The sequence below is a fragment of the Indioceanicola profundi genome (assembly GCF_003568845.1).
In the GTDB taxonomy this organism is placed as follows: Bacteria; Pseudomonadota; Alphaproteobacteria; order Azospirillales; family Azospirillaceae; genus Indioceanicola; species Indioceanicola profundi.
Map to the genome: position 1 here is coordinate 527,501 of NZ_CP030127.1, position 57,671 is coordinate 585,171.

41 protein-coding genes and 2 pseudogenes (1 of these 43 cut by a window edge) are annotated in these 57,671 nt (G+C 66.5%); 21 read left to right on the plus strand and 22 right to left on the minus strand.

Annotated features, from left to right (window positions below):
- Positions 1-72 precede the first annotated feature (72 nt).
- From DOL89_RS18625 to DOL89_RS18640, 4 genes are all read left to right on the plus strand, one after another.
- Positions 73-1,242, plus strand: coding sequence for an amino acid aminotransferase (locus DOL89_RS18625; protein WP_119681360.1), 1,170 nt, complete (start codon positions 73-75; stop codon positions 1,240-1,242).
- 79 nt (positions 1,243-1,321) lie between these two features.
- A complete protein-coding gene (locus tag DOL89_RS18630) occupies positions 1,322-2,188 on the plus strand; it encodes a LysR family transcriptional regulator (protein ID WP_119680864.1) in 867 nt (288 codons plus the stop codon).
- A gap of 131 nt (positions 2,189-2,319) precedes the next feature.
- Positions 2,320-3,237 (plus strand): AEC family transporter, encoded by a 918-nt coding sequence (locus DOL89_RS18635; protein WP_119680865.1) that lies wholly within the window; start codon positions 2,320-2,322, stop codon positions 3,235-3,237.
- 201 nt (positions 3,238-3,438) lie between these two features.
- Positions 3,439-6,252: a PAS domain-containing protein gene (locus DOL89_RS18640; protein WP_225890041.1), complete on the plus strand. Its 2,814-nt coding sequence runs from the start codon at positions 3,439-3,441 to the stop codon at positions 6,250-6,252.
- Positions 6,253-6,334: 82 nt separating this feature from the next.
- On the opposite strand, the gene DOL89_RS18645 is transcribed toward DOL89_RS18640, so the two are convergent.
- Positions 6,335-6,811 carry a MucR family transcriptional regulator gene (locus tag DOL89_RS18645; RefSeq protein ID WP_119680867.1) on the minus strand — a complete coding sequence of 159 codons (477 nt, stop codon included), beginning with the start codon at positions 6,809-6,811 and terminating at the stop codon, positions 6,335-6,337.
- A 561-nt stretch (positions 6,812-7,372) separates the two neighbouring features.
- Between DOL89_RS18645 and DOL89_RS18650 the strand changes: the two are divergent.
- A pseudogene (locus DOL89_RS18650) lies at positions 7,373-8,194 on the plus strand (alpha/beta fold hydrolase).
- A gap of 217 nt (positions 8,195-8,411) precedes the next feature.
- Entirely contained in the window at positions 8,412-8,633 is a 222-nt protein-coding gene (locus DOL89_RS25045) for a hypothetical protein (protein WP_162937670.1), read from the plus strand.
- 61 nt (positions 8,634-8,694) lie between these two features.
- On the opposite strand, the gene DOL89_RS18655 is transcribed toward DOL89_RS25045, so the two are convergent.
- On the minus strand, positions 8,695-10,305 hold the full coding sequence (locus DOL89_RS18655) for a carboxylesterase/lipase family protein (RefSeq protein WP_119680868.1): 1,611 nt from the start codon (positions 10,303-10,305) through the stop codon (positions 8,695-8,697).
- Positions 10,306-10,323: 18 nt separating this feature from the next.
- A complete protein-coding gene (locus DOL89_RS18660; RefSeq protein WP_119680869.1) occupies positions 10,324-11,925 on the minus strand; it encodes a pectate lyase in 1,602 nt (533 codons plus the stop codon).
- A 158-nt stretch (positions 11,926-12,083) separates the two neighbouring features.
- Here DOL89_RS18660 and DOL89_RS18665 point away from each other — a divergent pair, with 158 nt between their 5' ends.
- The 5 genes from DOL89_RS18665 to DOL89_RS18685 all read left to right on the plus strand — a co-directional run bounded on the left by DOL89_RS18665 (position 12,084) and on the right by DOL89_RS18685 (position 16,873).
- Entirely contained in the window at positions 12,084-13,058 is a 975-nt protein-coding gene (locus DOL89_RS18665; protein WP_119680870.1) for an alpha/beta hydrolase, read from the plus strand.
- A gap of 79 nt (positions 13,059-13,137) precedes the next feature.
- Complete coding sequence (locus DOL89_RS18670) at positions 13,138-14,247, plus strand: LacI family DNA-binding transcriptional regulator (protein ID WP_119680871.1); 1,110 nt, start codon at positions 13,138-13,140, stop codon at positions 14,245-14,247.
- 204 nt (positions 14,248-14,451) lie between these two features.
- On the plus strand, positions 14,452-15,303 hold the full coding sequence (kduI, locus tag DOL89_RS18675) for a 5-dehydro-4-deoxy-D-glucuronate isomerase (protein WP_162937671.1): 852 nt from the start codon (positions 14,452-14,454) through the stop codon (positions 15,301-15,303).
- Positions 15,304-15,317: 14 nt separating this feature from the next.
- Positions 15,318-16,076 carry a 2-dehydro-3-deoxy-D-gluconate 5-dehydrogenase KduD gene (gene kduD, locus DOL89_RS18680; protein WP_119680872.1) on the plus strand — a complete coding sequence of 253 codons (759 nt, stop codon included), beginning with the start codon at positions 15,318-15,320 and terminating at the stop codon, positions 16,074-16,076.
- Positions 16,077-16,099: 23 nt separating this feature from the next.
- Positions 16,100-16,873, plus strand: coding sequence for a rhamnogalacturonan acetylesterase (locus DOL89_RS18685; protein ID WP_119680873.1), 774 nt, complete (start codon positions 16,100-16,102; stop codon positions 16,871-16,873).
- Positions 16,874-16,933: 60 nt separating this feature from the next.
- Here the strand turns inward: DOL89_RS18685 and DOL89_RS18690 are convergent, their stop codons facing one another.
- Positions 16,934-17,950, minus strand: coding sequence for a sugar kinase (locus DOL89_RS18690; protein WP_119680874.1), 1,017 nt, complete (start codon positions 17,948-17,950; stop codon positions 16,934-16,936).
- Between the two features lie 215 nt (positions 17,951-18,165).
- Between DOL89_RS18690 and DOL89_RS18695 the strand changes: the two genes are divergently transcribed.
- Together DOL89_RS18695 and eda are read left to right on the plus strand one after the other, a co-directional pair.
- The gene (locus DOL89_RS18695; protein WP_119680875.1) at positions 18,166-20,904 is read left to right on the plus strand and encodes a TonB-dependent receptor; all 2,739 of its coding nucleotides are present in this window, start codon (positions 18,166-18,168) and stop codon (positions 20,902-20,904) included.
- Between the two features lie 72 nt (positions 20,905-20,976).
- Positions 20,977-21,621: a bifunctional 4-hydroxy-2-oxoglutarate aldolase/2-dehydro-3-deoxy-phosphogluconate aldolase gene (gene eda, locus DOL89_RS18700; RefSeq protein WP_119680876.1), complete on the plus strand. Its 645-nt coding sequence runs from the start codon at positions 20,977-20,979 to the stop codon at positions 21,619-21,621.
- 285 nt (positions 21,622-21,906) lie between these two features.
- Here eda and DOL89_RS18705 read toward each other — a convergent pair whose 3' ends face one another.
- Genes DOL89_RS18705 through DOL89_RS18720 form a run of 4 tightly spaced genes read right to left on the minus strand, consistent with a single transcriptional unit; the run spans position 21,907 to position 25,469 of the window.
- A complete protein-coding gene (locus DOL89_RS18705; RefSeq protein ID WP_119680877.1) occupies positions 21,907-23,187 on the minus strand; it encodes a TRAP transporter large permease in 1,281 nt (426 codons plus the stop codon).
- Positions 23,178-23,675, minus strand: coding sequence for a TRAP transporter small permease (locus DOL89_RS18710; protein WP_119680878.1), 498 nt, complete (start codon positions 23,673-23,675; stop codon positions 23,178-23,180). The genes DOL89_RS18705 and DOL89_RS18710 overlap by 10 nt, the downstream gene beginning before the upstream one ends.
- A complete protein-coding gene (locus DOL89_RS18715) occupies positions 23,668-24,672 on the minus strand; it encodes a TRAP transporter substrate-binding protein (RefSeq protein ID WP_119680879.1) in 1,005 nt (334 codons plus the stop codon). The genes DOL89_RS18710 and DOL89_RS18715 overlap by 8 nt, the downstream gene beginning before the upstream one ends.
- The gene (locus DOL89_RS18720; RefSeq protein WP_119680880.1) at positions 24,669-25,469 is read right to left on the minus strand and encodes a 2-keto-4-pentenoate hydratase; all 801 of its coding nucleotides are present in this window, start codon (positions 25,467-25,469) and stop codon (positions 24,669-24,671) included. The genes DOL89_RS18715 and DOL89_RS18720 overlap by 4 nt, the downstream gene beginning before the upstream one ends.
- Positions 25,470-25,687: 218 nt before the next feature.
- Between DOL89_RS18720 and DOL89_RS18725 the strand changes: the two genes are divergently transcribed.
- Positions 25,688-26,992, plus strand: a complete 1,305-nt coding sequence (locus tag DOL89_RS18725; protein WP_225890042.1) for a pectate lyase family protein — start codon at positions 25,688-25,690, stop codon at positions 26,990-26,992.
- A 309-nt stretch (positions 26,993-27,301) separates the two neighbouring features.
- Positions 27,302-27,568, plus strand: a complete 267-nt coding sequence (locus DOL89_RS18730) for a hypothetical protein (RefSeq protein WP_225890043.1) — start codon at positions 27,302-27,304, stop codon at positions 27,566-27,568.
- Positions 27,569-27,646: 78 nt separating this feature from the next.
- On the opposite strand, the gene DOL89_RS18735 is transcribed toward DOL89_RS18730, so the two are convergent.
- The 6 genes from DOL89_RS18735 to DOL89_RS18760 all read right to left on the minus strand — a co-directional run bounded on the left by DOL89_RS18735 (position 27,647) and on the right by DOL89_RS18760 (position 38,485).
- Complete coding sequence (locus DOL89_RS18735) at positions 27,647-30,811, minus strand: efflux RND transporter permease subunit (protein ID WP_119680882.1); 3,165 nt, start codon at positions 30,809-30,811, stop codon at positions 27,647-27,649.
- A complete protein-coding gene (locus tag DOL89_RS18740) occupies positions 30,808-32,004 on the minus strand; it encodes an efflux RND transporter periplasmic adaptor subunit (RefSeq protein ID WP_119680883.1) in 1,197 nt (398 codons plus the stop codon). The genes DOL89_RS18735 and DOL89_RS18740 overlap by 4 nt, the downstream gene beginning before the upstream one ends.
- A gap of 203 nt (positions 32,005-32,207) precedes the next feature.
- On the minus strand, positions 32,208-32,564 hold the full coding sequence (locus DOL89_RS18745) for a hypothetical protein (RefSeq protein ID WP_119680884.1): 357 nt from the start codon (positions 32,562-32,564) through the stop codon (positions 32,208-32,210).
- Between the two features lie 469 nt (positions 32,565-33,033).
- A complete protein-coding gene (locus tag DOL89_RS18750) occupies positions 33,034-34,566 on the minus strand; it encodes a GH3 family domain-containing protein (protein ID WP_205574726.1) in 1,533 nt (510 codons plus the stop codon).
- Between the two features lie 13 nt (positions 34,567-34,579).
- Positions 34,580-36,853, minus strand: coding sequence for a penicillin acylase family protein (locus DOL89_RS18755; protein ID WP_119680886.1), 2,274 nt, complete (start codon positions 36,851-36,853; stop codon positions 34,580-34,582).
- Positions 36,854-36,988: 135 nt separating this feature from the next.
- Positions 36,989-38,485: a DegQ family serine endoprotease gene (locus DOL89_RS18760; protein WP_119680887.1), complete on the minus strand. Its 1,497-nt coding sequence runs from the start codon at positions 38,483-38,485 to the stop codon at positions 36,989-36,991.
- Positions 38,486-38,872: 387 nt separating this feature from the next.
- Here DOL89_RS18760 and DOL89_RS18765 point away from each other — a divergent pair, with 387 nt between their 5' ends.
- From DOL89_RS18765 to DOL89_RS18785, 5 genes and pseudogenes are all read left to right on the plus strand, one after another.
- Entirely contained in the window at positions 38,873-39,550 is a 678-nt protein-coding gene (locus DOL89_RS18765) for a winged helix-turn-helix domain-containing protein (protein WP_119680888.1), read from the plus strand.
- On the plus strand, positions 39,537-40,895 hold the full coding sequence (locus tag DOL89_RS18770) for a sensor histidine kinase (RefSeq protein ID WP_119680889.1): 1,359 nt from the start codon (positions 39,537-39,539) through the stop codon (positions 40,893-40,895). Before DOL89_RS18765 ends, DOL89_RS18770 begins: the two co-directional genes overlap by 14 nt.
- A gap of 147 nt (positions 40,896-41,042) precedes the next feature.
- Positions 41,043-42,286: pseudogene (locus DOL89_RS18775) on the plus strand (glycerate kinase type-2 family protein).
- A gap of 111 nt (positions 42,287-42,397) precedes the next feature.
- Positions 42,398-43,603: an acetyl-CoA C-acetyltransferase gene (locus DOL89_RS18780; protein ID WP_119680890.1), complete on the plus strand. Its 1,206-nt coding sequence runs from the start codon at positions 42,398-42,400 to the stop codon at positions 43,601-43,603.
- 3 nt (positions 43,604-43,606) lie between these two features.
- Entirely contained in the window at positions 43,607-45,790 is a 2,184-nt protein-coding gene (locus DOL89_RS18785) for a 3-hydroxyacyl-CoA dehydrogenase NAD-binding domain-containing protein (protein WP_119680891.1), read from the plus strand.
- A 106-nt stretch (positions 45,791-45,896) separates the two neighbouring features.
- On the opposite strand, the gene DOL89_RS18790 is transcribed toward DOL89_RS18785, so the two are convergent.
- From DOL89_RS18790 to DOL89_RS18820, 7 genes are all read right to left on the minus strand, one after another.
- Entirely contained in the window at positions 45,897-46,958 is a 1,062-nt protein-coding gene (locus DOL89_RS18790; RefSeq protein WP_119680892.1) for an osmoprotectant NAGGN system M42 family peptidase, read from the minus strand.
- Positions 46,959-46,960: 2 nt separating this feature from the next.
- A complete protein-coding gene (gene ngg / locus DOL89_RS18795) occupies positions 46,961-48,718 on the minus strand; it encodes an N-acetylglutaminylglutamine synthetase (protein ID WP_119680893.1) in 1,758 nt (585 codons plus the stop codon).
- A gap of 43 nt (positions 48,719-48,761) precedes the next feature.
- Positions 48,762-50,564 (minus strand): N-acetylglutaminylglutamine amidotransferase, encoded by a 1,803-nt coding sequence (locus tag DOL89_RS18800; RefSeq protein ID WP_119680894.1) that lies wholly within the window; start codon positions 50,562-50,564, stop codon positions 48,762-48,764.
- A 602-nt stretch (positions 50,565-51,166) separates the two neighbouring features.
- On the minus strand, positions 51,167-52,714 hold the full coding sequence (locus DOL89_RS18805) for an ATP-binding protein (RefSeq protein WP_119680895.1): 1,548 nt from the start codon (positions 52,712-52,714) through the stop codon (positions 51,167-51,169).
- Positions 52,715-52,836: 122 nt separating this feature from the next.
- Entirely contained in the window at positions 52,837-53,052 is a 216-nt protein-coding gene (locus DOL89_RS18810; protein ID WP_162937672.1) for a hypothetical protein, read from the minus strand.
- Positions 53,053-53,308: 256 nt separating this feature from the next.
- On the minus strand, positions 53,309-54,541 hold the full coding sequence (locus DOL89_RS18815; protein ID WP_119680897.1) for a YeeE/YedE family protein: 1,233 nt from the start codon (positions 54,539-54,541) through the stop codon (positions 53,309-53,311).
- Positions 54,542-54,685: 144 nt separating this feature from the next.
- Entirely contained in the window at positions 54,686-55,690 is a 1,005-nt protein-coding gene (locus DOL89_RS18820; RefSeq protein WP_119680898.1) for a zinc transporter ZntB, read from the minus strand.
- A 177-nt stretch (positions 55,691-55,867) separates the two neighbouring features.
- On the opposite strand from DOL89_RS18820, the gene DOL89_RS18825 reads away from it, so the two are divergent.
- Entirely contained in the window at positions 55,868-56,518 is a 651-nt protein-coding gene (locus DOL89_RS18825; protein ID WP_119681363.1) for a carbonic anhydrase, read from the plus strand.
- A 6-nt stretch (positions 56,519-56,524) separates the two neighbouring features.
- Here the strand turns inward: DOL89_RS18825 and DOL89_RS25875 are convergent, their stop codons facing one another.
- On the minus strand, positions 56,525-57,671 hold the 3' portion of the coding sequence (locus DOL89_RS25875) for a methyl-accepting chemotaxis protein (RefSeq protein ID WP_119680899.1). It continues 317 nt past the right edge of the window; 1,147 of the gene's 1,464 nt are visible here — the last part of the coding sequence; its start codon lies off the right edge, out of view; its stop codon occupies positions 56,525-56,527.

Here is a 57,671-nt window from a genome sequence, read left to right on the forward strand (position 1 = left end):
GAATCGGGCATCCATTTTCGAGGGGAAGCCGGTTAGTCTTGGTCGCACGTCCAAATGGGAAAGGCCACCCTCATGTCCCTCTTCGGTCCGCTGCAGCAACAGCCTGCCGATGCGCTCCTCGCCCTGATCGGTCAGTACCGCGCCGACCCGCGGCCCCACAAGATCGACCTCGGCGTCGGCATCTATCGGGACGAGACCGGGAACACGCCGGTTCTGCGCGCGCTGAAGGCGGCGGAGGAGCGGCTGTGGCAGGGCCAGACCAGCAAGTCCTATCTTGGGCCGGAAGGGAACACCGCCTTTACGGCGCACATGCAGCGGCTGGTCTTCGGCACGATGGATTTTGCCGGCCGTCTTGCCGGTGTCCAGACGCCGGGCGGGACCGGTGCGTTGCGGCTGGCGGCGGAGCTGATCGCAGCCGCATCGCCGGGGGCCCGGGTCTGGGTCGGGGCGCCGACCTGGCCCAACCATCCGCCGATCCTGAATGCGGCCGGTCTGGCAGTGGAAACCTATGAGAGCTTCGACAAGGCAAGCCAGAGCCTGCGCTTCGACGAGATGATGGCAGCCCTGGGGCGGGCGCGGGCAGGCGATGTCGCCCTGCTGCATGGCTGCTGCCACAATCCGACCGGCGCCGATCTGTCCGACGCTCAATGGCGGGAAGTGGCCGAGCTGCTGGCCTCCCGCGGAGTCATCCCGCTGCTGGATCTGGCCTATCAGGGGATGGGCCGTGGCCTGGACCAGGATGCGCTGGGCGTGCGCACTGTTCTGGCCCGGTGCCCGGAAGCGCTGGTCGCCTATTCCTGCGACAAGAATTTCGGGGTCTACCGTGAGCGTGTCGGTGCCTTGTTCACCCTGGCGGGCAGCCGTGCGGATGCCGACCGCGTCCACTCCAACCTGCTTTCCCTGGCCCGGGCCAACTGGTCCATGCCGCCCGACCACGGCGCTGCCGCCATCGCCCTGCTGTTGGACGATGCGGAACTGACAGCGGCATGGCGGGAGGAACTGGAGGAGATGCGGTCGCGGCTGGTAGCGGTGCGCCAGGCGCTGACGGCACATGGGGGGCCGCTTCGCGCAGTGGCGGAGCAGCACGGCATGTTCTCGCTGCTGCCGCTCTCTCCAGAGGTGGTGACGCGGTTGCGGACCGACCATGCTGTCTATATGGCCGGGTCTGGCCGGATCAATATCGCGGGCCTGACAGAAAAGACCGTGCCGGTGTTTACGGCGGCCCTGGCCGCTTGCTGCTGAACCGCCGCAGGAAAATGGAGGGTCGTGTCGTGGAACCAGGTGGTGACGATGCCCGCCGCCCGGCCAGCTGACGGCCGGCATGTCGCTCCGTGCCCTCCGGACGCTTGTGGCCATCGCGCGGCACGGTACCTTCGGCCGTGCCGCCGACGCGCTCGGCCTGACGCAGTCCGCCGTCAGCTTGCATGTCAAGGCGCTGGAGGAGGAGTTCCGGGCGACGCTGTTCGACCGGTCGCGCCGCCGCCCGGTCCTGACCGAGGCCGGGCACCTTGCCCTGCAACGGGCCGAAGCCATCATCGCCGCCTATGATGCCATCGCCGGCGAGATCGCGGCAGGCCCTGGATTGCGGGGCCGTTTGCGTCTCGGCGCGATCCAGACCGCTCTGGCTGGACGCCTGCCACAGGCGCTCGGTCGCCTGAAGCGTGAGCATCCGTTGCTCCGGATCAGTGTGGCGAGCGGCATGTCGGCCGAGCTTGCGGGGCGCGTCGACGCAGGCGATATCGACGCCGCGGTCACGACCGAACCGGTGAAGCCTTATCCGGCGGGACTGTCCTTCGAGCCGCTTTATGCCGATCGTTTCTGGATCATCGCGCCGCCCGATGCGGCCGGCGCCGATGCGCGGGAGTTGCTGACCGGCCTGCCCTTTCTTCGGTTCGAGAAGCGCGCCTGGGCCGGACGTATGATCGAGGATGAGCTCCGGCGGCTGGGGCTGCGGGTGCGGGAGGAGATGGAGCTGGACAGTCAGGAGGCGCTGGTACGAATGGCGGCGAACGGGCTCGGGGTCGCAGTGGTGCCCCTGGCCGACAAGGATCTGGACCGCCTGCCGGCTTTGACGCGGTTGCCCTTCGGCGAGCCGCAGCGTGAACGCTGGGTCGGGCTTCTGCAGCGGGAGGATAACGCCCTGTTTCCCCTTACCGGTGTTCTCGCCGCCGCGCTCAGGCAGAGCTGACCGATGAGAAATTCTCGACGGACCGACAAGAATTCAGCGTTTTTGCTCACGCGTTAACCGGCCTAGGCTTCGGCGTTCTTTCAAGGCGGAGCCGGCATGAGCGCAATCCCCAATACCGCACAGGTCCGGGCATGATCGGCGCCATCGTCCTGGCCCTGGCTCCCGTCGCTCTCCTGATCGGTCTCGGTTATGCGATGCGGCGGGGCTCGTTTCTGGCGGAGGCGTTCTGGCCCCAGGCGGAGCGGCTGAGCTACTATGTGCTGCTACCGGCGCTTTTCGTCCATGCGCTTGCGACGGCCGATCTCGACGGCGTGCCGGTGGCGGCTCTGGCCGGGACGCTGGTGCTCGCAGCTCTGACGGTTGCGCTGGTGCTGGTTGTCGCCAGGCCATGGCTGCGCCTCGACGGGGCGGCCTTCACCTCCGTGTTCCAGGGCGGCGTGCGCTTCAACAACTATGTCGGGGTCAGCGCCGCGGTCGGGCTGTTCGGGGCGGCGGCCGTACCATTGGCGGCGGTCGCCAATGCCGCTCTCGTCCCCACCGTCAATATCCTCTGCGTCCTGGTCTTCGCACGCTGGGGTACCGCCCGGACGTCGCTGCTGGGAGCATTGCGCGGGATTGCTCTCAACCCGCTGGTCTTGAGCTGTGCGGTCGGCATCACTTTGCAGGCAAGCGGGCTCCGCCTGCCGCCTGGTCTGGACGGTGGGTTGCGCGCCTTGGGACAGGCGGCGCTGCCCGTCGGACTGCTGTGCGTCGGTGCGGCGCTGGACCTCCGCGCGCTAGGGCGCGGTGTTGCGCCGACGCTGATCGCCTCATGCGCGAAGTTCGCACTGATGCCTCTGGCCACGATCGCCGCGGCGATGCTCTTCGGGCTAGAGGGGATGGCGGCACTGACGGCGCTTCTCTTCCAGGCGCTGCCGACGGCCTCCTCTTCCTACGTGCTGGCGCGTCAGCTTGGAGGCGATGCGCCGTTGATGGCGGGCATCATCGCCTTGCAGACCCTGCTCGCGGTTCTCACGCTACCCCTGGTTCTTCTGTTGGCGCCGTTCTGACTGCTGCTGGGCGCCTGCGCAAGCCTACATCGGAATTGCCAGCTGGTCGGTGATTGTGTTTGCTGGACGCAGAACGTATGTCTCTGCTCCACCTTGAGCCATGCCCCTGTCCTTCGCGAACCATGCCGCACAATGATGTCTGAGCCGGGCGAAATTACCGCCCCGAACTTCATGGCTGGCGGCGGCGTAATGGGGCAGAAGATGCGTACGCATGCCTGGGCGGCAACGCCGCTTGGCCCGCCGGAATGCTGGCCGCAGTCATTGCGTACTGTGGTCGGTCTCTTGCTGACGTCCAGCTTCCCGATGTTCGCCGTTTGGGGACCGGACCTCACCTTCTTCTACAATGACGCCTACCGGCCGATTCTTGGTTCCAAGCCAGAAGCCCTTGGGCGCCCGTTCCGGGAAGTCTGGGCCGACATCTGGGACGTGCTGGGCCAACTGGTGGAACGGGCGCTGGCCGGGGAGGCTACTTTTCGTGAAGACCAGCTGCTCGTCATGGAGCGGCACGGTTACCGGGAGGAGACATATTTCACATTCTCCTACAGCCCGGTCTTCGATGAGACCGGGCGTGCGGCCGGCATGTTCTGCGCCTGTACCGAGACTACAAGTAAGGTGCTGGGTGAGCGGAGGGCGGCATTCCGGCTGGCGCTGGAGGAGAAGCTGCGCGACTTCTCCGACCCGCTGGAGATCGCCGCGGCCGCCGAGGAGGCGCTTGGCCGTTATCTCGGCGTGAGCCGGGTCGGCTATGGCACGGTGGATGAAGAGGAGATGCGGTTCTTCACCACTGAACGCAACTGGACCGACGGCGCAGTGGCATCCCATGTCGGCACGCATGATCTGGCAGCCTTTGGCACGGAGGTGCTGACGGCACTCCGCCGGGGCGACCCGCTGGTCATCCAGGATGCGGCGACGGACCCCCGAACGAACTCGCCTGAGCGGCTGGCTGCTTTCGCCGCGCTTGAAATGTCCTCCGTCATCACGGCCAGCCTGGTGAAGGACGGCAGGATGGTCGCGGCGCTCTATGTACATAATCGGCTGCCGCGGCGATGGCGGGCGGACCAGGTCGAACTCGTGCAGGAGGTTGCTGAGCGCACTTGGTCGGCCATCGAACGCGCCCGGGCGGAAAGCCTGCTGCGGGCCGAGCGCGACCGCAGCCGGGAAGTGCTGGAGAGTATCGCCGAAGGATTCCTGGTGCTCGACCGCAATTTCCGGGTGGTGGAAATGAATGCGGAAGGGCTACGGCTGGAACAGCGGCCTGCGGAGGAGATTGTCGGCCGTGTCGTCTGGGAGGCATGGCCGGGGTCCGAGAACAGCGCCATTGGACAGGCCTATAAGCGCGCCATGCGGGAGCGGGCTCCAGCCTTCGTGGAACATCGCTACGACTGGGCCGATGGCCGGCATGCCTGGCTTGAAGCCAGGATATTTCCATCGGGTGCGGGGCTTGCCGTCTTCTACCGAGACGTAAGTGAGCGCAAGCATGCCGAGGATGCGCTACGGGACCTGAACGTCACGCTGGAGCGGCGCGTGGCCGAGCGGACGGCAGACCGTGACCGCATGTGGCGCCTGTCCACCGATATCATGCTGGTTGCCCGCTACGACACGACGATCACGGCGGTGAACCCGGCCTGGACAAGCCTGCTGGGCTGGGCGGAGGACGAGCTTCTGGGCCGGTCGTTCCTGGATTTCGTGCATCCCGACGACCGCGACGTCACCGCGGAGGAGGCTGGCCGCCTGAGCCCGGCGCGCGCCAATCTGCGGCATGAGAACCGATACCGGCACAAGGACGGCTCGTTCCGCTGGATTTCCTGGGTAGCGGTGCCGGATAGGGGGCTGGTCCATGGCGTCGGCCGCGACGTCACGGCGGAAAAGGAACGTGAGGCGTCGTTGCGCCAAGCCGAGGACCAGTTACGGCAGGCGCAGAAGATGGAGGCCGTCGGGCAGTTAACCGGCGGGGTGGCGCACGATTTCAACAATCTACTCCAGGCACTGGGCGGGTGCCTCGCAATGATCGGTCGCCGCACGGCGGAGCCGCGGGTACGCCCGATGCTGGAGGCCGGCCAACAGGCTGTGGAGCGCGGCGCCAAGCTGGTTCAGCAGCTCATGGCCTTCTCCCGTCGCGAAAGCCTGCGGCCGGAGCCCATCGACATACGCGACCGGGTTCTCGCCATGTCTGGACTTCTGGAGCGGGCCTTGCGCGCCGATATCGCCGTGGTGACCAGCTTCGGGTCTGACCTCTGGCCGGTCGAACTTGATCCCACGCAGTTCGAGCTGACCTTGCTGAATCTGGCGGTCAATGCGCGCGACGCCATGCCCGGCGGGGGCAGGCTGGCGATCCATGCCAGGAACATTACACTGCACCCAGGCGATCCGACGGGGCTGGCGGGCGATTTCGTGTGCCTGTCGGTTGCCGACAGCGGGACCGGCATGTCCCAGGAGGTCGCTGCCCGCGCCTTCGATCCATTCTTCACCACGAAGGAGGTGGGGAAGGGATCGGGCCTGGGGCTCGCCCAAGTCTACGGACTTGCCCGCCAAGCCGGCGGAACGGCCTGGATAGAGAGCGAGGAGGGCCTCGGTACGACGGTGCATCTGCTGCTCCGCCGGTCGGAGCAGGTGGCGCGGGCCGTTGAACCGGACCGGACGCTTCCCGGACTTGAGCGGCAGGGCGGACACATGCTCCTGGTGGAGGATGACCCGGTGGTCGCCTCGACGGTGACCGCGGCATTGGAAGATGCGGGCTGGACGGTGACGCGCGTGGGCACGGCGGACGATGCCGTGCCTCTGCTTGCCGGCAGCAGCCGTTTTGATGTCCTGTTCAGCGATGTGGTGACACCGGGAACCCGCAGCGGGGTGGATCTGGCCCACGAATGCCGCCGGCTGCGTCCTGGCCTGCCCGTGGTGCTGACCACCGGCTACAGTGAGGAAGGAGCGCGGGCGGAAAACATCGAGGTTCTGCCGAAGCCCTACAGTCTCGACGCGCTCTTCCGCGCGCTGGCCGCAGCAATCGGCGACACCTGAAATATCGTAGCGGCTGTGTATGGCTCCGGCCGGAAAGCAGGACGGCGGCAGCGCGCTCGGGGGGACGCTGCCGCCCTGTCCGTCAGGCTGCCTTGGGACGACCGCGGCGTGCCTTCTTCGGCGTCGCATCCGGCGTTGGCTCTTCAACCTCGGGGGCCTGCTCCGACTTGTTCGGGCGGCGGCCGAGGCCGATGTCGCGAGCGAAAGAGCTGCGGCGCTCCGAGTAATTCGGAGCGACCATAGGATAATCGCCCGGCAATCCCCACTTCGCCCGGTATTCCTCAGGCGTCATGCCATATGCCGTGCGCAGATAGCGCTTCAGCATCTTCAGCTTCTTACCGTCTTCCAGGCAGACGATGTAATCGGGCGTGACCGACTTCTTGACCGGTACCGCGGGAATCGGCTTTTCCGCCTGCGGCGCGGGCGGATTGGATATCCCGTTCAAAGCGCCATGGATCGTCTGCACCAGGCCAGGAAGATCATCGGGAGGTATACGGTTTGCCTCCAGGTACGAGGCGGCGATTTTGGCAGTGAGCGTAATTATCTGGTCCACTGGCATTCCCTTGAAAATCGGTTGGCAAGTTCTCTGATGTACCTACATCCCGAACAAACGCCTTTGCTCTGCAAAATGATCAACACTGCATGAAAAATTCTTCCATGTGCGATCAAGGGATCGCGCATTGCGCATTGCAGGCTCGGAAGACGAACAGAGTGCCTTGCCCCTGACGCGCCGTTTCAGAGGAGCCATGTCGTCGGGGCCCTGCCGGAAACGTCACGGAAGCCTGCGCAAGGGTTTCCCATTGCAATAATTCAAAGCTGCATGTCGGGACGGCAGAACGTCTACGGAGAACCAACGCCTGTTCTGCCGAATCCAGGTCGGAACTTGGTTCGATCCATTCTCCGGGGCCAACGATGCCGGACCGGTGTACCTCCGGTGGTGAGGGTCGACCTCCGAGGTCGATTTTGTCCAATTTCGGCACCCTCATTCAAGACCGTCGTGCCAAGCCACGGCAGCATTTGCCGCGTCACACCGTCCGGATGCCCGATGTTTCCGACCCTTCCTGGCGGTGACTTGCCGCGGTCCGATCCGGACCGACTACCCCGACGACGGAGCTGCGACATGCCAACGATCACCACCAGAGACGGCACCCAGATCTACTATAAGGACTGGGGTTCAGGCACGCCGATCGTATTCTCGCACGGTTGGCCCCTGACGGCCGATGCCTGGGAAGATCAGATGGTCTTTCTTGCCCAGCATGGTTTCCGCACCATCGCCCATGACCGCCGTGGTCACGGCCGTTCCAGCCAGCCGTGGGACGGAAATGAAATGAATACCTACGCCGACGACCTCGCCTGATTGCTGGAGCAGTTGAACGTGCGTGGGGCCATGATGGTCGGCCACTCTACCGGCGGCGGAGAGGTGGCCCGCTATATCGGCCGTCACGGCACCGGACGGGTCGCTAAGGCGGTGCTGGTCAGTGCGGTTCCGCCCATCATGCTGAAGACGGAGAACAATCCGGGCGGCCTGCCCATCGAAGTGTTCGACGGCATCCGCAATGGCCTCGCCGCCGATCGCTCGCAGTTCTTCAAGGACCTGACCACTCCCTTCTTCGGCGCCAATCGCGACGGTTCGAACGTCAGCCAGGGCATGCGTGACGCATTCTGGATGCAGGGCATGATGGGCGGGCTGAAGAACGAGCTGGATTGCATCAAGGCCTTCTCCGAGACGGACTTCACGGCGGATCTGGAGAGATTCGACATCCCGACGCTGATCATTCATGGCGACGACGATCAGATCGTTCCCGTCGACGCCTCGGCCCGCCGTACGGTGGAGCTGGCGAAGGGCGCCGTGCTGAAGATCTATGCCGGCGGCGACCACGGCCTTGCCGCCACCCACAAGGACCAGCTCAACGCCGATTTGCTGGACTTCGCACGGAGCTGAGACGGGAGGGGCAGCCCTGGCCGGTACATTTGCTTCGGGCCGGTTCAGGGCAGCCGCGCCGGGCTGCTTTTTCAAAGGTGCTGGGACGCCGGGCGGACGTAACGGCTGACCATTTCAAGACGCGCTGATACCGCTCCTGCCGTGTTGACGGCCATAGCTTCTCCGCCCAGGCAGGTTCTGCCCGCGGGGAGCTGCGGACGATATCGGGAGCAAGCGCATGCACCTTGTCGATTGGAGCCGGATCGGTTCCCGTTGGATAGCTGAGGATCCCGCCGGCATGTGGGCGGCGACCCTCATGCCAATGGAAGACGGCCGTTGGAACTGGAGTATCGAGGCCGATAATGGCCGCAAGGCGGGCGGGCAGGGCTTTTCGGAAGATGATGCCAAGGAACTGGTCGAGATGACGCTGCGCTGCATCCTCAGGCATCCGCAACATTGACCGAGTTGTCGGCATACCCTGTGGTCTGTTACCTACAATGATCTTCCGACTGCTATGGGCGTCAGGTTCCCTGCTGGATGAAGGGCACCTTCGCGAAAAGCGCCCGTTCGGCTCCGCGCGGATCATTTTCCAGGCGGGTGGAGGAGTCGAAGACCATGGTTTCGCGGCGAGGCAGCGTATAGGGCTGCCATTCGGGAACGGACGGGCAGTTCGGGTTACCGGTCCGGGCGAATGCAATGAAGGCGTCCATCATTCGGCCAGATACCTCGCGCGCATCGGCCGCCGTGCCGGTGATCGATTCCTCCGCATCCAACGTCCCGAACACCAGTGGGATGTCCAGCATGTGCGGCGCACCCCATTTGCCGCCGTCCAGGGGTGATCCCCAGTCGAGCTGATAGGCATAGACGGGGGAACCCTGGATCGCCCGTAATTCCGCCTCGACCACGGCGGCGCGCCAGGACCGGCCCGCGGTCGTGGCGGCGAAGAAAACGTCGGATGGGCTGTAATGGGGATAGAGCTTCCGGTATTCCGCGACCACCATTTCGGGGTGGATGTCCACCCGCATGTGTCGGGCGAGGCGAGGGGCGACCTCCTCCCAGGCGAGATTGAAGCTATCCGGCTCGGAGTTGCCGATCAGGTTCCGTGTCTCGTCGTGGGTGTTGCCGATGATCATGGGAATGTGGGCGGATAGCGTGGGGGCGTCCGGGTAGAAGGGATGACGGTTAAGGCTCCGCTCATCCAGGACGGGGCCGAAATAAAGCGAACCTGCCCCGATCACGGGATCAGTGGCCTTCAGTGCGGCCGTCAGCTGCGCCAGCGGCATGTGGCGGGCCTCCTCCGCCCGCTCCGGCGTCAGGCCCAGGGCAGCCAGATAGGCCTCGGCGCGCCGGGTTGCGTTCAGCGGGCCGGATGCGGTGAGCTGCTGTCCGCTCATGGTGGCGGCGCGGTGGAACAGGCCGGCGGCGGCCGGCATCGCCATCAACGTCGCGATCTTGGCGCCGCCGCCGGACTGGCCGAACAGCATCACATTGCCGGGATCGCCGCCGAACTCGGCGATGTTGTCCCGCACCCAATGCAGCGCCAGCACGAGGTCCAGCATGCCGGCATTGCCGCTGTCCGCCATCTCCGGCCCGGCCAAGCGCGCCAGGTACAGATACCCCATGGCGTTCAGCCGGTGATTCACCGTAACCACCACCACGTCGCCCCGTTGGCAGAGCCGGGTCCCGTCATAGAGCGGGCTGGCGCCTGAACCATGGTTGTAGGCCCCGCCATGGATGTAGAACATGACCGGCCGCTTACCCCCGTCTCGCAGGCCCGGCGTCCATAGATTCAGGAACAGGCAGTCCTCTCCCATCTCCTCTCCGGGCGGGTTCTTCGATTGCGGGGAGGCCGGGCCGTATGACGTCGCATTCTGCACGCCGGTCCAGGGTTCCGGCGGTAGCGGCGGCATAAAGCGGCGGGGGGCTGTGTCGGCGCCGTAACGGATGCCCTTGAAAACGGAAATGCCGTCGCGTGCGGCGCCGCGCACCTTGCCATGGCTGGTGGTGGCAATAGGCATATCTTCGGCGGCCGTGGCGACATGAGGATGCACGGCCAGCCCTGCCATGGCGGCGGCTCCGGCAGCCCCATTCAGCAAGCTGCGACGGGCAACCGGGGTGGTCTGGATGGTCATGCTTGTTACCTCGCCGCTTCAGGGCCGGCCGACATGGCGGATCAGGGCGGCCATATTCTGGATATAGGTGCCCGTGGAGATGCCGATTGCCGGTGCGTCGGTCAGGTAGGGGGAGGTGTCGGTATGGTCGCCGACACGGGTGGTCGCGTAATCGCCGGGAGCCGGCGTCGGGCTGCCTGGGCCTGCATAGGGGTTGCTGGTGGCGCGCAGCGGCGTCGGCCACCAGCCTTCAGCATTCAGTCCGCCGATCAGTCCGCGCAGTTCCGTCTCCGGCGGTGCTTCGCCTCGTTCCTGGGGCGCATTGCTGTTCAGGTCTGACACTTCGACCGGGTCGAGCGTGAAATAGACCGGCAGGGCTACTGGGCCTTCCGCTCGCAGGGGCGAGTTCCTGGCTGCTTCCTGCGGCGGGACAGCCTTCAGCCGCTCATAGCGCGCATGGAGGCCGGCGGTGTCGATGGCGCGGGTGCCGGAATAGTGGATGATGGTGTTGGCCGGATCATAATCCACATAGTACGCGCCATTAACCACGTTGGAACCGCGCCGGTGCACATAAAGCGGACGATCGGTGCCGATCTCGATAAAAGTGGGATGGGTGCGCCCGTCCTTGATCCGGTCGTCCGGCAGGCGCACCCGGTCCAGCCAGTTCAGCGCCGCCGGGATCGGTTCCAGATACTTCGCATCGCCGGTGAGCTCATAGAAATTCATGAGCTGGCCGATATTCGCCGCCGTGGTGTGGGTGACCAGGGAGTTCGGCTCATAGGTCCGTGCCCCGGCCGGCTTGAGGTCGGTCGTGTATTGCAGGGCCCAGCCCGGCTGCGGGTCAGGCAACTGCGTCACGACGAAGCTGTCCATGGCCCGGCGGATCGGGTCCAGCACGCGCTTGTCACCCAGGGCCTGCCAGCACAGGATAAGGAACTTGATGTTCTCCGCCGCGACATCGTCATTGAAGGTGATGTGGGCGCTGTAATCATCCTGGAGCGGGAAACGTTGCGGCCAACCGCCCATCGGATACTGGCTGTCCAGGACGAAGCGGATCGCTTTTTCCAGCGCCGGACGATAGCGCTCATCCTGCTTTTCCATGTAGAGCCGCAGCAGGAACTGCGATGCTTCCGCAGTGCCGGCGTCGTCGAAGGTGGCGCTGTCGCTGTAATGCTGGAATTCCTCCAACCGCCAGGCGTTCCGGCCTATCGTCTCGTACCAGCGGTGCAACGACTCCTCGCCCGCGAAGTCGATGAGGTAGTTCCAGCCGCCGGATGAATGCTGCCCCTCGATCAGGGCGCCCGCCGCCTGTTGGGCAGCCTGGTAGTAATATTCGTCACCAGTGGCGTGGTAGGCATCCAGGAACAGGTGGCCCATGGTGGCGGTGCCGGGCGGCTGGACCCAGGCCATGGTTTCCGTCGCCTCCATCTCCCCCCATCGGCGGGACATGTCGGGCAGGTAGGACCAGACATAGCCGCCCCTGTTGGCAACCTTCTCCACCATGAAGCGGGTGGCGCGCTTCATAGTGTCCAGCGCATCCTGGCGCAGGTCGTCGGCCGCCATGGCCGGAGCAACGGTCAGCGCCACGCACAGGGCGATGGCAGCCGGAACGGTTCGCATCAGGAGGCGGCGCGCCTTCATGGTCTTCTCCCTGTCCGACCCGCCTCTGGAGCGGAGCCATGTTCTTGTCGTTTCCCGGCCGGCTGAAATGTCCAACCATTCCCCCAGTGTTTCATTGCCACCGGTGTCAATTCAAGTATTCCTATCGGATGCCCGTCTCGGAGAGAGGAAAAACCACGATGCGCCGGCCCGTTCGCCGTCTTCTTCCGGTGCTGCTTCTGCTCCTGTCCGGCCTCGCCGCGCCGGTTGCTGCAAGGGCCGAGACCGAGGAGGTCTGGCCCTTGTGGCCTGCCGAACCGCCGGGCGGGGAGCTGGTCACCGTTGTGCAGGAGGTGCTGGACCGCCCGGCCCCGCCAGGGCTGCGGGATCGCGCCGTCACCGGAATACGCGCTCCTACTCTGACCGTCTTCCGCCCGGCTCGGCCGACCGGGGCGGCGATGCTGCTGATTCCCGGCGGGGGCTATGCCCGCGTGGTGGTGGACAAGGAGGGGCTGGAGACGGCGCGATGGCTGGCCGACCGCGGAATAGCAGCCTATGTGCTGCTCTATCGGCTTCCTGCCGATGGCTGGGCGGCGGGCGCCGATGCGCCCCTACAGGATGCGCAACGGGCGATGCGTCTGATCCGATCGCATGCAGCGGCGGAGGGGGTATCGCCGGACAGGGTCGGGGTGATGGGCTTTTCGGCCGGCGGACACCTTGCCGCCCGTCTGGCCGCGGAAGCGGATCGGGAAATCTATGCGCCGGTCGATGGGGCCGATTCCCTCTCGGCCCGGCCGACGCTGGCGGCGCTTATCTATCCCGTTATCGCGATGGATGGCGCGGCCGTGCATGCCGGTTCCCGAACCCATCTGCTGGGAAGCTCTCCATCGCTGGCGGAGATGGCCGCCTTGTCGGCCCAGAATAGAGTCACGTCGCAGACACCGCCGACCTTCCTGCTTCATGCGATGGACGACACGGCCGTGCCGCCGGAGAATGCCCTGATCATGGTGCAGGCGCTTCGCGCGGCCGGAGTGCCGGTGGAAGCCCATCTGTTTGAGGAGGGCGGGCACGGGTTCGGGTTGCGCGCCATTGCCGGCAAACCCGTGGCGGCCTGGCCGGACCTTTTCCTCACCTGGGCGATGCGCAAAGGCCTGTCGGGCGCGGACTCGCCTTGACTGCAATCGCGCTTGCACATGAAACAATGCGGGCGCAGCTTGAAAATACACTCCAGTCAATTGCAGGAACAGACGACCGATGACACGGGCCAAAAGGGCAGCGGCGGAGCTGGAGACATGCGGTCCAGAAGGGGCCGGCGCAATACCCGGCCAGATCGTCTGGACCTTGAAGCGCAAGCCGACCATCAACGATGTAGCGCGTCTTGCCCAGGTCTCGAAGAAGACCGTTTCCCGCGTGATCAACCAGTCGCCGTTCGTGAAGAATGAGACGCGGGACCGGATACAGAGCGTCATCGATCAGATCGGCTATGTGCCGGACCCGCAGGCACGTGGCCTCGCATCGCAACGATCCTTGCTGATCGGGCTGATCTACGACAATCCCAGCTCCCACTACATCGTGAACATCCAGTACGGCGTGCTCGGCGCCTGCCGCAGGATGGGGTACGAGCTGGTGGTGCATCCCTGCGACAAGACCAGCCCGACCTTCTTCGCAGAGGTGCGGCAGCTGGTCGAGCGGCAGAAGCTGGACGGGGTCATTCTGTTGCCGCCGCTGTCGGAGAACAACGAACTCGCCGCGCTGCTGACGGAACTGGAGTGCCCCTTCATCCGGGTCGTCGCCGTGCCCCTGGATACGCCGCGCAACACCGTTGTCTATCATGACTGTCAGGCCGCGGAAGAGGTGGCGCACCATCTGGTAGAGCTTGGCCACCGCCGCATCGGCTTCATCAGCGGCTCCCCGACCTACCGGTCGGCGCATGAACGGACGCGGGGCTTCATCGGCGGCTTGGAGCGGCATGGGGTAATGCTGCCCCCGGAGCTGATCGTGCAGGGTGAATACACCTTCGAGACCGGGGAGGCCTGCGCCGACATCCTGCTGAACCTGCCAGACCCGCCGACGGCCATCTTTGCCAGCAATGACGAGATGGCGGCCGGCGTCTACAAGGCCGCCTATCGGCGCGGCATGCAGATTCCGGAGGATATCGGCGTGGTGGGGTTCGACGACAGCCCGCTCGCTACCCGGCTCTGGCCGGCGCTCACCACCGTGCGCTCGCCAAGCCAGGACACCGGGCGGATGGCGGCCGAAAAGCTGATCGGCCGCGTCCTCCAGGATGATCTCGGCCCTGTGGAGCCGACCTCCGTGATTCCCCGGCTGGTTCTACGCGAATCCGTGATCCCGCCCAGACGCTGAGCCGGCCGCGCACGGCCGATGCTGAGGCCAATGCCCAAAGTGCGTGTTGAATTCCGAATTGACACCGGTTACCTATGATCGGGAAATCGAGCGGACGGGCGTGAATTCCGTTCGCTGGAGCTTGCGGAGTGCGGGCATCGGCACATCGGGGCGGCCTGCTCCGCGTAGCGAAGCCGCCGGAGCGGCGCACACATTTCGGGAGGAATGAGCATGTTCAAGAAGACCTACCAGGCCACGCATCCGGTCATGATGGCCGGCGCCTCGAATGAGGATCTGCGCGACCGCTACCTCATCGCTGGCCTGTTCGTGCCCGGTGAGGTCGTCCTGAACTACTCCCACAACGAGCGGTTCGTGATCGGCGGCGCGACCCCGGCCGGCAGCGCCATCGAGCTGCCGAAGCAGACGGAGCCGGCCTCCGCCGCCGGCAAGCCCCTTCTGGAGCGGCGCGAACTCGGCATCGTCAATGTGGGCGGTGCTGGGCGGGTCACGGTGGACGGGACGGTTTATGAGCTGGCGCCCAAGGACGGGCTCTATGTCCCGATGGGAACGGAAAGCGTGGTGTTCGAATCCGCCGATGCGGGCAGCCCGGCACGTTTCTATCTGGTCAGCACCCCGGCCCATGCGCGCTTCGAGACGGTGAAGATCTCCATCGACAAGGCGGTCCCGCTGGAGCGCGGCGCTCTGGAAACCTCCAACGAGCGGACGATCTACCAGTACATCATCCCAGGCGTCTGCCAGTCCGCCCAGCTTCTGTTGGGGGTTACGACCTTGAAGCCGGGCAGCGTGTGGAACACCATGCCGCCGCACCTGCATGACCGCCGGTCGGAAGTCTACTGCTACGTCGACCTCGGCCCCGACGACCGCGTATTCCACTTCATGGGAGAGCCGGAGGCTGCGCGCCACATCGTGGTCGCCGATGGCGAGGCCGTGGTGTCGCCCCCCTGGTCGATCCACATGGGCTCCGGTACCAAGAACTATACCTTCATCTGGGCGATGGGCGGCGAGAACCTGGACTATACCGACATGAAGGTCCTCGACATCTGCCAGCTGCGCTGAAGGCGGGACCTATCATGCTCGATCTCTTCAATCTGAAGGGCAAGGTGGCCCTGGTCACCGGTGCCAATACCGGCATCGGCCAGGGCATCGCCGTTGCGCTGGCAGGCGCCGGCGCGGACATCGCCGCGGTTGGACGCACCCCGCCGACGGAAACGGAGGCCATAATCGCGGAGACCGGTGCCCGCTTCCACTTCATCTCCGCCGATCTGGGCAAAGGCGCCCCTGTTTCCGCGGTGGTGGAGGAGGCGGTAATGGTGCTGGGCCGGGTGGATATCCTGGTCAACAATGCTGGCACCATCCGCCGCGCCGACGCGCTGGAATTCTCCGAAGCGGACTGGGACCTGGTGCTGGACGTCAATCTGAAGACGCCTTTCTTCCTGGCCCAGGCGGCGGCCCGTCAGATGCTGGCGCAAGGGGAAGGGGGCAAAATTATCAATATCGCCTCCATGCTCTCCTACCAGGGCGGTATCCGCGTCGCCTCCTACACGGCCAGCAAGAGCGGCATCGCCGGGCTGACCAAGCTGCTGGCGAATGAATGGGCGGCGAAGGGCATCAATGTGAATGCCATTGCGCCCGGTTATTTCGCCACCAACAACACCGAAGCCCTGCGCAATGACGAGCAGCGCAACCGCGACATCCTGGGCCGCATCCCGGCCGGGCGTTGGGGGGCGCCGTCCGATCTGGGCGGGGCGGCGGTCTTTCTCGCCTCCCGCGCGGCTGACTATATCCACGGCACGCTGCTGCCCGTGGATGGCGGCTGGTTGGCACGGTGACGAACAGGCCTTCGAGCCGGAGGATGAAGGGGCTGTCCCGGCGGATGCTGCTGGCATCCGTCGGGGCGGGTCTTTTCACCCTGTCCGGCATCGCTGCAGCCGCTGCGGATGCACCGCCTGTACAGCTCATTATCGCCGGGGACAGCACGGCGGCCGAATACGGGCCGGAGCGGGCGCCGCGGGCCGGATGGGGCATGATGCTCCAGCCCCTGTTCGACGACGGGGTGGCGGTGGTCAATCTGGCCAAGTCCGGCCGTAGCACCCGCAGCTTCATCGACCAGGGTCTCTGGAACGAGGTGACGGCCCGCATCCGTCCCGGCGACCATGTGCTGATCCAGTTCGGTCACAACGACCAGCGCCGGGACGATCCCGCCCGTTACACCGATCCTGCTGCGGACTATCCGGCCAATCTGACCCGCATGGTGGCGGATGTTCGGGCCAGGGGTGGCCTGCCGGTGCTGCTGACGCCCGTGGCCCGCCGCCTGTTCGAGGGCGGGCGCATGGTGCAGACCCATGAGCCCTATCTCACGGCCATGAGGCAGGTGGCTGCAACGCATCAGGTGCCGCTGATCGACGTCACAGTCGCCACAATGGCCCACATGGAAGGCTTCGGGCAGGAAGGCTCAAAGGCGCTCTACATGGTCTTCCCGCCCGGTACGTATCCTGCGTATCCCGACGGGAGTGAGGACAACACCCATTTCTCCAAGCAGGGGGCGCAGGATGTGGCCCGGCTGGTCGCGGACGGGTTGCGTCAGGCCGGACTTCCGATCGCCCTGCATCTGAAAACCGGCTTGTAAGAGGGGGCCGGCACGCGGCCGATGCCGCTGCCGACCCTGGATAGGAATGTGCGCACCTTGTCAGCGCCGTACATCCAGTCCGCCGGACTCCAGAAAGGCCTGCACATCCGCCAACTCGACCAGGTTGAAGTCGCCCGGTATGGAGTGCTTCAGGCAGGCCGCAGCCACGCCCAGACGCAGGGCCTCTCCTGGATCGATACCGGTAACCAGCCCGTGGATCAGTCCCGCCGCAAAGGCGTCGCCGCCGCCGATCCTGTCCACGATGGGCACAAGGGCATAGCTTTCCGTCTTCCAGGCCGCATCGCGGGAAACCAGGGCGCCCGACATGTCGTGATGGTCCACATTGACGGTCACACGATCCGTGGCCGCCATGTAGCGCAGGCGCGGGAAGGCGGCGAAGGCGGCGCGGGCCGCATTGGCGAAACGTTCCTCTGCCGGAGCCGCGCCCGTGTCATGGCCCAGGATCAGGGCGATATCGCGGTGGTCGCCGAACACCAGTTCGGCATGCGACATGATCTGCTTCAGGCATGAGCGGGCATCGCCGCCCCAGGCCTGCCACAGCTTGGAGCGGTAGTTGCAGTCGAAGGAGACGCGGATTCCCTTCTCCGTGGCCTTCTTCACGGCGCGCAAGGCGGATTCGGCGGAGCGCGGACCCACCGCGGGCGTGATGCCGGACAAATGAAACCAATCGGCCCCGTCCAGTTGGCGGTTCCAGTCGAAGCTGTCCGGTTCTGCCAAGGCGAAGGCCGAATCGGCACGGTCGTAGACGATGTCCGATGGCCGCTGCAGCGCGCCTGTCGCCATGAAGTAAAGGCCCATTCTGCCCGGCGTGAAGCGAAGCGCCTTCACATCAACGCCCTGGCGGCGCAACTCGCCCAGGCAGGCCCGACCCAGCGGGTTCTCCGGAAGCACGCTGACCATCGCCGCATCGTGGCCGAAGCGGGCCAGCGATACGGCGACATTCGCCTCCGCCCCGCCGAAATGGACATCCAGCCGCAACGACTGCAGCAATTGCTCCCGTCCGGGAGCTGACAGGCGGAGCAGCAGCTCCCCGAAACAGACGATCCGCGCCGCCATGGCGATCCTCTCCCCTTGATATGCCGGCTTCCCCGACCGGGCTGTAATCTCGTCCGAAGTTTCTGCACCGGCCTGGGCAAAAAAGCTATTGCCACCGGTGTCAGAGCTGGTGCTATAAGATTTATGTCACCGGTGTCAAACGCTCGGTGACGGCCCTTCTGCAGACCTGGCTGAACGCTCGGGCGCGAAGGGACCAAAAGCAAAGGGGAGGAAACATGAAGTCCAAGAAGGGGGGGCGGTCCCGTCTGGGCCGTCTGTTCACCGGCGTATCGTCCGTTGCCCTGTTCGTCACAATGGGTGCGGGCCTTGCTCAAGCGCAGACGGCCATGCAGCAGGTCGCGCAGGCCAATGGCGCGGATGTGCCGACCCAGGCGGAACCGGCTGAGCCGCCCCTGGAGGAACTCATCATCACCGGCTTCCGCAAGAGCCTGGGTGAGGCGCTCGATACCAAGCGCGATGCCGTCGGCCATGTGGATGCGATCATGGCGGAGGACATGGCCGACTTCCCGGACATGAACCTCGCCGAGTCCATCCAGCGCGTGCCCGGCGTCGCCATCGACCGCGACGCGGGCGAGGGACGGCAGATCACCCTGCGCGGCCTGGGCCCGACCTTCACCCGTGTGACTCTGAACGGGATGGAGACGCTCGGCACGACCGGCGGCACGGATAGCTCGGGCGGCACCAACCGCAGCCGCGCCTTCGACTTCAATATCTTTGCATCGGAGCTGTTCAACAGCATCACCGTCCGCAAGACATCCTCGGCGGAAGTCGAGGAGGGCGGCATCGCCGGCGTGGTGGAACTGCGCACTGCCCGTCCTTTCGACTATGACGGCTTCAAGATGGCTGTGACGGGGCAGCTCGGCTACAATGATCTGGCTGAGAAGGTCGATCCCCGCGGGGCCTTCCTGATCTCCGACACCTTCCTGGATCAGACGGTGGGCGCCCTGCTCTCGGTGGCCTATGCCGAGCGCACTGTCCGCGAGGAGGGGCACAGCACCGTGCGCTGGGAGGCCGGCGGCTTCCAGGATGCCGGCACGGCCGGGCTCCCGCTCGACGAATTAAACGAGGCGTTCCATCCCCGTATTCCGCGCTATGGTGTCGTCGCCAGCGAGCAGGAGCGGCTGGGTATCACCGGCGCCCTCCAGTTTGCGCCGACCAATTCGATCGAAATCAATCTCGACCTGCTCTACGCGAATTTCGGGGGCACCCGGACAGAGCATTATATCGAGGCCGTGTCGTTCAGCCGCCGCAATGCCTCGGGCATCTTCGAGACGCTGCCGCGCAATGTGATCGTCCAGGATGGCACGATCGTCGCCGGCGAGTTTGACAATGTCGATATCTGGTCGGAAGCGCGTGTCGACGAACTGGAGACGGATTTCTATCAGGCCGTTCTGTCCGGCGACTATGACGTGACGGACAGTTTCACAATTCGCGCCCTGGGCGGATATGAGAAGTCGGATTTCAGCAATCCGGTCCAGGATACCCTGCTCATGATCTCGCCGAATCAGAGCTTCGGTTACGACTACCGGGGCAATGACCGGTTGCCGTTGCTGGATTTCGGCTTCGACACCACAAATCCAGAAAACTTCATCTTCGACGAACTGCGGTCCCGACCGAACACGGTGCTGAACGAGCTTTATACGGCCAAGCTCGAGGGCGAGTACCATATCAGCGACGACTATGTGTTCCAGCTCGGCGGCGTTTGGAAGAAGTTCACGTTCGAGCAGCGTGAGTACCGTGCCGACACCACCCAGTTCCGTGGCCGTAGCGTCGCCGACTTGGTGGAACTGCTGCCCTTCGACGATTTCGGCCAGGGGCTGGACCTACCGAGCGGCCAGATCACCCGCTGGCTGGTGCCGAACCTGGACACCGGGTTCGACATTCTGGGCCTGGGGAACCTTCCCGTCGCTCTCCGTGAGGATGCGACGCAGGACGTAACGGAGGAGCAGCTCGGCGGTTTCGCCCAGCTCGATTTCACCTTTGATCTGGCCGGGCGTCCGTTGCGCGGGAATGTCGGCGTGCGTGTGGTCGAGACGAAGCAGGAGTCCACCGGCTTCAACAACGGCGCACTGGTCACCATCGAGCGCGATTACACCAACACTCTTCCCTCGCTGAACTTGGCGTGGGAAGTGACGGACGATGTCGTCCTCCGCGGCGCGGCATCCCGGAACATCACCCGTCCGGCGCTGGGCAATCTGACGCCCGGCGGATCGGTGGATAGCTTCACCCGCCGCGTCACCGCGGGCAATCCGTTCCTTGAGCCGTTCAAGGCCGACTCCTTCGATGCATCCGCCGAATGGTATTTCAGCGATGAGGGCCTGCTGGCGGCAGCGTTCTTCTACAAGGACGTGAAGTCCTTCGTGGCCACGGAATCGGTATTCATGCCGTATAACCAGTCCGGCTTCCCGCTGGATCTGGTGGACACCAACATCGTGGACCCGTCCGAGGAGTTCGAGTTCCGGCAGCCGATCAACGGGCAGGGTGCGGACGTGGTTGGCCTTGAGCTGATCTACCAGCAGCCCTTCGACTTCCTGCCGGCTCCGTGGGATGGCTTCGGCGTCGTCGCCAATTACACGTACGTGGACTCCACGGCGCAGTATGGACCGGTGGACAACCCGATCGAGTCCCAGCTTGTCGGCCTGTCCAAGCACTCCGCCAACGGCACGCTCTATTACGAGAACGAGACTTTCGGCGCTCGCATCTCGGTCAATTACCGCGATGACTATCTCAGCCAGGTCCCGGGCCGGAACGGGAATGATGTCGAGGGCAAGAACTCCAGCATCAATGTGGACTTCTCCGCCTTCTACAATGTAAGCGACAATCTCGAGATCACTCTGGAAGCCATCAACCTGACCGACGAGTTCAACGACCAGTTCGTCGACTCCTCGGACCGCGTGTACGTCTATACGCATACGGGTCGTCAGGTATTCCTGGGCTTTCGTTACTCCTACTAACGTCGTGGCGCGGCCTTCTTAGAGGGTCGCGCCACTTTTCTATTCCTCACATGTAACCAGGGTTCTGCACGCATGTCGAAACCACCCCTCTCCGCCTTCCGGGCTATCCTGCGGACGTCCCGCGTCGTGCCGGTTCTGGTCGTGGACCGGGTCGACGACGCCGAGCCGCTGGCCGAAGCCCTGTGCGGTGCGGGGCTGAAGGTGCTCGAAGTGACGCTGCGCACGCCAGCGGCCCTGGAGGTGATCCGGCGCATGAAGGCGGCAGCTCCCGGCGTGCTTGTCGGGGCCGGCACCGTTCTCTCCGAGCGGGATGTGAATGCCGCCCTGGAGGTCGGGTCCGACTTCATCGTCACGCCCGGAACCACGCCGCGCACGGCCTCTGCGTTGTTGCGGGCAGGCATTCCGGTAATGCCCGGCGTTTCCACCCCCAGCGAGGCCTTGGCCCGGCTGGAGGAAGGGTTCGAAATCCTGAAGTTCTTCCCTGCGGAGCAGTATGGCGGCCTTGCCACCCTGAAGGCCATGGCCGGCCCGCTGGCCGGAATCCAGTTCTGCCCCACGGGCGGTGTCGGCCGGGCAGAGACGCCCGAATATCTGGCGCAGCCGAACGTCATTGCTGTGGGTGGTTCCTGGGTGGCGCCGGCGGCGCTGCTGAAGGCCGGGGATTGGGCTGCCATCGCCGCCAACGCCGCCACTGCCGCCGGGATGGGGCAGGGGTGATGTTTCGGTAACCGGGTTTCATGGCCGACCCCGCCGATCCTTTCCTGCGGCGCACCTGGGACGGCCATGATGAACGGCCTGCTTGTCACCTTCGCAGGGCGGGCCGCAGAACTCGATCCGGGCGCAAGCCCGGATTTTTTTATGGCCGGGCTCAGTCCGCCGCCGTGATCAGGGGGCAGTTCCCCACAAGGAGCTGACCCGCGAAAAAGGAAAAGCCCCGGCGGGATGGCCTGCCGGGGCTTTGTCCTTGTATCCGCCGATGACTTCGCCGCGGGGGAGGGAGGGTCAGCCCATCAGCTGGGGCAGCAGCAAGGACAGGGCCGGGATAAAGGTCACGAGCATCAGGGCGGCGATCAGGGCCAGATAGAAGGGCCACATGGTTCGCACCGCCTGCTCCACCCGGATGCGGCCGATGGCGGCCCCGACGAACAGCACCGACCCGACCGGCGGTGTGACGAGGCCGATACCCAGGTTCAGCATCATGATGATGCCGAAATGCACCGGGTCTACGCCCATGGATTGCGCCACCGGCAGGAAGATTGGCGTCGTGATCACGATCAGTGGCGCCATGTCCATGAAGGTGCCGAGGATCAGCAGCATGATGTTGATGATCAGCAGCACGATGATGGGGTTGTCGGAGAGAAGCTGGATGAAGCCAGCCAGATGCATCGGTGCCTGCAGCAGCGCCACCAGCCAGCCGAACGCGCCGGCCCCGCCGATGATCAGCATGACCATGGCGGTCGTCCGCACCGCCCCAGTCACCGCTGCCTTGAACCCGTTCCAACCCAGGGACCGGTAGACCAGCGTTCCGACAATCAGTGTGTAGATCACGGCGACCGCCGAGCTTTCCGTCGGGGTGAAGACGCCGCCCAGCACGCCGATGATGATGATGCCAGCGGTCATCAGGCCAGGAATCGCCATGCCCAGCGAATGCAGGAAGGCGCCCCAACCGGGAAAGCATCCCGGTGGATAGCCGCGCCGCACGGCCACCGCCCAGGCTGCGAACATCAGCAAGGCGCCCGTCAGCAGCCCCGGCACCACTCCGGCCAGGAACAGATCCTGGACCGAGACGCCGACGCCGGCCGCGGCCGCATAGATGATCATGTTGTGGGAGGGTGGAATCAGGATGCCGGTGATTGCGGCTGTGGAGGTGACGTTAACCGCATAGTCCGGATCGTACCCCTTCTCCTTCATCAGGGGCATCAGGGTGGAGCCCATGGCCGAGACGCTGGCAATGGGTGATCCCGAGACGGCGCCGAACAGCATTGAGGCGCCGACATTCACCTGTCCCAGGCCGCCGCGGGCGCGGCCTAGCACAGCATCCGCCACCTCCACGATCCGGCGGGCGATGCCGGCCTGGTGCATCAGGTCGCCGGCGAAGATGAAGAACGGGATGGCGATCAGCACGAAAATGTTCATGCCGGCGACCATCTGCTGGAAGCCCACCACCAGCGGGATGTCCAGCATCAGGAAGGTAACCAGCGATGCGCCCAGCAACGCAAATGCCACTGGAACCCCAAGGGCCAGCAACGCGAAAAGGCTGAGCATGAGGACGGTCAGCGCCATAGCGGTTCAACCTTTCGTCCAAGCATGCCCGCCAGGATGTGTTCCAGCGCGAACAGCGCGATCAGCAGCCCGGCAAGCGAGATGGGCACGTAGGCGACGCCGCGCGGCAGCGACAGCGTCGGGATGTTATGGCCCCAGGTGGCGATGGTCAGTTCCGCCCCGCATGCAGCCATGGTGAGGCCGAGCGTCAGCACGACCAGATTGGAAATCACCTCCATCCGGGCGCGGGCGGCTGGCGTTACAGCGTCTTCCACCGCCGTGATGCGGATGTGGAAGCGCTCCCGCACGCCGGCCGCAGCCGCGAGGCTGATGTACCAGATCATCAGAACCAGGCTGGCCTGTTCCGCCCAAGTAGGGCTGGCCTCCAGGGCGTAGCGGGCAAAAACCTGCCAGCCGATGATCGCGGTCATCAGCACCAAACCGGCCCCGGCGAACCAAAGGAACGCCGTACTCAGCATGCGTGTGATCCTGGCAAGAAGGTCAAGCATCGGCGCCTCCGAGTGCCTGAACCTGCGCCATCAGCTGCTGCAGGAAAGGCGTATTCATGAAGCGGTCCCAGAGCGGCTCCATCGGGGCCGTGAAGGCGGACTGATCCACCTTGTTGACCTGGATGCCGGCTGCGAGCAGCCGCGTCTCGGCCTCCTGCTCCCGCTTGTCCCAGAGGGCGCGCATCACGGGTACGCTGTCCTTGGCGGCCTGCCGGATCGTGTCCTGATGGGATTGCGGCAGCTTCTCCCACCGGCGGCGCGACATCACCAGGGCCTCCGGCGCCATCACATGGCCGGACAGGCTGTAATAGCGGGCAACCTCGTAATGCCGGGTGCTCTCATAGGAGGGCCAGTTGTTCTCCGCCCCGTCCACAACGCCCTGCACCAGGGCCTGATAGACCTCGCCCAGCGGAATCGGCGTGGGATTGCCGCCAGCGGCGGCAATCATCGCTACATACAGGTCGGAGGTCGGCACCCGTATCTTCAGCCCACGCAGATCGTCGGGCGTGTAGACCGGCCCGCGGGTGTTGTAGAAGTGGCGCGCGCCACTGTCGTAGAAGCAGAGGCCGACCAGCCCCTTGTCCATCATCGAGTCCAGAATCACTTCCCCCGGCACGCCGTCGAAAGTGCGGCGGGCATGGGGGATGGACTTGAACAGGAAGGGCAGGTTCAGCACCTGGGTGGCCGGTGCGATGGGGTTCAGGGGCGCCAGGCTGACACGGTTCAGGTCGATCCCGCCGAAGGTCGTGATCTCCAGCGTATCGTTCTCCGACCCCAACTGCCCGCCGGCATAGACGCGGATGGACAGCTCGCCGTTTGTACGCTCCTCCAGCATACGCCCCATGGCCTTCACGGCCTCCACGGTGGGGTAGCCTTCGGGATGGGTTTCGGCGCTGAACAGCGGACGGCTGACCTCGTCGCAGCCTGTCAGCGTCAGCGTCCCCGCGGCCGCTCCGGCAGCCAGGAAGCCACGGCGGGACAGGGAGGGGGAGATCATCTCGACACCGCCGGAACCGCGACGGCGTCGATGGGCGGAAGACCCTCCATCTCGACTCGGGCAACGGCGCCGGGTTGCACCTGATGAATGCCGGTGGTGGCCCCGGTGGTGATCCAGTCGCCTTCCTTCAGGGTTATGCCGCGCTTTGCGCAGTGCTCCACCAGGAAGGCCAGGGCGGCGAGCGGGCTGCCGGGCACGGAAGCGGCGCTACCCTCGCCGACGGCGGCGCCGTCTACAATGGTGCGGACCCGCATGCTGTCCCACGCACGCTCACGCCAGCCCACGATTTCGGACCCGATGATCAGGCCGGCATTGTTGCCGAAATCCGACGCGACCACCGCCGGGCCATGATCATTGATTTCCGGGAAGGGGCTGCCGGCCGGCTCAATGCCGAGATGCAGGGCCGCCACCAGATCCGCCACGTCGGCCACCACGTTGCCGGGTGCGATGTCGCGGGCCAGCTTGAACACGAACTCCGCCTCGACCGCGCCGAAGCCGCCCTGGAAGACGGGGAAGCTCACCGGCGCTCCCGGCTGCGCGGTCCAGACCGCCTTGGCGAAGACCGGACCCGCCAGCCGCTCCGCCCCGTACTGCGGACGAAGAGCCGGGGCGATCAGCCCGATCTTCCAGCCGGCGACCCGGTCGCCCCAGGCGGCAATGGACCGATCCTGGCAGGCATAGGCCTCCGCCATGGTGGCCGGCATCGTTCCGGGATAGCTGGGCAGGGCCTGCGCCGTATGGCGGGCGGTGACGAACGAGTCCGACACGGACAGCAGATCGAAGCCGGAGTCCGGCATGTCTTATCCTCCCCGGCGGCGAAGCCGCGCCGCCCTGTCTCTGTTGTTCGCCCCTTTGTGGCAGGGCGTTGTCAAACACCTGAGGAATGGTTATAGGAAACCGGTGTCATAATCAAGAACCGGGTGCTCGGCGTCAGATAGTTGCGGGCACCGGCGGCGCATCGGCGAACGGCAAGAACATGCTGTCCCGCGCCTGCCAGGAAAATAGGGGAGGATTCGTGAAGAAGAGTCTACTGGCCGCTCTGTGCCTGACCGTTGCCGCCTTCGCCGGCACGTCCCTTCCGCAACCCGCTGCCGCGGCGGACCCGCTGGCCTTCCCCGGCGCCCAAGGCTGGGCCGCCGAAACCAAGGGCGGGCGCGGCGGGCGCATAATCAAGGTCACCACGCTGGCCGCCACTGGCCCCGGTTCCTTCGCCGAAGCCGTGGCCACCAAGGGACCGCGGATCGTCGTCTTCGAGGTGGGCGGGGTCATCGACCTGGAGCGCACCGCGCTGAAGATCACGGAGCCCTTCCTGACCATCGCCGGCCAGACGGCTCCCTCGCCGGGAATCACCTTCATCCGCGGCGGGCTGGACATCGTCACCCATGACGTCATCGTCCAGCATATCCGCGTCCGCCCCGGCGAGGCGGAGCAGCCCAAGATGGGCGGGATGGACTTCGACGCGATCGCGACCCTTGGCGGCGCGTATAACGTCATCGTCGACCATTGCTCCCTGACCTGGGCGACCGACGAGAACCTGTCCGCCAGCGGGCCGCGTGTGCAGGGCGACACGCCGGAGGAGTGGCGGCGGAACACATCCCACCGCATCACCTTCTCGAACAACATCATCGCCGAGGGGCTGGCCTATTCCTCCCATGCGAAGGGGGAGCATTCCAAGGGCTCCCTGATCCACGACAATGTCAGCGACATCCTGATCATCGGGAATCTTTATTCCAACAACATGGAGCGTACCCCGCTGTTCAAGGGCGGCGTGCGCGGCGCTATCGTCAACAACCTGATCTACAATCCCGGCCAGAAGGCCATCCACTATAATCTGATCGCCCAGGAATGGGGTGACCATCCCTTCCAACTCGGGCAGATGTCGGTGGTGGGCAATGTCATGCGCGCCGGCCCGGATACCTGGGACGGGCTGCCGCTGGTCATGGTCGGCGGCTCCGGCGATGTGGAACTGCACATGGCCGACAACCTCACCATGGACCGGCTTGGCCGGCCGTTGCCGGAATTCGGTCTCTACACCACGGCGCCGATCAAGGTGTCCCGCCTGGATAGCCCGCCGGTCTGGCCCGAGGGGCTGAAGGCGCTTCCGGCAGAGGCGGTGCAGGATGCCGTGATCAAGAATGCCGGTGCCCGCCCGTGGGAGCGGGACCCCGTGGATGCCCGGATCGTGGCCGACGTGATCGAGGGCCGCGGGGCCATCATCGACAGCGAGAAGGAGGTCGGCGGCTATCCGGTGGTCAAGGAAACCCGTGCGCCCTTCGACCCGGCGGCATGGAACCTGGACGACATGACCCCGCGGAAATAGCCGCCCGGACTTATACAGCAGGGGTGCCGGACCGGCGCCCCACGGTTCCATGCGCATCCGCCGGAAACAATTCCGTATGTGGAGTCGAAAACCGCTCAACAAGCCGGAGGTGACGAAATGGGACGCGTCATGGTTTCCCTGACCCCGACTCAGTTTCATCACATCAGGAGCCATCTTCCCGCAGTGTCCAAGTCGTGTCTGCGGGACGTCTACGGCATCAGCGAGACCACTTGGCGAAGACTCAGGGATGGGCGACCGATACGCGCCGCCACGTTCCACCGCCTCATGCATTCCGTCGCGGATGGGCGGATGGAGCGGAACGGCGTCGCGCCGCTCCGCAGCGGCGGATGCGGGGAGACGACCGGAAACATGATCGTGGTCAGCCGCACGCAGTTCCTGGAACTCAGGAACCACCTGCCCGCGGCCACCAAGGCCTGCCTTCAGGAAACCTACGGCATCAGCGAGGGAACTTGGCGGCGGATGCGGGAGGGGCAGCCCATCCGTCTCCGGACATTCAGCCGGATCATGAAGGCGTTGGATGCCCGCAGGGAACAGGCGCTGGCTTTACCGGTGTAATCGAAAGGATTGCCTGTAATCGGCAAGCTTGTCCCCCGGACGTCAAGCACTCGTCGTCCGGGGGAGCCTCAGCCGCAGTCAGTCGCTTCCGGCGGGCACCGGAACCGGTCCCGCCACATGGCCGGCCCGTGTGGTCAGGCGGCGGATGACCACATAGAAGACGGGCGTGAACACCAGACCGAAGAAGGTGACGCCCAGCATGCCGAAGAACACGGCGGTGCCAATGGCCTGCCGCATCTCCGCACCGGCGCCGCTGGCGATCATCAGCGGCACCACGCCCAGGATGAAGGCGAAGCTGGTCATCAGGATCGGCCGCAGGCGCAGGCGGCAGGCCTCGATCACCGCATCGAAGCGATCGCGACCCTCCGCCTCCAGCTGGCGCGCGAACTCCACGATCAGGATGGCGTTCTTGGAGGCGAGGCCAACCAGCACCACGAAGCCGATCTGGGTCAGGATGTTGTTGTCCATGCCCCGCATCATCACCCCGCCAATGGCCGAGAGAAGGCACATCGGCACGATCAGGATGATGGCGAAGGGCAGGGACCAGCTCTCATACTGCGCCGCCAGCACCAGGAAGACGAAGAAGACGCAGAGCGGGAAGATGTAGAGGGCGGAGTTGCCCGTATTCTTCTCCTGATAGCTCAGATCCGTCCATTCGATGCCGAAGCCCTCCGGCAGCGCGCCGTCCGCCAATCCCTCCATCGCCGCGATGGCCTGGCCCGAACTGAAGCCGGGCAAGGCATTGCCCTGAATTTCGGCTGCCGGGAACAGGTTGTAGCGGTGGACGCGGTCCGGCCCGGTCACGTAGCGGAAGTCCACGAAGGACCCCAAGGGAACCATGTCGCCATTGGCGTTCCGGGTTTCCAGCTTGGCGATGCCTTCCGGGTCCAGCCGGAACTGGCTGTCCGCCTGGGCGGTGACACGGAAGGTGCGGCCGAACAGGTTGGTATCGTTGACGTAGGCCGAGCCGAGATAAACCTCCAGCGTACCGAAGACATTCTCCACCGGCACTTCCAGCATCTGCGCCTTGACCCGGTCAATGTCGAGATAGACCTGCGGAGCCTTGGCGCTGAACGGCGTGAAGACGTTGATCAGGCCAGGGACCCCATTGGCCGGAATGGCCAGACCCCAGGCGGCCTCCTCCAGTGCGGCCGGTCCGCGGCCCGCACGGTCCTGGACGCGCATGGCGAAGCCGCCGGACGTGCCGAGGCCGCTGACCGGCGGCGGCGGCACCACGAAGATCTGCGCATCCGTAATGGTCATCATCTTGCCCTGGAGCGTCTGGAGCACATGGTCGGCCGTCAGGCCGTGCCGCTCCTCAAACGGGACCATTGTGGCGAAGATGGCGCCGGCATTGGTTGCGATGGTGCGGGTAGCGCCGCTGAATCCGGCGAAGGTGGCGGTATGGGCCACGCCTTCCGTCTCCAGGATCATCTGTTCCGCCCGCTTGATCACCGCGTCGGTCCTGGCGAGGCTGGTGCCCTCCGGCGTCTGGATGGCGACGATGACATAGCCCTGGTCCTGCTGCGGAATGAACCCGCCCGGCACGCGGGTGAACAGGTATCCGGTCAGGCCGATCAGCCCGACATAGACCAGTAGCATCAGAACCGATGCCCGGCTGACCCGCCCGACCAGCCGCCCATAGGCATCCGACATGCGGTCGAAGCCATTGTTGAAGCCGTTGATCAGCCGCTGCATCAGGCCCAGGCGCTGGGCGGCTTCCGCATGTGCGGTCTCATGCCCCTTCAGCAGCATGGCGCAGAGCGCCGGGCTGAGCGTCAGGGAGTTGAACATGGAGATGACGGTGGCGACCGCGATGGTCACCGCGAACTGCTGGTAGAACTGGCCCTGGATGCCTTCGATGAAGGCGGTCGGGATGAACACGGCCGAGAGGACGAGCGCGATGGAGACCAGCGCCCCGCCGACCTCGTCCATGGTGACCCGGGCCGCCTCCTTGGGGCTCAGTCCCTTGGCCAGGTTACGCTCCACATTCTCCACCACCACGATGGCGTCGTCCACGACGATGCCGACGGCCAGCACCAGCCCGAACAGGGTCAGGTTGTTGATGGTGAAGCCCAGCGCCGCCATCACGGCAAAGGTGCCGATCAGGCTGACCGGAATGGCGATGACAGGGATCAGGCTGGCGCGCCAGCGCTGAAGGAAGACCAGCACCACCAGCACCACCAGGAACACCGCCTCATAGATGGTGGTGAGCAGCGCGTCGATGGACTGTGCGATGAATTCGGTAGGATTGTAGATGATGCGGTATTCCAGCCCCGGCGGAAACGCCTCGGACAGTTCCGCAATGGCGGTCTGAAGCCGCTCCGCCGTGGCGAGCGCGTTCGAGCCGGGAAGCTGGCTCACCGCCAGCACCACCGCCGAGTTGCCGTCCAGGTAGGAGTTGGTGACGTAGTTCTGCGCTCCGAGCTCGACCCGCGCCACGTCCGACAGGCGGACGACGCGGCCGTCCTCGCCGGTCTTGACGATGATGCTCTCGAACTGCTGCGGCTCCGTCAGCCGGCCCTGGAGGCTGAGGTTGAGCTGGAAGTCGCGGCCGAGATCCGTCGGCGGCTGGGCGAGCTGTCCGCCGGCCACCTGGACGTTCTGGGCCCGGATGGCGGTGACCACGTCCTGCGCCGTCATGTCCAGCTCGGCGATCCGCTGCGGGTCCAGCCAGACGCGCATGGAATAGTCGCGCGCGCCGAAAAGCTGGATATTGCCAACACCCTCGATGCGGGCCAGCGTGTCCCGGACCTGCAGCAGGGCGTAGTTGGAAATGTAGAGCTGGTCGAGGCTGTTGTCCGGCGAGATCAGGTGGATGACCATCATCAGGTCGGGCGAGTTCTTGCGCGTCACCACGCCGAGACGCCGGACCTCCTCAGGCAGGCGAGGCTCCGCCACGGCCACGCGGTTCTGGACCAGCACCTGCGCCTCGTCCAGGTCGGTGCCAAGCTCGAAGGTGACGGTCAGGTTCATCTGCCCGTCGGAGGTGGACTGGGAGGACATGTAGAGCATGCCCTCGACCCCGTTCACCTCCTGCTCGATGGGAGCGGCGACGGTGTCGGCCACGGTCTGCGCGTTGGCGCCCGGATACTGGGCGGTCACCACCACCGTGGGCGGAGCCACCTCCGGATACTGGGAAACGGGAAGGGAGACGTAGCTGATCACGCCGACGACCAGCACGAAAATCGACAGGACGATGGCGAAGACCGGTCGGTCGATGAAGAAGCGTCCGATCCTCATTGTACGGCCTCCGCATTACGGACCGGGGCGCCGGCATCGGCCAGCGGCTCCTCAACCGGGGTCACCGGCGCGCCGGGGCGGACCCGCTGAAGGCCGGAGACGATCACCCGCTCGGTCGGCTCCAGCCCGCTACGGACCACGCGCAGCCCATCGACCAGGGGTCCGATCTCCACCGGCCGGTACTGCGGTATCCCGTCATCGCCGACCACAAAGACATAGCGCCGGGTCTGGTCGGTACCGATGGCGCTGTCGGGCAGCATCAGGGCATCATACTGTCCGCGGCCAAGCAGCCGGATGCGGGCGAAAAGTCCGGGGGTGAACAGCAGGTCGGGATTGCTGAAGGTCGCCCGGGCGCGGATCGTGCCGGTGGAACGGTCGAGCTGGTTGTCCAGGAAGTCCATCCGGCCCTCATGCTCGAACGCCGTCTCGTCCGGCAGGGACAGCACCACCCTGCTCTGGTTTTCCCGCGCGCTGGGCTGCGTGCCAGCCTGCGCCATGCGGACATAGCGGAGGAAGGCTGCCTGGTCGGCGTCGAAATAGATGTGGATGGGGTCCAGCGAGACGATGGTGGTCAGCAGGGTGCTGGCCGTCGTGCCGCCGGAAATCAGATTGCCCTCACTGACCAGATGCCGGCCGACCCGGCCGGAGATCGGCGCCGTCACCCGGGTGAATTCCAGATTCAGCTCCGCCTGGCGGACTTCGGCCCTTGCGGCCATGACGGCGGCCTGGGCGGCGGCGCGCTCCTGCTCCCGCTGGTCCAGCACCGTTTCGGACACGGCCTGCGACCGGCGGAGATCGCTTGCGCGGGTCAGTTCCCGTGTCGCCAGTTCAAGGCGGGACTCCGCCTCCGCCAGCCCGGCATGGGCGGCGGCCAATTCCGCCTCGAAGGGGCGGGGATCGATGACGAACAGGAGATCGCCCTTGCGGACGATGTCGCCGTCACGGAAGTTCACGCTGTCGAGGAAGCCGCCGACGCGCGGCCGGACCTCGACCTCGTTCACGGCGGCGAAGCGGCCGGTATATTCGTCCCACTCCGCGACCGTTTTCTGCAGCGGCGTGCTGACGACGACCTGCGGCAGGGGTGGACTTCCGTCCGCTCTGCTCTGCGATGCCGGATCGCAGGCGGACAGGAGAAGGACGCCCAGGGCCGCAAAGGCCCAGGACAGATGTCCGATGGAACGCAACTGTGCCATTGGCAGCCCCTTTTGAATGCGCACGACCGGTCGTTCCCTGACCGGCGCAAGGTGTTCTGCCGCCTCACGATGGGGCGGGGCTTTTTGAAAATTTTTAAAAGTCGCTTCGCGACGGTACTTCAGACCAATGCCGGGCAGCGCTACCCAACTCTACTGCATGTCGGGAGCAAAAGCCGCCACAGCATTGGTGTTAAAATTCGGCGTCACCGGGCGGTGGTAGCCGTCAGAGAGACTTCAGCGGACTGCGTAAGGGTCGGGTCATTGCGGGCCGCTGCACTGGCATCCAGCCGCACCTGCTCCAACCTGTACTCGAGAGCGTTCATCTCGGCGACCAACTGCGCCCGTTCGTGATGGGTGGCACCCTCTCGCGATGCTTCAAACTCCTTCAAGAGGCAGGCCATCAGGGTTTGCCCCGAAGCCAGATAACGTTCCACCGCCTCCGCCGACAACGGGTTGGGTTCGGGCGGTAGGGGAGCGCAAGCCGCACTGGCTGCAGCGGATCCGGAAACCAGGCCGGTCGCCAGCAGCGCAGAGGCCAGGACGAAACGAAGACCACGCATTCCGATTGCTCCTCGATCCGAGGGACGGCCGGCCCATGGCGGGCCGACTTAGGTGACCACATTGATGCCGCAATTCGCTGCCTGCGCCTGTGACCGTCCGCACAAGCAGCAGAATACGATCTCCTCCCGGAGATTCGGGTCATCCTGGACGGGGAATCCACGGCCCAGGGCGGCCTTCGGCCTGGGTCTGCGGCGGCCTGCGCGTGCTTTGTCGCTATTGCAGGGCAGGAATGCATACGGCCAGGATGGCGAATGGACAACGCCCAAGGCTGCCGCGCCGAGGCGTATGCCTGCTGCCCGTCTGATCGGATCATCCCGCTTTCCGCCCCTGTCGTGTCGACCGGCGCACCATTGGCGGAAGCGGGCGGGGAGGATTGTAGGATAAGGCTGGTTTTGACCGAAACCGGCGCGTTCTACGGAAGGCTCCATGCTATTGAGCTCCGCTCCAACGGCCGGTGGAGCAGAGCCGTCAATGGTTTCCGGCTGCCATCCGCCTCAGGCCCGCCAGAAGATCCGGGTCCTGGATGACACGGGGCACTTTGTGCTGTCCGCCCAGCTTGCCGCGTCGGCGCATCCATTCGGTGAAGGTGCCAGGCGGGGCCGGCTCTACCAGGGGCGCCGCCATGCCAAAGCCGCCGGCCCGGTGATCCTTGTAGTCCGCGTTCTGGCGGGACAGACTTTGATCCAACGCCGATGCGAAGCCGGCGAGCATGTCTTCTTGGGGTGGACCTCCCCCGAACTCTACCACCCAGACATGGCCGCCCAGGCTGCCGGGCCGGTCGGACAGAACGGCGCCGACCGAGAAGTCGACTACCGTGGCGCCGCTTTCCGCCGCTGCCTCCGCCACAGCCTGCTCGATCTCCTCCCCGATCAGATGTTCGCCGAAGGCGGACAGGGTATAAGAGGTGCGGCCTGTGACCAGGATTCGGGGCGGCCGGGTCTCCACGAACCGCACCGTGTCCCCCAGTATGTAGGACCAGAGCCCGGCATTGCTGGACAGAACGATGGCGTAGTTCACGCCGGTCTCCACATTCTCCAGCCAGAATCGGCGGGGAGAGGGGCTGTCCAATTCCACCACCGGTACGAATTCGAAGAACAGGCCGTTGTCGGCCATCAGACGCAGCCCTTCTCCGGTGCCGCGGTCGGCCAGCGCCACAAACCCCTCGGACGCCGGATACACCTCCCGCAGTTCGGCGTGGCTTCCCTCCAGCATCCATTCGAAGGCAGGGCGGTAGGGGGAGAAGTTCACGCCGCCATGCACCAGCAGCTCCAAATTCGGATAGAAATCCACCGCTCGCCGTCCGCGCCCAGGGGCCAGTTCCGCCAACCGATCGAAATAGAGCAGCAGCCAACTTGCCGTGCCGCCGATGGTGCGGATGTCGAGCTCAAGGGAGGCGCTGCCCATCCGGTCCACCTTCTCCGCCCAGTCGGAGAGGCGGGCAAGGTCGGGCGGCGGGTAATAGAAGGGCCGCGCCCAAGCAGGAATTTCGTTGGCGGCAATGCCGGACAGGTCGCCAGCCAGAACGCCGGGAGCGAGCTGCTCCATCGCCGTGCTGCCGCCCAGCATGAAGTTCAGCCCGCCCAGCACCCGGCTGTAGGGGCGGGCGCGGAGATGGTGGACGATGATGTCCAGCGCCGCCCGGCGGTTCGCCCGTACCATCTCCCGGCTGACGGGGATGTATTTGGTCCGGCCTGTCGTGGTGCCGGAGGTGGCGGCCAGATAGGGGATGTGGCCGGGCCAGCTCACATCCTTCAGGACCGGAAATACGGCCTTCCACCAGCCTTCCCACATCTCCTCATACCGGCGCAGGGGAACCGCCGACTGGAAGTCCTCGACGGTGCGGATACGGGCGAAGTCATGATCGCGGCCGAAGCGCGTCTGTGCGGCCCGTTGCAGCAGGCACATCAACTGGCGACGTTGCGCTTCCACCGGGTCCTGGCGGTCCAGCGCCCGCCCGCGCTGGCGGGCGTAGAGACGGAACAGGGGTGTCGCGTCCAGCATGGGCAGCCTCGTCTCAGGCTCCGGCCGGGCGCAGAACGGTTAGATGCGGCATCTCCCGCTCCGCCGTGTCGGGACGTAGCGGCAGGCGGATATAGCGCCCCTCCTGCCATAATGCGAACTGGTCGAAGAAGGTGCTGCTCCCCAGGAACCCGTCCTGCCCGCCAAGAAGGCAGAAATCATTGCAGTCCGGGTCCGCCAGGTCGCTGATATGGCGGGCGACAGCGCCAAGCTTGACGGCGTGCCTGCCGCTGGAAAAGCCGTGGGCGGTCTTCATCAGGGTCTCGTTGCTGCCGGCGGCAGGGACATCGGCGAAGCGGTAGCGCTTTCCCACCAGCGGCAGGGCGCCCAGCGGGTGGCGCAGGCGAAGACGGTGCATCCGTCCCCAGTTCTGGTGCCGGTCCAGCGCCTTGCAGGTCCGCTGGACCGCGGGCTTCATGGCGCGCGCCAGTCGGGCGGCTGACAGGCCGGCCAGATCCTGACGCAGCAGCGCCCAGGGCTCCCAGGCATGGGTATAGATGTCCAGATCCTCCTTGCCGTGCAGTTCGCGCAGCAGGTGATAGACCAGCAGCTCCAGCGCCACCGGCGCCTCCGCCTCCACTGTGAAGTGGCCGTCCCAGTCGCGCAGCAGCCCGACCAGCCGGTCGCGCGCCGGGTCCGTCGCGGCAGCCCCCCCGGTGGCCAGTGCAAGCAGGCGGTCGCGTATGTCGATAGCGGAGCGCATCAGCACGTCGCGCTGGGCCTTGCGCAGAACCAGCCCATCCACCTTGCCCCCTCCAGTCAGCTCATGCAGCCGCGCCACCCTGTCGTCGGGGGAGAAGAACCAGCCCACCGCCATCCACTCCAGCCCCTTCGGCCGGTCGTTGGCGGAGGCGACGACGCCCCCGTCCGGATTGATGCAATGGGGCAGGTTGCGGACACTGGCCATCCGCTCCCAATGCTCATCCGCCTCGGCGCCCAGCACCAGGTCGGGCGGCGGCTTGGTCGGGCGGCGCGGCAGGTGGGCGGCCATGCAGGTGCCGACCCGGCCCTGTTGGTCCGCATAGATCATAGTCAGCGCCGGCACGGCATAGCCCTCCAACGCCGAAAGGAACCCCTCCCAGTCCGCGGCCCGGCTGACCGAGAGCAGTGAGGTGAGTTCATCGCTGACCCGGTGGCCGACCCAGCGCAAGGCAAGGACGCGCCCCAGTCGGGTGGGGAGCAGCGGAGCGTCAGAAATGATCGGCTCATCCCCCCGGCTGCGTACAGTGACGGCGACAGGCTTGCCGCCGCGGACCCGGATCACCTCCCGGCGCTCCTGCAGCGGCGTTCCCGCCGGCACCTCCACCAGTTCGCTGCTGGCGGCATGCAGGCTGGTGCCGCCCCAAGCGATCCGGGGATTGCGGCCCAGCCCGATCACCGGCACGCCAGGAATCATCAGCCCCACCGCGTTGTGCCCGGGACTCTTCATCCCCGCCAGCAGCCAGAGGTTCGGCAGGGTGATGCCGAGATGGGGATCGCTGGCGATCATGGCGCCGCCGCCAGCCGTCCGCCCCGCCGCCACGGCTACGGAGTTGCTGCCGCTCCGGCTGAACAATCCGAGCAGGGCGGGCATGGAGTCCAGCAATGCCGGGTTCAGCCCGGGCAGGCCACCACCGGCGAAGCTCGGAACGCCGATGGCATCCTCCCCAACCATGCGCTCCCACAGCTTCAGCCAGTCGGGCCGGCCGGCCAGTTTCAGAAGTGGAACCCAGACCTTCCAGGTGAAATCGGTGGCGGCCAGCCGGCTCAACGCCACCAGATCCTCCATGCTCCAGGGCTCCGGCCGGAAATCCAGCAGCCGGAATTCCTCCGGCAGCTCGGGCGCGTTGGCGATCACATGATTGATGCCGTCGCGGAAGCCTTCCAGCCACTCCCGGGTCTCGGCCGGCATGCCGGCCATGATGCCGGGCAGTGCGGCGGGAACATTCAGGATGCGCAGCATGTGATCGACCTGCACCGCTGCCGGTCCCAGAACTTCCGCCAGCCGGCCCCAGGCCGCCCGTCGCATGAATTCGATCTGGGTCAGCCGCAGATGGGCATGCACCACGCCCAGCCCCACCGCGAGATCGCGGTCATGCTCCGCCAGGACATAGGGAATCTGGTGGTTGTTCCAGCGGATGCGCACCGGCGCTTGCACGGGAAGACCGGCCGCCGGAATGGCGGACAGCCTGTCCTGGAGGGAAAGGGCCTTGCGTCGGGTGCGGAGTGCGCGCGCGGTGATGCGGGCTCCCAGTCCCAGCAGGCCGAGAAGCGTGCGTCGATCGGGCATCGCAAACGGCAACAGCCTTCGGGGTCGTAGCGTTCCCCGCAAGGTTGCGTCACCATTCCAACGCGCTGGCAAGGAAAACGCCGCGGCAGGTCCCCCGCCGCGGCGTCCAACTTCTGCTTCCGATATCTGGCCGGATCAGCCCTCGGCGCGCTTCAGCGGCAGGGGCACGAAGCTGCGGGCCTCACCGCGGCGGACCAGCAGCAGGGCGTTGCGGCGGCCCTGCTTCTCCGCCTCCTTCACCGCCTCGCCGACCTGCTTCGGGTCGGTGACGGACTGCCCGTTGACCGTCTCGATCACATCGCCGGGGCGAAGCTGCTCCAGCGTCCGGTCGACTTCCGTCACCACCACGCCCTCGGCGTCGTCGGCGAGGGAGAGGCGCTGACGCCAGCGCTGATCCAGGCGGGAGAGCTTGAGACCGGCCACGTCGGCTTCGGCGCCGCCGCGGCCGGGAAGAGCGGCCTGCTCGCTGCCCGGAGGAGCGCCGACGGCGACCTCGATGGTGTGCTCACGCCCTTCGCGCCAGACCTTCATCTCCAATTCCGTGCCGGGGGCGACGCTGCCCACGGCGCGGGCCAGGGCGCGGGTGTCCTCCACAGCCTGCCCGTCCACCGTGCGGACCACGTCGCCAGCCTTCAGGCCGGCCTCCTCCGCCGGGCTGTCCGGATTGACGGAGGCGATAAGTGCGCCCTTGTCCTCCTTCAGGCCCAGCCCCTCGGCCAGATCGGGGGTGAGACCCTGGAGGGACACGCCGAGCCAGCCGCGCTCCACCCGGCCAGTAGCCTTCAGCTGCTCGATCACCGGCTTGGCGAGATTTGCCGGAATGGCGAAGCCGATGCCGACCGAGCCGCCATTGGGGCTGAAGATCGCGGTGTTGATGCCGATCACCTCGCCGGCCGCATTGAAGGTCGGGCCGCCGGAATTGCCGCGGTTGATGCTGGCGTCGATCTGGATGTAGTCGTCATAGGCATTGTTGCTGATCGCGCGGCCGCGGGCGGAGACGATGCCAGCCGTGACCGTTCCGCCCAGGCCGAACGGATTGCCGACGGCGATCACCCAGTCGCCGGGGCGCATCTTGTCGCTGTCGCCGAAGGTCAGGTGCGGCAGCGGCTTGTCAGCCTCCACCTTCAGTACGGCCAGATCGGTGCGGTCGTCCTGGCCGACAATGGTGGCCGCACGCTCCGTCCCGTCGGCGAAGGTCACGGTGACGTCGTCGGCACCCTCGATCACATGGCGGTTGGTGACGACATAGCCGTCGGCATCAATAACGAAGCCACTGCCCAAAGACCGGGCCTGCTCACCGCGCGGGCCGCCCTCGGGCAGGCCGGGGACGCCCGGCATGCCGAAGCGGCGCAGGAACTCCTCCATCTGCGGCGGCAGTTCGCGGGCGATCCTGTCCGGCATCTCCGCGGCGCGGGCGGCCGTGATGGTGACGACGGCCGGGCTCACATGCTCCACCAGGCCGGCGAAGCTGCCGGGCAGCCCGGCGACGGGCGCCGGGGCGATGGCGGCGCTGCTATTGCCGTTCGCGGCGTCTGCCGGATAGGTGGACAGGCCGGCGCCGAGTGCCGTGCCGGCCAACAGCGCCACGGCCAGGCTGCGGCGGACGGCGGTGGGGATGCGGCGAAGACTCATGGCAGGGTCACTCCTGACTGCATTTGAACTGCATGCTCCCGAAGATAGGGAACCATGCCCGTCCGCGGCCTGACGGCTGCATTAATTTGCGTTCATGTTCATCGGCGCGGCTCCAGGCCAGCATGACAGCGATTTCATCTTGCTGACATGACGCTTCAGCCGCGCCTGTGACACGATCAATGTGTCGGGTGCCGGAAACGGCCGGTGCGATTGCCCCTTCCCCCGGACGGGGCCGGTGCCCGGCAGCTCCTGTTGAGCTGAATCTCTTCGCGTTAGACTATCCCTGTTGATACCCCGCCTGACGGCCGGGCGGCCCCCACCGCCCGGCCGAACTTTTTGCAGGGGCAAGGGCGCGCCTGTAGAGTGATGCGCCGAAGGGACGGGCCCATGAAGATCCTGGTTATCGAAGACGACCGCGCCACCGCGGACTATCTGGTCAAAGGCCTGCGCGAGGCCGGCCATGTCGCCGATCACGCGGACAACGGCAAGGACGGCCTGTTCCTCGCGGCTTCCGAACATTACGACGCCATGATCGTGGACCGCATGCTGCCCGGCCGTGACGGGCTGAGCCTGCTCGAAGTGCTGCGCGCCACCGGCAATCAGACGCCGGCCGTGGTGCTGTCGGCGCTGGGCAGCGTGGATGACCGGGTGAAGGGGCTGCGCGCGGGGGCGGACGATTACCTGGTGAAGCCCTTTGCCTTCTCCGAGCTGCTGGCCCGGCTGGAAGCGCTGCAGCGCCGCTTCTCCGCCGCCGCACCGGTGACCCGCCTGCAGGTCGCCGATCTGGAGATGGACCTGCTGGCCCGCACGGTGAAGCGGGGCGGCAAGGCGGTGGACCTACTGCCGCGGGAGTTCCAGCTTCTGGAATTCCTGATGCGCAATGCCGGCCATGTAGTGACCCGCACCATGCTGCTGGAGAATGTCTGGGACTATCATTTCGACCCGCAGACCAATGTGATCGACGTCCATGTGGCGCGCCTGCGGCAGAAGATCGACAAGGACCATCCCGTGCCGCTGATCCAGACGGTACGGGGGGCAGGATACGTGCTGCGTGAACCGGCTTAGCTTCCTGCGCACCTCCACCTTCCGGCTGGCGGCCTTCTATCTGGGCCTGTTCACCCTGTCGGTCGGGGCAGTGCTGGGCGTGGTCTGGTGGTTCACCGCCGGCTTCGTGGAGCGGCAGGCCGAACAGACGGTTCTGCGGGAGGTGCAGGAGCTTCGCCATGCCTTGGCCACCCGCGGCCGGATCGGCTTCCTGCAACTGGTGTCCGACCGCAGCCAGGCGCAGCGCACCAACATGATCTATGCCGTGGCCAGCCCGCGGCTGGACATCGTGACCGGCAATCTCGCCCCCTGGCCGATTCCGGACGCGCGCTCGGGCTGGGTGGAGTTCGAGATCAAGACGGTGCGGGAGCCCGGCCCGTCCCGCCCGGCCATCGCCCTGGTCATCGACATGGGGAATTTCGGCTGGCTGCTGGTCGGCCACGACATGACGGAACGCTATCTACTGCGCGAGCAGCTCCTGACCGCGTTGATCTGGGCCGTGTCGCTGGCGCTGGTGGTGGGGGCGGGGGGCGCCGTGCTGATCAGCCGGCGGGTGGCGCGTCGCATCGACAGCATCAACACCACCATCGACCGCATCACCGCCGGAGCCTTTGCCGACCGCATGCCGCTCTCCGGCACGGATGACGAGCTGGATCGGCTTTCCGCCAAGCTGAACAGCATGCTGGACGAGATCGCGCGGCTGATGCTGAACCTGCGGCAGGTCACCGACAATGTGGCGCACGACCTCCGCACCCCGATGTCGCGCCTGCGCTCCCGCCTGGAGATGGCGCTGACGGACCAGAGGCTGAGCGAGGCGCAGCGCGGCCAGTTGGAGCAGGCGGTGGAGGAAATCGACCGCATGCTCTCCGTCTTCAAGGCCATCCTGGACATCGCGGCAGCCGAATCGGGCAGGGCGCGGGCCGATTTCGGCCCTGTCGATCTGGCCGCCCTGGCCGACAATGTGGCCGAGCTGTACCAGCCAGTGGCGGAGGAGAAGGGGCTGACGCTCACCCTTGATGCGGCGCCCGGCGTGACCGTTTCGGGCAGCGGGCAGCTCCTGGCGCAGGCGCTCAGCAATCTGGTCGAGAACGCAATCAAATATACGCCGCCGGGCGGCAGGGTTGCTGTGCGGGTCCTATCTGGCGCGCGCGCCGCATTGGCCGTGGAGGATAGCGGCCCCGGCGTGCCAGAGGCGCAGCGTGGGCGGGTGCTGGAGCGGTTCGTCCGGCTGGAGGAACACCGGGGCACGCCGGGCCACGGGTTGGGGCTGAGTCTCGTGGCCGCGGTTGCGCGGCTTCATGGTGCGGAACTGCGGCTGGAAGACAATGCGCCCGGTCTTCGCGCCATGCTGAGCTTCTCCGGCTGAGTCTTCATACCTTCTCCGGGATTGATGCAACACCGCATGGGGAGTTCCGCCAGCTGCCGTTCCATGCCAATTTGGCCGGCCCGAAAAGGCCCGAACCGTCCCGCGGACGGGGAGGGCAGATCCAAGAGCATGCGGAGGAGCAGTGCCATGACCCCCGACGATCCCGCCGCCCTGCTGCGCCGCCTGTTCGATACCGCCGTGCATGCGGTCGCGGCCGAAACCGCCGTGCCGCCCGCCCTGCCGGAGCCGCCGAAGGGCCGCACCGTGGTGGTGGCTGCCGGAAAGGCCGCCGCCGCGATGGCCGCGGTGGTGGAGGCGCACTGGCCGGGCGAGCTGTCGGGCTGGCGGTGACCCGCTACGGTCACGGCCTGCCGACCCGCAGGATTGAGGTGGTGGAGGCCTCCCACCCGGTGCCCGACGCCGCCGGGCAGGAGGCGGCGCGGCGCATCCTGGACATGGCGGCGGAGCTTGGGCCGGACGATCTGCTGCTCTGCCTGATCTCCGGCGGCGGCTCGTCCCTGCTGGCGCTGCCGGCACCGGGCATCACGCTTCAGGACAAGCAGGCGGTGGCGAAGGCGCTGCTGCGGTCGGGGGCGACGATCTCGGAGATCAATGCGGTACGCAAGCACCTCTCCGCCATTAAGGGCGGGCGTCTGGCGGCGGCGGCCTGGCCGGCGCGCTGCGTGACGCTGGCGGTGTCGGATGTGCCCGGCGACGATCCGGCGGTGATCGCCAGCGGTCCCACCGTGCCCGACCCCAGCACCTTCGCGGAGGCGCGCGCCGTGCTGGCGAAATACGGGATCGAGCCGCCGCCCGCCATCGCCGCCATCCTGGAGGAGGCAGCGGAGGAAAGCCCGAAGCCCGGCGACCCCAGTCTGGCCAATGCCGAGTTCCGCATGATCGCCACACCGATGCAGGCGCTTGAAGCCGCGGCGGCGGAAGCGCGTAAGGCCGGACTCAATCCCATCATTCTGGGCGACGATCTGGAAGGAGAGGCGCGGGAGCTGGGAGCCGCCCACGCCAAGTTGGCGATGGAGGCGGAGTCCGGCACGGTGATCCTGTCCGGCGGCGAGACCACCGTAACGGTGCGCGGCCAGGGGCGCGGCGGGCGCAATGTGGAATATCTGCTGGGCTTCGCCCTGGCGCTGGGTCCGGTGCCCAACGTCTGGGCGCTGGCCTGCGACACCGACGGCATCGACGGGACGGAGGACAATGCCGGCGCCATCCACCGCCCCGGCAGCCTGTCCCGCGGCCGCTCCCAGGGGCTGGACCCCGACGCCATGCTGGCCGACAACGACGCCTATGGCTGGTTCAAGCGGCTGGGCGACCTGATCGTCACCGGGCCGACCCGCACGAACGTCAACGATTTCCGGGCCATCCTGATCGGGTGAGGGCCCGGGGTCCGCAGCTCACCCGTTCCCGCACCGACCGTTCGTGCTAAAACAAACCTGACCCGCGCGCCCGACCCATGAGGCGCACCGCGAGAAGCAGGGACCGAGGAAATGCCGGAAGCCTATATCTACGACCATGTCCGCACGCCCCGGGGCAAGGGCAAGAAGGACGGCTCGCTGCACGAGATCACGCCGATCCAGCTTGCGACACAGGTTCTGGCGGGTTTGCGCGACCGGAACGGCCTGGATACGGCCTGTGTGGACGATGTCATCCTGGGCTGCGTCAGCCCGGTGGGGGAGCAGGGGGCGGACATCGCCCGCGTCGCCGCCATCAATGCCGATTTCGACCAGACCGTGGCCGGGGTGCAGATCAACCGCTTCTGCGCCTCGGGGCTGGAGGCGGTGAACATGGCGGCCTCCAAGGTCATGTCCGGCCAGTCGGACCTGACCATCGGCGGCGGGGTGGAGAGCATGAGCCGCGTGCCCATCGGGGCGGATGGCGGGGCCTGGGTCAGTGACCCGGCCGTGGCGATCAAGACCTACTTCGTGCCCCAGGGCATCAGCGCCGACCTGATCGCCACCAAGTACGGCTACAGCCGCGACGATGTGGACGCCTACGCCGTGGAAAGCCAGAAGCGCGCCGCCGCGGCCTGGGCGGAGGGGCGCTTCTCCCGCTCCGTCCAGCCGGTCAAGGACGTGATCGGCATGACGGTGCTTGACCATGACGAGATGGTGCGCCCGACCACCATGCAATCGCTTGGCGGCCTGAACCCGTCCTTCGCCGAGATGGGCCGGAATTATGGTTTCGACAGCGTCGCGGTGCAGAAATACCCGCAGGTGGAGCGAATCAACCATGTCCACCATGCCGGCAACAGCTCCGGCATCGTGGACGGGGCGGCCGGCGTGCTGATCGGCACAAGGGAGATGGGGGAGCAACTCGGCCTCAGGCCCCGCGCCCGCATCCGCAGCTTCGCCTCCATCGGGTCGGAGCCGACGATCATGCTGACCGGTCCCAGCTTCTCCGCCGAGAAGGCGCTGAAGCGGGCCGGCATGAGCAAGGCCGACATCGACCTCTGGGAGCTGAACGAGGCCTTCGCGGCCGTGGTGCTGTGCTTCATGGATGCGCTGGACATCCCGCACGACCGGATCAACGTCAATGGCGGGGCCATCGCCATGGGCCACCCGCTGGGCGCCACCGGGGCCATGATCCTGGGCGTGCTGCTGGACGAGATGGAGCGGCGCGACCTCTCCACCGGCCTTGCCACTTTGTGTGTGGGTGCGGGCATGGGCACCGCCACCATCGTCGAGCGGGTGTGAGCCATGACCAGCAGCATCACCATCGCCGTCGACGCCGGCGGCATCTGCACCCTGACCATAGACCAGCCGGGCCGGTCGATGAACGTGATCGACACCCGTTTCGCCGATGAGTTCGCCGCCGCCGTGGCGCGCGCGGCCAAGGACGACGCGGTCAAGGGCGTCCTGATCACCTCCGCCAAGAAGGATTTCCTGGCCGGGGCCGACCTTGTCGGTTTCGAAGCCTGGATGGAGGAGGCGCGCAGCCAGCCGGTGGAACAGGTTTATGCGGAGTTGAGCAAGTTCACCCGCACCCTCCGGGCGCTGGAGACCTGCGGCAAGCCGGTGGCCTGCGCCATCAACGGCACGGCGCTGGGCGGCGGGTTCGAGATCGCGCTGGCCTGCCACTACCGCGTGGCGGCGGATACGCCTTCGGCCAGGCTAGGGCTGCCGGAGGTGCAGGTCGGCCTGCTGCCGGGGGCCGGCGGCACCCAGCGCCTGCCGCGCATGATCGGCATCCAGGCGGCCCTGCCGCTGCTGTTGGAAGGCCGGCACCTGTCGCCGGAGAAGGCCAGGGCCGCCGGGCTGGTGCATGAGATCGTGGCGGCGGATTCGGTGGCGGAGGCGGCGCGGGCCTGGCTGCTGTCCGACAACGCCGCGGCGGTGCAGCCCTGGGATCAGAAGGGCTTCAAGGTGCCGGGCGGTGCTGGCGGCATGAATTCTGGCACGGTGCAGGCCTTCATGGCCGGCAACGCCCTGCTCCAGGCCCGGACCTGGCACAATTACCCGGCACCGGAAGCCATCATGTCCTGCGTCTATGAGGGCACCCAGCTCCCCATGGACAAGGCCTTGGCGGTGGAGGCCAAGTACTTCACCAAGCTGTTTCTAGACCCCGTTGCGCGGAACATGATCCGCACCCTGTTCCTGAACAAGGGCAGGGCGGACAAGCTGGCGCGCCGCCCGGCCGGCGTGCCGAAGGCGGAATTCCGCCGGATCGGCATGCTGGGGGCCGGCATGATGGGCGGGGCCATCGCCTATGTGGCGGCCTCCCGCGGGATCGAGGTCGTGCTAATCGACCAGAGCCTCGAGGCGGTGGAGCGTGGCAAAGGCCATGCCGCCAAGCTGCTGTCGAGCCAAGTCGCGAAGGGCCGGATGGAGCAGGCCGATGCGGACGCCATCCTTGCCCGCATCCTGCCCGGCACGGACTACGCGGCGCTGGCCGACGCCGACTATGTGATCGAGGCGGTGTTCGAGGACCGTGAAATCAAGGCGGAGGTGACCCGCAGGGCGGAGGCCGCCATGCCGGCCGGCGCAATCATCGGCACCAACACCTCCACCCTGCCGATCACCGGGCTGGCCCAGGCCAGCGTGCGGCCGGAGCGGTTCATCGGCATCCACTTCTTCAGCCCCGTCGACAAGATGCCGCTGGTGGAGATCATCCGCGGCGAGCGGACGGGGGAGGCAGCGCTGGCGGTGACGCAGGACCTGGTCCGGGCACTGGGCAAGACGCCCATCGTCGTCAATGACGGACGTGGCTTCTTCACCAGCCGCTTCTGCGGCGCCTACATGAACGAGGGGCAGACCTTGCTTCTAGAGGGCGTCGGTCCGGCGCTGATCGAGAATGCCGGAAGGCTGGCCGGCATGCCGGTGGGGCCGCTGGCCCTGGCGGATGAAACGGCCCTGGACCTCGCCTGGAAAATCTACCGGCAGTGGGAAAAGGATCTCGGGGCCGATTACGTCCCGGCAACCGGCTGGGATGTGGTCCGCCGCATGGTGGAGGAGTTCGGGCGGCCCGGACGAAAGGCGGGCAAAGGCTTCTACGACTATCTGGAGAGTGGGGAGAAACGCCTCTGGCCCGGGCTGGGCGCTCACTGGCCCCGGAAGCCGGAGGCGGAGCAGCCGGATGTCGAGGAGGTGAAGATGCGCCTGCTCTATGCCCAGGCCATCGATGCCGTGCGCGCCATGGAGGACGGGGTGCTGACCACGCCGGAGGATGGCGATGTTGGGGCCATCCTTGGCTTGGGGTATGCGCCCTGGAGCGGCGGACCCTTTTCGCTGATCGATACCGTGGGGGCGGCGAGTTTCGTCAGCCAGTGCGAGGCCCTGGCCGCCCGGCATGGCCCCCGCTTCGCCCCGCCGGCCCTGCTGAAGCGCATGGCGGCGGAGGGGCGGCGGTTCTATCCGCGGGCGGCGGCAAAGGCGGCCGCTTGAGGTGGGTCGCAAGCAGCGAAGCGGATTGCGACATGTGTTCGACGGATCTGGACGACGTCGCAATCCGCTCCGCTGCTTGCGACCTACGCCAGCCTACGGTTCGGCGTCAGGCACTGTCCTCCGGCGGGGACTGCATGTAGACGGCGATAAGGCGCGCCACGTCGACCAGGGCGGAGGCGTGGATGCGCTCATAACCATGGCTGGCGTCGATGCCGAAGCAGATGAGCGCCGTGCGCATGTCGTTGCCGGCTTCCAGCGCCGCGGCGCTGTCGCAGCGGTAATAGCGGAAGACATCGCGCTGGTGCGGGATGTGGAATTCCCGGCAGAGGCCGATCAGGCTTTTCGTCAGGCGCATGTCGAACGGCCCGGTCATGTCGGCCATGGCCACGGTCACCCCGAACTCGGACGAGTTCTGGCCCGGAGCCGTGGTGCCGTTATCAATGGTCACCATTTCCGACACGTCCTGGTGCAGGCCGGTGGAGGCGCCGCTGCCGACCTCCTCGCTGATGGTGACCAGCAGGTGGCAATCCACCGGCAGCTCCACCCCGGCCTCGAGCACCGCCTTGGCGGCGGCCAGCATGATGGCCACCCCGGCCTTGTCGTCCAGGTGGCGGGAATTGATGAAGCCGCTGTCCGTGACCTCCGGCTGGGGATCGATGGCGACGCCGTCGCCGACATGGATGCCCAGATCCAGGATGTCCTGCAAAGTGGTGCAGCGCTCATCGATGCGCAGCTCCACATGCCGCCAGCCGACCGGCTGGGTGTCGATCTCCTCGTTGAAGGTGTGGCCCGACGCCTTCAGCGGCAGGATGGTGCCGCGGTATCGCTTCGACTCCGCCATGATGGTGCAGCGCGCACCCTCGGCGAAGCGGGCGGACCAGTGCCCGATGGGCACCAGCTCCAGCCGTCCGTTCTCCTTCAGCCGCTTCACCTGGGCGCCCAGCGTATCGACATGGGCCACCACCGCCCGGTCCGGCGAATAGCGCCGGCCGGACAGGTTGGCACGGATGGCGCCGCGGCGCGTCATCTCGTACTTGATGCCGAGGCGGGTCAGCTCGTTCTGGAGAAACTGGATCGCCTCGTCGGTGAAGCCGGTCGGGCTCGGGATCGCCAAGAGCTGGCGCAAGGTGTCCAGCAGGTAATCCCGGTCGATCGGCAGATCCTTCATCCTCAATGTCCTCCGCGGGTATGTGGGAACAGTAGGTCGATGAACCGCTCCGCCGTCGGGGCCGGCTCATGGTTGGCAAGGCCGGGACGCTCATTCGCCTCGATGATGACGTAGTCCTCGCCCTCCACGTCGGGAACCAGGAAATCGAACCCGACAAGCGGAATATCAAGGGCCCGCGATGCCTTCACCGCCACTTCCGCCAGATGCGGGTTCAGGCGGGCGGTCACATCGTGGATCGTGCCGCCGGTGTGCAGGTTGGCGGTCTTGCGCACCGGCAGCACCTTGCCCTCCGGCAGCACATCCTCCATGGACAGGCCAGCGCTGCGCACGCAGCGTTCCGTTTCCGCATCCATTGGAATGCGGCTCTCCCCGCCGGTGGCGGCGGCGCGGCGGCGGCTCTGCGCCTCGATCAGCTCCCGGATCGTGTGCTGGCCGTCACCAACCACCTCCGCCGGGCAGCGGACGGCGGCGGCCACCACCTCATGCCCGATCACGATGATGCGCAGATCCTGGCCCTCGCAGAACTGTTCCAGCAGCACCGTCTCGCAATGGTGGCGGGCGCTGGCGATGGCCCGTTCCAGCGTCTCCTCGTCGCGGACATCTACGGTGATGCCGCGGCCCTGCTCGCCGCGGGCGGGCTTGACCACGATGCGGCCATGCTCCTCCAGGAAGGCCTTGTTGCCCTCGCCGAAATCGGCGACCGCCTGGGCCGGCACCTTCAGACCGTTCTTGACCATCAGCCGGCGGGTCACCGCCTTGTCGTCGCACCGGCTCATGGCAATGGCGCTGGTCAGCTCCGTCAAGCTCTCGCGGCAGACGATGCTGCGCCCGCCGGCGGTCAGGCTGAAGAAGCCGCCCTCCGCGTCCAGCACCTCCACCGCGATGCCGCGCCGGCGCGCCTCCTTCACCAGGATGGCGGCATAAATGTTTAGCTTGGCCTCATCCTCCGGCGGCGGGCCGATGAACAAGCTCTCATTGATCGGGCTCTTGGTCTTGAGCGCGAAGGCCGGGATGCGGCGGAAGCCCAGCTTCTCATAGAGCGCGATGGCCTGGTCGTTGTTGTGCAGCACGGACAGGTCCATGAAGGCGCGTCCACGCGCCTGGAAATGTTCCGCCAGCGTGCGAACCAAGCTTTCCCCGATGCCAGGGAAGCTGGCCTGCGGATCGACCGCCAGGCACCAGAGGCTGCTGCCGTTTTCCGGATCGTTGAAGGCGCGCTGGTGGTCCACGCCGGTGACCACGCCGACCACCTTGCCGTTGTTCTGGTCAATGGCGACCAGATGGGTCAGGGTCTGGCTGTTGCGGGTCTCGTACAGGAACTCAGGGGCGGGGGGCACCATGCCGCGGCGGGAGTAGATGCCGTGCGCGCCCACGGCCTCCTCCTCCTGGCGCAGACGCTGGATCGCATAGCCCTTGGGGCGGCGCCGGCCGGGGCGGTAGCCGCTCAGCCACAGGCGGTAGGTGTGGCTGGGGTCCAGGAACAGCTCCTGCGGCGCCCGGGACAGCGCGACATGGGGATCGTGCAGATACAGCGCGATGTCGCGCTGGCCCGGCTTCTCCTGCCGCATCACCTCGACCAGCCGGTCCAGGTCGCGGAAGGTATGGGCGAAGATCAACCGGCCCCAACCGCAATCCACAACCGATTCGGGGACCTCCTCGGGCATGGGGTCGGTCTGGGCAGGGGGGCGACCGATCAAGTTCAAGGTGGGGCTGGCATTACGCTCCAGACGGTGCTGGTGCGGCCCACGCGGAATGGTCATACGATCCTCCAGATATCGGCGGTTCTCGTTCGCGCGGAACCGCTCAGATGCCGTGCTCCTGGAACCAGAACTCGAGCAGGGCGACCTGCCAGAGCTTGGAGCCGCGCAGCGGCGTGATGTGCGCTTCCGGTTCCGCCAACAGCCGGTTGACATAGTTCTCCTGGAAAAGACCGCGGGAGCGAGCCTTCTCGCTGGTGACCAGATCGCGCACCAGTTCCAGGAAGGGGCCACGGAGGTACTTCAATGCCGGCACCGGGAAATAGCCCTTGGGACGGTCGATCACCTCCGATGGGATGACCTTGCGGGCGGCTTCCTTCAGCACGTATTTGCCGTCTTCGGCCACCTTCATCTCAGCCGGAACGCGGGCTGCCAGCTCCACCACCTCGTGGTCCAGGAAGGGCACGCGCGCCTCCAGGCCCCAGGCCATGGTCATGTTGTCCACGCGCTTGACCGGGTCGTCCACCAGCATGACCGTGGTGTCCAGCCGCAGGGCCTGATCCACCGCGCGTTCCGCCCCCGGCATCTTGAACCGCTCCGCCACGAAGGCGCGGGCATGGTCGGTGCCGTCGAACATGGCGGGGCTCAGCACCTGCCGCATCTCGTCGATGCCGCGATCGAAGAACACCTTGGAATAGGCGTCCACAGCCGCATCCGCGCCGGACACGTCCAGCAAAGGCGGGTACCAATGATACCCGCCGAACACCTCGTCCGCCCCCTGGCCGGACTGGACCACCTTCACATGCTTCGCCACCTCCTGGCTCAGCAGGTAGAAACCGATATTGTCGTGGCTGACCATCGGCTCCGACTGGGCGCGGACGCAGTTCACCAGCTCCGGCAGGGCACGGCTGCTGTCCACGAACAGCTTGCGGTGATCGGTGCCGAAGTGCTTGGCGACGATGTCGGAATACTGGAATTCGTCGCCCCGCTCCTCGCCTACCGTCTCAAAGCCGATGGAGAAGGTCTTGATATTGCTTTGCCCCTCCTCGGCCAGCAGGCCGGTGATGAGAGAGCTGTCCAGCCCGCCGGAGAGCAGCACGCCAACTGGCACGTCCGACACCAGGCGGCGACGCACGGAGGTGCGTAGAACCGAGATCACCTCCTCCTGCCAGTCGGCGAAGCTTTTCCGCTCGTCCCCCGGCTGCGGTCCGTAGGTGACTTCCCAGAATTTGGTCTCGGTCCGGGTGCCGTCCGGCTCCACCGTCATCAGCGTGCCGGGCGGCATCTTCTTGACGCCCTTCAAGATGGTGCGCGGGGCCGGCACCACGGCGTGGAAGCTCATGTAATGGTAAAGCGCCACCGGATCGACGCTCTGGTCGACGCCGCCGCCGGCCACCAGGGCGGGCAGGGAGGAGGCGAAGCGGAAGGCCTTGCCGCCGCCCTCGCCGGGCACCTCCGCCCAGTAAAGCGGCTTGATGCCCAGACGGTCGCGGCCCAGAACGGCGCGGCCCGACTCCCGCTCCACGATGCAGAAGGCGAACATGCCGTTCATGCGCTCGACGAAGCGCGGGCCCCAGGCATGGTAGGCCTTGATCAGCACTTCCGTGTCGCCGGTGGAGAAGAACCGGTAGCCCTTGCCCTCCAGTTCGGCACGCAGCTCCTTGTGGTTATAGATGCAGCCATTGAAGACGATGGACAGTCCCAGCTCGGAGTCCACCATCGGCTGCTGCGCCGCTTCGGAAAGGTCGATGATCTTGAGGCGGCGGTGGCCAAGCGCCACGCGCCCCTGCGCCACCACGCCGTGCCCGTCCGGCCCACGCCGGGACAGAACATCGCACATGGCCTGGACGGCAGCCACGTTGGGGGCATGGCCGGTCTTGGGTTGGATTTCGCCGCTGATACCGCACATCGGCTGTCGAGCTCCTTCGGTTCTTCACACGAGAGGGGCGCCCGACCCGTAAATGGGCCAAACACCAGGGATTCTCGCCCGCTCGCGCGGGAGGTTCCCTTCCTAAACACGGCGACAGGGCAATCGGATGATGCCGCAAGAGTGGTGGCCTTCGCCGGCGGACGCAAAGCGGACGGGTCCAGCTTTCCTGGCCCGTTCCTGACCGCCTGGCCTGTCGGCGCACCGTTCATATGCGGGGAGCGGAAAAATCGCCTGCATATGAGATCGCTGTCGCTGCTGCTGGCGCGCAGATGCGGCCGGCAACGACTTTCTACCTAGAAAGATGATACTTGTCCAATGCCACTGACGCATCCCGGCGTTGAAGCGGAGCGCCGTCCGCGGAAAGGACTTTGCACCGAAACGCAGATCTGGATCGGGCATGAGGGCGAGAGTCGATACCTGCCCTGATCACCTGGCGGTAAGCAGCCGCCCGGCCTTCAGCCTCGGGATGCACCGAGGGGAAGGCAGCCATGCAGGTCAAAAAATCGGGAATATGCAAGAACCGGCACCGGCCGGTGTTCATTGCTCCGACCTTGACACCGAAGCTGCCATGGCGGGAGCGGTCAGGCCGCTCCCGACACTTCCTCGCCGCCCAGCAAGGGCAGGTCCGGTTCTTCCGCATTGGGATTGCCGGGGGCGGTTTCCCACCCCAGGCCCGGCAGGGCGATGATGCGATTGCCCGTCCGGTCGTTGCGCGACACGATCACCGACCGCTGCTCCATATAGCTCAGCAAACGGCGCGCGCGCCCGGCGGAGCGGCTGCCGCAGGCGCGCGCCACCTCGGCATCGCTGGGGCAAGGCGCACGGTCCAGCGCCGCCCGTGCGATCAGCAGGAACACGCCCTGCATGTCCTCCTGCAGGCCGGCGGCGGCGCTGACCGCCTGATCCCATTCCGGGCTGCCGGCCGCCTTGGCGTCCACGCCGGCGCGGATCACCGACAGGCGGCGGCGGAAGGCCGCCATGTCCAGGCTCTCCCCGCGCACGCGGTGGATGCGGCAGCGGACCAGGAAGTCCTGGTACAGCACGGCATCGGTGCGGAAGGCGGCATCCGGGTCCGCCAGCACTTGGCGCAGGATATCGTCCAGCTTCTGCTCCATCTCCGCCGGGTCCGGCGGTTCCGCCTGGGCGTCCGCGGCAGCCTGGGCCGCGGCTTCCGCCTGCCGTTGCCCGGCTATACGGAGAAGCTGGTTGATGTCCTGCGGCGGGGGCGGCGGGGAGCGGCGGACGGGCTGGGCCAGCGGGGTCATCCGCTCCTCGTCCGTGGGCGTCAGGATCAGGTCGCGCGCATCCTCCTGCGGGGTCGTGGGCAGAGGCACCAGCTTGGGGCTGCCGCCCCGGCCGGCGGTTTCCACCGCACCGATGCGCAGCGGCAGGGGGCGGCGGGACAGGGCCGGGCCCAGGGCCACGAAATGCCCGCGCTCCAGGTCGCGGAACATCTCCGCCTGCCGCTTCTCCATGCCGAGCAGATCGGCCGCGCGGGCCATGTCGATATCCAGGAAAGTGCGGCCCATCAGGAAGTTGGAGGCCTCGGCCGCCACGTTCTTGGCCAGCTTGGCCAAGCGCTGGGTGGCGATGACGCCGGCCAGACCGCGCTTGCGGCCACGGCACATCAGGTTGGTCATGGCGCCCAGGCTGACCTTCCGCGCCTCATCCGACACCTCGCCCGCGGCGGCGGGGGCGAAGAGCTGCGCCTCGTCCACCACCACCAGCATGGGGTACCAGACCTCCCGGTCGGCATCGAACAGCCCGCCCAGAAAGGCGGCGGCCATGCGCATCTGCATCTCCACATCCAGCCCTTCCAGGTTCAGGACGACGGAGACGCGGTGCTGGCGCACGCGGGCGGCGACGCGCTGCAGGGAAATTTCGGTATGCTGGTCGGCCTCCACCACCACATGGCCGTACTTGTCGGCCAGGGTGACGAAGTCGCCCTCCGGATCGACGATGCATTGCTGGACATAGGGGGCCGACTGCTCCAGCAGGCGGCGCAGCAGGTGCGACTTGCCGGACCCGGAATTGCCCTGCACCAGCAGGCGGGTCGCCAGCAATTCCTCAAGGTCCATCGTCGCGGGCGCGCCGAGGTCGGTCAGGCCCATGTCGATGCTGATCTTCACAAACCCACTCCCTGGAAAAGCGGCGTGCCGAATCCTGATCGGCCGGCGGCACGCGGCCCTAGGGTATATCGCAGGCCAGGGCTTTCTTTCCAGTAAAGCAGGCCGGCAATGCAGGGTAAGGGTCAGCTCGCAGGTTGCTGCGTTTTTGCGCCTTCCGGCGGAAGTTCCCAGATCGTACAGCGCTGCCCATCGATCATCAGGGCATCCTGCCCGTATGGACAGATTTGGAAGTCCCGGGATTCGAAGCCCACGGCGATCTCGAACCTGGGATTTGCGATGCAAGCGCCGGAGAAGCGCACGAGGTGCCGTTCCGTGCCGCTTCCCTCCACCATGATCATGTCGCGCGAGACGGCCTGCCAGCTTCTGATGCTCCGCCGCATGATGCACCGGTTGCCTGGACCAAGATCCGCGACGTTCGGTTCCGGCGCAGGCGCTGCCGCCGGTCTGGTCCGCAGTGCACCCGCTGAGGGCCTGGAACACGCTCAGAAGCGTGGTTGAGGCGGAAATACCCGCATGGCCTGTCTCCCGCCCAGTCATTCAACAGAACAACCGGGTGGACCGAAGCCCGTTACGGCACGCCGAGTGCTGGATTGCTCATGCGGGTCGGAACCAGGGGCGGAGGCGAAGACCGACCCAATTGCCCGCGAGCGCGGCCGGCAACCAGACCCAGCCATGCAGGCTGCCAGAGGCTACACCGCCGAAATAGGCGCTGATGTTGCACCCCGTGCTGATCCGCGCGCCATAGCCCAGCAGCAGGCCGCCTATGATGCTCGCCGCCAGTATGCGCCAGGGCAGGCGCAGGTTCGGCGCGAAGCGGCCGGCCAGGGCCGCGGCCAAGAGGGCGCCGGCGATCAGGCCGAAATTCATGACCGTGGTGATGTCGGTGAAGATGCTGGACTCCAGGGCCGTGGCCTGGGCGGCATCGGCCCAGTAGTCCCAGAACAGGATGTCCTCATTCCAGTTCATGGCGACCTTGGACCCCCAGAGGGTGAAGGCATTGGTGATGCCCCAGGGCCGGCCGGCCACTGCCAGCGTCGCGAAATTCAGCACGGCCAGCGCTACGGCGCCCCACAGCAGCGGCCAGCGCCCGCGCAGCATACGGCGCCACAACGGCCCATCCGTCACGGCGCTGCTGTTCAGCTCATGCTGAAGCGTGCCGTGCCGGCGCTTCTCCAGCCAGACAGTCAGGGCGTAGACTGCGCCAAACACGGCCAGATTGACGGCCAGCGCCGGCAGCCAGCCCAGTTCCCCGATTAGCCAGACGGATTCGAAGCGGGGCAGGCTGTTCCACCAGGGCAGGTGCGGCGCGCCGACGGTCGAGCCGACGATGAAGAAGGCCAGGGTCACCAGCATGGCGGTGCTGCCCCCGCCGATGGTGTAGAGCGTGCCGGAGGCGCAGCCGCCGGCGATCTGCATGCCGATGCCGAACATGAAAGCTCCGGCCACCACCGCCGTGCCGACAGGGAAGATGATCCCGCCGACGGACTGGCCGAACAGGCTGCCATGGCCGAGCGCCGGGAAGAACAGGGCACAGGCCACAGCCAGCATCACCATCTGCGCCCGGATGCCGGCCCCCCGCCCGTCGGTCAGGAAAACGCGGAAGGCATGGGTGAAGCCGAAGGCGGCATGATAAAGCACGACACCGAGCGCACCGCCTAGCAGGTAAAGCACAGCTTGGCGTCCCGACACCGCATCGCCCAGCCAAAGGGCTCCGCCCGCCAACGCCAGCAGCGCCGCCAGGGCCGGCAGCCGGTTGACGGGCGGTTCGGTCGCGCTGCTCGCTGCGGAGGGCAGGGGCGCGCTGCCCGCCATTGCTGTGCTGCTCATACTACACCGCTAAAAATGTGGTTGGTTTGGCTTGTGCGAGTGGAAATGTAGGTTTGACGGGAGACCTTTAACAACCCGCCCCGTGCGCAATGTCGGCAACTCTCCGCCGCGCCGGGCGCGGGGCAGCGCCATAGGGCGGCCGGATCAGATCCATTTCAGCCAGCGGAGCAGCGCCAACTGAAGAAGCGCGAACAGGCCCAGAAGCCCGCAGACGATCAGAAAGGCATTGCCGCTCTCCGCACCCGGAATCCCGCCCACATTGATTCCCAGCAGACCCGTGACGAAGGTCAGGGGCAGGAACATGCCCGCCATCAAGGACATCAGGTAAAGGCGGCTGTTGAGCTGCTCCGTCAGCCGGTTTGCGACTTCGTCCTGCAGGACGGCGCCTCTTTCCCAGGTGGCGTTCAGCGCCTCCACATAGCGGGTGACGTCGTCCGCCACCTCCCGCAGGCGGAGCCGCTCCCCCTCGCTGAGCGGAGAGGAGTCGTCTGCCGCCAGTCTGGCCAGGGCATCGCGTTGCGGGGCGATGTAGCGGCGCAGGATCGCGGCCTGACGGCGCAGGCCGGCCAGACGGACGCGGGTGGTCCGGGGCAACTCGTCGGCATCGGGATCGGCCACGCTGTCCAGCACCTCCTCCATCTCCAGGATGATCGGCTCCATCATCTCGGTCATGCTTTCGGCCAGCATGACGATCAGGTCGCCGGGATCGGCGGGACCGTGCCCGGCGGCAATGGCGTCGCGCACCTGCGCCACGGCGAGAAGCCGACGCAGCCGCACGGTCACGATCCGGCGATCCTGGACCCAGATGCGCAGGGAGATCATGTCTTCCGGCTCCGCGCCGGGGTTCAGGTTGACGCCGCGCAGGATCAGGACCATGCCGCCCGCGACCTTGACCAGCCTGGGCCGGGTCTCCTCCGCCGTCAGGGCCTCCACCGCCAGCTCCGGAATCCCGCTTTCCCGCTCCAGCCAGTCCATGGTTTCCTGGACTTTGCGGTCCAGATGCAGCCAGAGCACCTCTCCCTCCGCCGGCTCGGCGAGGCGGGCCTCCGCCCAGCCCAGCCGTCGCCCGCCTCCGCGCCCATCCAGCATATGGCCGTGGATCAGGGGGCCGTCCGGCGTGATCGGGTCGTTGCTCTGGTGTGTTGTCATGGTCCGGTCCGCTGTGCAATTCGGCGCTGCGGGCGGACCCTACCATCAGTAGGCTTGCCGGGCAGCAGGACCGGCAGGGTCTATGAAGAGGTTGCGATAGATCGATTGCAGCGTTAACAGGGATACATCCTGCGCCCGCCAGATGCGGGCGGCGATCCCAATCGGGGCATGGCGACCATGGAAAGTCTTCTGGAAGGATACCGGCGCTTCCGCACAGGCACATGGCGGGTCGGGCGCGATCTCTATCAGCGCCTGGCAGAGGACGGGCAGCAGCCCAAATGCATGATTATCGCCTGCTCCGACAGCAGAGTGGACCCGCAGCTCATTTTCGATGCGGGGCCCGGCGACATATTCGTCGTGCGCAACGTGGCGAACCTGGTGCCGCCCTATGCGCCCAACCAGGACTTCCACGGCACCAGCGCCGCGCTGGAATTTGCGGTGACGCAGTTGCAGGTGCAGAACATCGTCGTCATGGGCCATGCCGGCTGCGGCGGCATTGCCAGCCTGTTGAAGCAGAGCACCGCCCCGACCGACTTTGTCGGCGCCTGGATGCGCATTGCCGAGCCCGCGCGCGTCAAGGCGCTGGCCTGCTGCGCGGGCGATCCGGTCAAACTCCAGACCACCTGCGAGCATGCGGCGGTGGAGGTGGGGTTGGAAAACCTGATGACCTTCCCCTGGGTCAGGGAGCGGGTGGAGACCGGAGCCCTCAAGCTGGTCGGATGTCATTTCGACATCGCAACGGGTGAGCTGAAGTTCCTCTCCGGCGGGTCTGAATTGCTGGAGCCGGACGCGCCCGGCGAGGGGATTGCCGAATCGCCGGCGTTCTAGGAACCGTCAGGCCGCGCTCCGCACCTCTTCGGCGAATTTGCCAACGGCGGCGGTCAGGCTTTCCGTCCGGGCCTTCAGGGTTTCCGACAGGCGGGTCATCCGGTCCGCGGCCTCGCCGGTCGAGCGGCCTACGGCCACGACCTCCTCGCTGAGGTCGGCGGAGGCGCGGCTTGCCTCCGCGGCGGCGGCGGCGTGACCGGCCATGTCGCGGGTGGCCGCATCCTGCTCGGTCACGGCCCCGGCGATGGTCGCGTTGACCTGATCCAGGTCCAGGATCACGGTGGCGATCTCCTCAATGGCGGCCACCGCCTCATCCGTGCTCTTGCGGATGGCGGCGATCTTGGCTCCGACTTCCTGGGCGGAGCGGGCGGACTGCCCGGCCAGATTCTTCACCTCGTTGGCGACCACGTTGAAGCCCTTGCCGGCCTCTCCGGCGCGGGAGGCCTCGATCGTGGCGTTGAGGGCCAGGAGCTGGGTCTGTGCGGCCAGTTCGCTGATGGCGTCCAGCACGCTGTCGATGCTGCGGGTCGTCTCCACCAGGCTGCCGACGATATGCCGGGTCTCGCGCGCCCGCTCGGCCGCCCGGTGGCTGACCGCGGCGGAACGCTCAAGCTGCTCCCCGATCTCCGAGATGGAGGCGGCCAGTTCGCCGGTGCCGGCGGCCAGCGTCTCCACATTCATGGACGCCCCCTCGCTGGAGCGGCTGACGCCCACCGCGATATCGATCCCCTTGCGGGCGAAGCCGCGGAGGTTCTCGGCATCCTCGGCAGCCAGTCTGGCAGCGTCCGACACCTCCACCGCCAGCCGGCCGACCTCCGCCTCCAGCTTGTCGGCGACCTGCATCAGCACGGCCATCCGTTCCTCCCGCGCCTTGGCGGCCAGCATCTCCCGCTCCTGTGTGGCGGCTTCCACCTCATCCCTGGCGTGGTGGGCGTCGTCCAGGGCGGCCTGCGATGCCAGGAAGGCGCGGGACAGGGTGGTGGCGAGCCAGAGCAGTAGGGCCGTCTCGAACAGCACCAGCCAGATATGCAGGCCCAGGCGCAGCACCTCCAGCCCGCCCGGCATCAGATAGTCCGGCGCCAGCAACGCCGCCAGCAGGTGATGTGCCACGACCGCGCCCGCGGCGGCCACGATGGCGGCCCGATCGCAGAAG

Bases quoted from the DNA above. Each gene is read 5' to 3' on its own strand.
- DOL89_RS18625 (WP_119681360.1), top strand. From the start codon at position 73: ATGTCCCTCTTCGGTCCGCTGCAGCAACAGCCTGCCGATGCGCTCCTC.
- DOL89_RS18630 (WP_119680864.1), top strand. From the start codon at position 1,322: ATGTCGCTCCGTGCCCTCCGGACGCTTGTGGCCATCGCGCGGCACGGT.
- DOL89_RS18635 (WP_119680865.1), top strand. From the start codon at position 2,320: ATGATCGGCGCCATCGTCCTGGCCCTGGCTCCCGTCGCTCTCCTGATC.
- DOL89_RS18640 (WP_225890041.1), top strand. From the start codon at position 3,439: ATGCGTACGCATGCCTGGGCGGCAACGCCGCTTGGCCCGCCGGAATGC.
- DOL89_RS18645 (WP_119680867.1), bottom strand. From the start codon at position 6,811: ATGCCAGTGGACCAGATAATTACGCTCACTGCCAAAATCGCCGCCTCG.
- DOL89_RS25045 (WP_162937670.1), top strand. From the start codon at position 8,412: ATGCACCTTGTCGATTGGAGCCGGATCGGTTCCCGTTGGATAGCTGAG.
- DOL89_RS18655 (WP_119680868.1), bottom strand. From the start codon at position 10,305: ATGACCATCCAGACCACCCCGGTTGCCCGTCGCAGCTTGCTGAATGGG.
- DOL89_RS18660 (WP_119680869.1), bottom strand. From the start codon at position 11,925: ATGAAGGCGCGCCGCCTCCTGATGCGAACCGTTCCGGCTGCCATCGCC.
- DOL89_RS18665 (WP_119680870.1), top strand. From the start codon at position 12,084: ATGCGCCGGCCCGTTCGCCGTCTTCTTCCGGTGCTGCTTCTGCTCCTG.
- DOL89_RS18670 (WP_119680871.1), top strand. From the start codon at position 13,138: ATGACACGGGCCAAAAGGGCAGCGGCGGAGCTGGAGACATGCGGTCCA.
- kduI (WP_162937671.1), top strand. From the start codon at position 14,452: ATGAGCATGTTCAAGAAGACCTACCAGGCCACGCATCCGGTCATGATG.
- kduD (WP_119680872.1), top strand. From the start codon at position 15,318: ATGCTCGATCTCTTCAATCTGAAGGGCAAGGTGGCCCTGGTCACCGGT.
- DOL89_RS18685 (WP_119680873.1), top strand. From the start codon at position 16,100: ATGAAGGGGCTGTCCCGGCGGATGCTGCTGGCATCCGTCGGGGCGGGT.
- DOL89_RS18690 (WP_119680874.1), bottom strand. From the start codon at position 17,950: ATGGCGGCGCGGATCGTCTGTTTCGGGGAGCTGCTGCTCCGCCTGTCA.
- DOL89_RS18695 (WP_119680875.1), top strand. From the start codon at position 18,166: ATGAAGTCCAAGAAGGGGGGGCGGTCCCGTCTGGGCCGTCTGTTCACC.
- eda (WP_119680876.1), top strand. From the start codon at position 20,977: ATGTCGAAACCACCCCTCTCCGCCTTCCGGGCTATCCTGCGGACGTCC.
- DOL89_RS18705 (WP_119680877.1), bottom strand. From the start codon at position 23,187: ATGGCGCTGACCGTCCTCATGCTCAGCCTTTTCGCGTTGCTGGCCCTT.
- DOL89_RS18710 (WP_119680878.1), bottom strand. From the start codon at position 23,675: ATGCTTGACCTTCTTGCCAGGATCACACGCATGCTGAGTACGGCGTTC.
- DOL89_RS18715 (WP_119680879.1), bottom strand. From the start codon at position 24,672: ATGATCTCCCCCTCCCTGTCCCGCCGTGGCTTCCTGGCTGCCGGAGCG.
- DOL89_RS18720 (WP_119680880.1), bottom strand. From the start codon at position 25,469: ATGCCGGACTCCGGCTTCGATCTGCTGTCCGTGTCGGACTCGTTCGTC.
- DOL89_RS18730 (WP_225890043.1), top strand. From the start codon at position 27,302: ATGGAGCGGAACGGCGTCGCGCCGCTCCGCAGCGGCGGATGCGGGGAG.
- DOL89_RS18735 (WP_119680882.1), bottom strand. From the start codon at position 30,811: ATGAGGATCGGACGCTTCTTCATCGACCGACCGGTCTTCGCCATCGTC.
- DOL89_RS18740 (WP_119680883.1), bottom strand. From the start codon at position 32,004: ATGGCACAGTTGCGTTCCATCGGACATCTGTCCTGGGCCTTTGCGGCC.
- DOL89_RS18745 (WP_119680884.1), bottom strand. From the start codon at position 32,564: ATGCGTGGTCTTCGTTTCGTCCTGGCCTCTGCGCTGCTGGCGACCGGC.
- DOL89_RS18750 (WP_205574726.1), bottom strand. From the start codon at position 34,566: ATGCTGGACGCGACACCCCTGTTCCGTCTCTACGCCCGCCAGCGCGGG.
- DOL89_RS18755 (WP_119680886.1), bottom strand. From the start codon at position 36,853: ATGCCCGATCGACGCACGCTTCTCGGCCTGCTGGGACTGGGAGCCCGC.
- DOL89_RS18760 (WP_119680887.1), bottom strand. From the start codon at position 38,485: ATGAGTCTTCGCCGCATCCCCACCGCCGTCCGCCGCAGCCTGGCCGTG.
- DOL89_RS18765 (WP_119680888.1), top strand. From the start codon at position 38,873: ATGAAGATCCTGGTTATCGAAGACGACCGCGCCACCGCGGACTATCTG.
- DOL89_RS18780 (WP_119680890.1), top strand. From the start codon at position 42,398: ATGCCGGAAGCCTATATCTACGACCATGTCCGCACGCCCCGGGGCAAG.
- DOL89_RS18785 (WP_119680891.1), top strand. From the start codon at position 43,607: ATGACCAGCAGCATCACCATCGCCGTCGACGCCGGCGGCATCTGCACC.
- DOL89_RS18790 (WP_119680892.1), bottom strand. From the start codon at position 46,958: ATGAAGGATCTGCCGATCGACCGGGATTACCTGCTGGACACCTTGCGC.
- ngg (WP_119680893.1), bottom strand. From the start codon at position 48,718: ATGACCATTCCGCGTGGGCCGCACCAGCACCGTCTGGAGCGTAATGCC.
- DOL89_RS18800 (WP_119680894.1), bottom strand. From the start codon at position 50,564: ATGTGCGGTATCAGCGGCGAAATCCAACCCAAGACCGGCCATGCCCCC.
- DOL89_RS18810 (WP_162937672.1), bottom strand. From the start codon at position 53,052: ATGATCATGGTGGAGGGAAGCGGCACGGAACGGCACCTCGTGCGCTTC.
- DOL89_RS18815 (WP_119680897.1), bottom strand. From the start codon at position 54,541: ATGAGCAGCACAGCAATGGCGGGCAGCGCGCCCCTGCCCTCCGCAGCG.
- DOL89_RS18820 (WP_119680898.1), bottom strand. From the start codon at position 55,690: ATGACAACACACCAGAGCAACGACCCGATCACGCCGGACGGCCCCCTG.
- DOL89_RS18825 (WP_119681363.1), top strand. From the start codon at position 55,868: ATGGAAAGTCTTCTGGAAGGATACCGGCGCTTCCGCACAGGCACATGG.